Origin of the sequence: Thioalkalivibrio sp. HK1, from assembly GCA_000583135.1 — a bacterium.
Taxonomy (GTDB): Bacteria; Pseudomonadota; Gammaproteobacteria; order HK1; family HK1; genus HK1.
Window position 1 is genome coordinate 1 of sequence record JFBG01000080.1, and the last position, 50,822, is coordinate 50,822.

Below are 50,822 nucleotides of genomic sequence, written 5' to 3' on the forward strand. Positions count from 1 at the left end.
CGCTGCGACCGAGGCATCCGATGCATCGCCCGCCTCCAATCGCTCGAAGAAGTCTCGCCAGCGGATGTCGACGGATTCCGGGGCTTTGCGCCATGCGCTTTGGAGGGAATCGAGGAATGCGGCATTCCCGGGGTGGAGGAACAAGGGATCCGTCATGGCTAAGGTTTTTCCGATGGAAGAGGGTCAGTGGAAGAGGGCAAGGAGGGAGGGCGATGCGCTACAAGGCAGCAAGAGGCGGCGGGATATCCGGGGCGTTCTTCGTTGCACTTTTCGTTGCGAGGTTCGGCATCGATGCGAATTTCGTAGCCGGAGAAAGCGAAAAAGCGGTTGGATAAACGGATAGATAAACGGTTGGAGGCTTTCTTGTGCGAGAAAAACGAGCCATCGACGAGGAAGTCAAGGGTGGGGTCGGGAGGATTCGCAGGGTTCGCAAGAGTTTCGATGGCGGCGTTTTTTCGGATATCCCGCCGATGGGGCCGACAAAGATTCGATGGATATGAGCGGTCATTTTGGCGAACATCGCCGTTTCGCCCGCTTTTTTCGCATCGGGAGGGATCAGGCGGAGTTCGCAGCGAGGAAAAGGTCGATCAAAGGGCATGATATTCGCTCCCGATGTCTCGGTCGGTGCGGCGAAATCGCTGGTATCGAGTCGAAAAAAACCGAAGGGAGAGGCTTGGGCGGGCCATCGACATTGACGCATCAAGCGGTGTTTTTCTCTTCGGGTCGTGATTTTGGCCCATCGAATTTAAGATATTACAGCAAGATGCGTAGATAATACCGCATAGTGCTGCTTATAAAAACGATTTCGCGAGGCTGAAAATCGCTTGTCCGGTGCTTCGAGGATGCAGGTGCCGACGGTTCTTCATGGAGCTTGCTTCGCAAAACGCATCCAACAGGAGGTGGAAGTGGGCGTATCAAGCGCAAAATCATGCCGAATTTTCGAAATTCTTTCGAAATGCAGGCGAGGATAGACACGATGAACAAAGGCCATACGGTTACCCTGACCGACAATGTTTCGGGAAAGAGCGTCGAGTGCGAGGTGATGGAAAGCGTGCTCGGGCGATCGGTCATCAATATCCAGTCGGTACCGTCGGAACTCGGGTTTTTCACCCACGATCCCGGCTTTGCCTCTACATCGAGCTGCACCAGCTCCATCACTTACATCGACGGTCGGCAAGGGGTGCTGCTCTATCGCGGCTATCCGATCGAGCAACTTGCCGAACGCAGCAATTTTCTCGAGGTCGTCTACCTTCTCTTGCACGGCGAACTACCGAGCAAGGCGCAGTGGAATGCCTTCAACGGCAAGATTCGCCAGCATTCGATGGTGCACGAATCGATTCGGCGCTTTATCAGTGGTTATCACCACGATGCCCATCCGATGGGCATGTTGGTGGGGATCGTGGGGGCGTTGTCGACTTTCTACCACGACACCCTCGATATCAACGATCCGGATCATCGCGCATTGGCCGCGATTCGGATGATCGCCAAAGTTCCGGCGATCGCCGCCGATTGCTACAAGTTCGGCATCGGACAGCCCTTCATGTACCCGATCAACTCCTTGGGCTATGTCCAGAATTTCCTGCAGATGATGTTCGCGGTCAGGGCCGAGCCCTATTTGCCGAGCCCGGTGGCGGAGCGGGCCTTGGAATTGATGATGATCCTGCATGCGGATCACGAGCAAAATGCGAGCACTTCCACCGTGCGCTTGGCGGGCAGCTCCGGCGCCAATCCCTACGCCTGCATCTCCGCGGGGATGGCCACTTTGTGGGGGCCGGCGCATGGCGGGGCCAACGAGGCGGTGGTGCAGATGCTGCGCAATATCAGCAGCCCGGATGAGATCCCGAAGTATGTAGCGCGGGCGAAAGATCGCGACGATCCTTTCAGGCTGATGGGTTTCGGGCATCGGGTCTACAAGAATATCGATCCTCGCGCCAAGATCATCCGTCAGGCTTGTCATGATCTGCTCGAAGATCTGGAAGGGGCGGATCAACCTTTGCAGCCACTGTTCGAAACCGCCTTGCGATTGGAGGAGATCGCCCTCAACGATGAATACTTCATCGAGCGCAACCTCTATCCCAATGTCGATTTCTACTCCGGTATCATTCTCAGCGCATTGGGGATCCCGCTCAATATGTTCACCGTGATCTTCGCCATCGCCCGCACCGCCGGTTGGGTGGCGCAGTGGATGGAGCTTCAAGAGGATTCCGAGCAGCGCATCGGTCGTCCGCAGCAGCGTTATGTCGGGCAGCCGCTTCGGGAATATGTGCCGATGGAGGATCGGGGCTGATCCGGGTTCGGGTTCGGATTCGAAAAGCGTCGAAGGGGTTCGTTCGATCTCGAAAATCCTTCTTGGAATCCGCATCGGAATCATCGAGCCAAGGACGAAATCGAGGGGGATCCTTGCTTATCCACCTATCCGCCTCGTCCTAGGGATGTCAAAAAGGGAGTGATGTGCATGACCGATACCGCAAGAGTCGTCGTTACCGGAGCCGCAGGGCAGATCGGCTACGCCCTGCTTTTTCGCATCGCATCGGGTGAGATGCTGGGGAAGGATCGACCGATCATCCTGCATTTGATGGAGATCCCCGCCGCCCTTCCCGCCCTCGAAGGGGTGGCGATGGAACTCGCCGACTGCGCCTATCCGCTATTGCAGGATGTGGTGGTAGGCTCCGATCCGACGGCGATGTTCAAGGATGTCGACTATGCGATGCTCGTCGGGGCGAAGCCGCGCGGCAAGGGGATGGAGCGGGGCGATTTGCTGGCGGAAAACGGCAAGATATTCGCCCCCCAAGGACGCGCCCTCAACGATCATGCAAGCCGTGACGTTCGGGTGCTGGTGGTCGGGAACCCCGCCAATACCAACGCCCTGATCGCGATGCACCATGCACCGGACCTCAAGCCCTCCCAATTCAGCGCGATGACCCGTTTGGATCACAATCGAGCGGTTGCGCAGGTCGCGCAAAAGACGAATACCCCGATATCGCAGGTCAAGCAGGTCACGATCTGGGGGAATCACTCGGCAACCCAGTATCCCGATATCCGCCACGCCAAGGTCGCCGGACGGTCGGCGATGGAGTTGCTCGAAGAGGGCTGGGTGCGCGACGAGTTCATCCCCCGCGTGCAAAAACGCGGCGCGGAGATCATCGAGGCTCGAGGCCTTTCAAGCGCCGCCTCCGCCGCCAATGCCGGAATGAATCACATCCGCGATTGGGTACACGGCACCGGCGAGAACGATTGGACCAGCATGGGCATCGTCAGCGACGGCAGCTACGGCATCCCCGAAGGCCTCATCTACTCCTTCCCGGTCACGATCCGAGACGGGGAATACCGCATCGTGCCCGATCTGGCTATCGACGAGTTCAGCCGCACCAAGATGGATGCCACCAAGACCGAACTGGAAGAAGAACGAGACGCGGTGCGGGATCTGCTTTGAGAGTCGTCATCGGGGGCAGGGCGGGCGTTGCCCTCGCGACATCGATAAGCACCGAGTATCACTGACGATGATTCGCACCCGACTTTGGTCCTTTCAGTTCTTGTTGGATTTCATCGGCGGTTACCCCTAGGAGATCGATGGCCTTCGCCGGTGATATCAATCGTTCGCTCAAAGCCCGGAAGCAAAGCCTGCCGAATCGGCTCGCCCTCTCGGCCGTGGCATCCTCGATCGGTAGCGGCTCGTTCTTTCGCCATCCGCTACCGATCGTTTGGAAGATACGGACCATCGTCGAGTGATTGATGATCCCGATCTGTTCGAAACGAACGAGAGCCGCCGCCGCACCGACTCGATAGATATGCTTCAACTCCATGAGTTCGAGATAGCCAAGCGAGCAACGCCGCCGCCCGACTTCCCCTTCGAGATGTGCCGCCGGCATCAGGAACGCCCCGGCAAAGCGCATCGCCGCCTTTTCCTCATCGGCCGGTGATTCAGGATCGATCAGCCGGTGCGCCAACTCATGGGCCAAGGTCATCCGCCGTCGCTCGATGTTATGCGTAGCATTGACAACGATCACTGGCACCGGCGGTCTGTTCAAAGACCTTTCGACCAAGCACGTAAGACCGGAAACACTCCCCGGCAGATCGATCGCGAAGACCTTGACGCCATTCTTTTCCAACAGCTCCGTCATATCGGGGATGGGGTCGCCACCGAGCATCCACGATTTCCGCACCCTGTCGACCAAGCCCTCACCCTCATCGACGCTCGACAGATTCACCGGCTCGAAGGGCACATCCCAGTTGGCGCTTTCCAATCCCAAAATCTCTTCGACGACCAGATATCGCTCCACATGGTCAAGCACCGCCGCTGTGATGCGAGCACGATCGCGGACGGATGTCCCCGCCTTCTTGCGAAAATCGACATCCACCAGCGCGGTCCCCATCGGGCTCATGAAAAAGCGCAGAGGCTCCCCCAGAGCCTTCATCAAGGCCAGCAGCACACTCGAGCTCGGCATCATCTCCCCACGCTCATACTTCCCGAGCGCCTGCGCCGATACCCGATTCGCACCTTCAAGCCGAGCCGACAAATCCCGCAGGGACAACCCCGCCTTTTTCCTTGCCAGCCTCAGTCTTTCACCGAACATGTCGGACCTCTGTGGTTACAAAAATATATTATAAGTTCATTTTGTAAACCGAAAAATCAAGTCGATCGGCGGATAACATTCTTGAAGGTTCGTTCCAAACTCATCGAGGTACGGGCATCGCCATTGAACGCATAATGACCAGCCTGAGGGGGCATCGATATCTAGCAAAAGGGATAGCGTTCGAGCTTGAACAGATCATGCTCGCCGAGACGAGATGGATAAAACCCCGATCACTGCCCGATCTTCGTAGAGTATCCCAATATCTATAGTGCGCTACAGTCGCTAAGTATCTTTTGCACTGCGTTTCTTTCGATTTTCATCGATTCGACCTATATAGAGAATGGTGGGGTATTTTTTCGAGGCACCAAGCACTTTTCCTTTAAAGCGTTTGAGCGTCGCTATTTGCTCGGCCGGGAACGCATCAAAGGAAAAGAGCGTTCTTTTTTCCGTCCGCCAAAAGCCTACCCCCTGATCGAGGCGCAAATGCCACTGCTCTCCGCTTGCCCATTCGATTTGTAGCTCACGCGCATGGGGCACTTCCCCTTGCGCTGTTTCCTCGAAGCAGAAATCGCCGGATAACCCACCGAAAATCTCTTCGATAATAGCTTTACGGTCGGATGCGTATTTCCAGTTATGTCCGATATCTTGCGGTGATCTCGAGTCTTTTGAGTTCAAAGCCCCGGTGCGTAGTTTCCAAGACAACTCATCGATATCGGTACTTAGACATCTTGCCAGCTCTGCAAGCATTTCGTAGATCAACCGGACGGCGAGAGGCGAGGCGATATATCGATCCGAATAGGTTATTTTCCGGACGCCTTGATCGGTCAAGAGTCTCTTGCGCAAATCCGGGTACACCTTGTCGATCATCTCCCAAAGATTGATGCCGAAATTTTGGATGCTCCCGTCAATCTCCGAAAAGATACGAATCTCGGCGATGGTCCCCGGGAATGATTGTCGGAGATCCTGAGCCGATACCGGGGTTCCGACAGGTATTGTTAGAGGGATACGGTCCGTGGCTCTTACGCATAGACTTCCCTCCTGCAGATTTCCCCATTCACCGTTAGGCGCTCTCGCTTCCTCCTCGGCAACTGCCCAGCGGATGGTTTCTTCATTACCGCCAATTATCGCGATCTCGGAAGAGATCGTATCCATGTCTATTTTGAACAATTCAACCTTGCTGACTTCGATCAGACTTGCAAGGTCGTTCGACTGCGCGGGCGATAGGCTATCGAGGGTTTCCCCGGGAACTAAAAGGCGGACAGTGCGCCCCTCCTCCTGCCAGCGGAGGATATCTTGTCTCATCGGCCATGCCAGTATTTCCCAATTCTCGGAAGGTCCAGACAAGGTGAATCGGATATCGTCGATATCCACGCGCTGGAGACATTGACGGACCGCCATGTCGATCGGCTCGAACTCGGGCTGAGAACCGGGTCCGAGTAGTTGCCGATCCTCGGGGAGCCGAATTCCGTTCAGGACGTTTTCGTTGAGAAATTCCGAGGCTTTATGACGGTCAAGGTAATCCATCTGATGCTGGGTGTCGAAGGTGAGCAGACATCCATGACATGCGGAATCGCAGTCCCTAGGGCATTTCAATATACGGTTTGCCTGTTCAACGATATCAGGCAAGTCATGTAAGATTGCAGCAACATAACCTGCACCACCACTCGTGGTATCGTAAAGAGCGATAGACCACATACGACTGTCATCGTATGCGCGCGCAGGAACTGCAGCGCATCCAATTTCTCTTTCATCCACACCGATGCGTTCGGTAAGTGCTTGTCTTAGAGCCACGCTTAGAGAGTAAGCCGTTTTCTTGTCTTCGATGGGTGTGCCGGTTTGTGGGTTATGAAGTTGAATCTCGAAAACATCCGTATGGGATGCAGCTCCGAGCAATACGCCTCGTTTGATCGCATAAGTTTCATCGTTGCCGGTGCATCTCGTCTTTCCGTCGAGCTCTCGACCGCCTCGAAGACGCAGGTGGTTGCGCAATGAGTGAGGGAGTGTCGTCTTGTTTGTTTGAGACTCGGGTTCGGAATCCGCTCGGCCACACCTCAAACATATCGCAAAACCGTGATTATTCAGTCCGGCGGAAGAATGAAAGAGATGCCCTTGGGCGCTATAGCGATATCGTCCGCATTGACTGACCGGGAGATTGATCCATTGGGCTTGATCGGTCGTGATCCAAGGATCCTTTATCGGCACAAAACTCGGTCGATTGATATCATTGTGAGGTTCGTAAAGAATATCCACGGCAAAACCGGATGGTTGTAAATACTCGTGCTGTTTGATACTTGTTTCCGGTGCATCACAAATGCGGCATCGATCGGCACGACCGTGACTCGTCCCGCTATTCCCACAACGCTTGCATCGCCAAGCATGGCGGAAGGCTTGGATCTCTCGAACATCTGCATCACCCGGTGGAATATGCCAGTTGAGAGTGACACCGGCGGATCGATAAACCCGGCCGTCCAAGACGACATCGCATCCGGGTGCATAGTCGCGCAAACCAATTTCGATCTCCCTTGATGGGTAGGATCGATAGCGCGCTCGGTTATCTTCGCGTTCACCCTCCATGGTCTGTTTTCGCTTACGCTGGAGTTCGGTCAGCGTTGTCGGAATGAAGGGTACGATCCGAGTCGGAAATCCATAGCCCGGCAGGATCCCCCTTGTTACCAATTCGCTTAGCAAATATTCATCTGTCGCGCGTTCGATCTGCCTTGATATGGCGATCTGAGCCGGCGTTTTTTGTACCTCATGCGTTTTGGCTTCTTGTGAAAACAGAGTGAGTTCACTATGCAGACTATCTATTTCGTCTCGCCAACGCAATCGGACATTTTTCACCTGCATGGCGGTTGCGCCAAGCAATCGTAATGGCTCGATACCTTCCAAGCATGTACGCCGTATCAATGTGCGTAGTCCCGCAGTGATTGCTTGATCTTGATTGCGTGAACGACTTAGGCACCACTTCTCGAATTGTTCGCATGGGGAGGATGACTCCGTATCGGGACTGTCAAAAAACCATCCGGCGGTAAGGCTGGGTAGGTCATCCATTAACGATATGAGAAACCCCGATAGTGCCAGAGCATTGATATGACGACGTACGATTCTCTCGCTTTGCAAGGAAACCCGAGGAACATGGATGGGGGTTTGAAATGGCCATGTCGGGTTTTTGAATACCGCCTCTCCATGCGGAGCGCTCTTACACATCGTCAGACTGTAGGCCGAGGTTTCCCCGCGCCTACCGGCCCTCCCGGCCCGCTGGAGAAAACTTGCGGGGCTCGGTGGTGCGTTGTTCATCGCCACCGCCGAGAGTCCTCCGATATCCACGCCGAGTTCCATTGTGGTAGAGCAGCTCAGAACATTGATTTTTCCTTGTTTGAAGCGCTCCTCATATCTACGAAGGATATTCCCGCTTTGTTGTGCAGAATGTTCCGCCACTCGTATATAGGGCACGGTCTTCGCAATCTGATCGCTGATCTCCGGCCAAGCACCTGCCGCCCGTACGGCCATGACATCAGGATCGTTTTCCAACCACTCGTGCACATCACTGCTTGGGATCTTTTCTCCGGTAGAAGATTCCCATTGCGGATGGGGGATGTTGGGCATGGAAATGCTGCGGGCTTGGACAATCTGAGGATCTATGATTCGATGCGGAAGGTATGGGGTCATTCCTCGAAATGTCGTATCGAGCAGCCGCCCGGTGATGGGACAAAGCCAAGCTTTTTGGGTCTGGATAAGTTCCACCTCCTCATGGAGTTCCAACAGATAGCCATCCGAATACCTATGCAGAATCGGTCGTAATTGCTCCCATGCGGCATCAAGCAAATCATCGATGATATGTCGATCCTCCTGACTCTCAAGCGAAAGGCTCAGACCGTGGACGAGTATCTGTACAGCACGATGGCGACGACTGTGCGGTTGGTGCGATCTCGGCCACACTTTCTGGTCGTGCGAGGGATTCTGGAAATCCGGTCCTTGGATGTATTTCGTACGAATAGGAGCACCGATCCATCGGAGAAATCCGTGAGGAATCGAAGTTGCCCCCGCCCCGCGAATGACGTGGTCCAAGCAAATTTTCAAGAAATCTCTCCAATCTTCGGTGCTAAGTCCTATTTTTCGTGCTGCGGATGGTTCATGAATATCATGCAATTTCGGATAGTCAAGGGCTACCAGCCCAAGACTTTCGAGCGAGAACTGGCGGCGCGGACGGCGGAAAAATTCACGCAACAGGCAGAACTGCGGAAGATATTCTCTGCGGATATCTCCTAACGCTATATCCTCCCAAGCCCCTGCCATCCACTTGCGCACTGCATGATCATGGCGTAACTGCTTTTCGGCTTCATCCCAAGACAATCTGCCCTTTGTAGGTAGGGTGTCGGTTTTGAGACGCTCTTGAATTTCTTCGATCATATTTTTGATTGCAGCGCCCGGATTTTGGACTTCGCGGAGTTCTTTGAGTCTTTGTCGTTCCTGCTCCATTTTTGTATGGTCGGACTCACCGGCCGTCCGTGAACCTGCTATCGCATGATACAAGACGCCTCGGATATGGTTTCGCTCCGTCTCTCCTTGGATCTTCACCGCAAAGCGAGCGGTACCCTGTCGACTGTCACTGAAAGTCAGTATGCGCCGTCCATTAAAAGGCCCGTGACCGATATCGCCTTCGCCACATGGGGTGGACTCAAGAAGTGCCGGGATTGCCACGCCAAGGAGGAAGGGAGCGCCTATCCGAGTGGGACGAAACGAAAGTCGATCGGTTCGATCCGATTTTCCGCATCGTAGACAACGAAGCGTTTTTTCTTTTGAATCGGGCAGTACAAGCCGCAGAGATAGTCCGTCAGTGTCATCATCCATGATTCGAAGGCTTTGTAGATCGATGACTGTTTCAGTGGCTACACTCGAGTCGTAGGCGGTTATCAAACGAATCAGGCCGCAGCCTATTGATTCGTCTTCATCATCGGCAACGGGCTCATCATCGAGGGGTTCCAAGCCATCGTCGAATTCGTCCTCTTCACGGTCGAAGGTATGGGCTTTAAGAAATCGCCCTCCCTCGTGAGGTGCTTCCTCCGCCGCTAAATACTCGGTGCCACATTCACTGCACAGAACCAGCTCATAGCAGGGCGATTTGCAGGATTCGCAGTGGTCTCTTCGTTCCAAGTAAACCGCTCCGAAAAGCCATTTGGCATCATCAAGGGGTGTTTTGAGCCTTCCGGTGCACTTTGGGTTCACGCAAGCCCAGAGACCGACTTGAGTGCGATGAAAGAAATGGCCGCGAACGGGAAGGAAAGGGTTATCTCCTCGCCGAGCTCGTGAAGCGAGGTCGATGAGTTCAAGAGTTTTCGTACATTGTTCGTCGGAGGGTGGTACTTTTTTATTTTTTAGACGGGCTGTAGTTAGTTCTCGAAGGGTCCTAGGGCTCTTTATGAGATCCTCGCGAAGGGCAACAGCACCGGAATCGCCGATGAGATGATCGAACAATTCCTCCGGTTCGAGCCCTTGAAGGTCACCGTCTGTTTTGGATGTCGCTTTCGCTCGTTTTGGAAGTTCGGGGGCTAGACGCTCGCCGGTCACGACATCCACTTGTGCAACATCTACCCCGGCAACATCCGCCAGAAAGTTTCGTAATCGATCTTCGACAGTATGAGGTTTTTCGCTCGAAATGGTCGCCGACGTTGCCAAGAAGCGAACATTCTTGGGTTCCACATCGAAGGCATGCATGACTCTTCTTAATAGGAGTGAGAGTTCTGCGGCTTGGGAGCCTATATAAGAATGCGCTTCGTCCAGAACGATCCACTTCAAGAGTCCCTTCGATGCATCAAGGATGGGACGGTCGTCTTTGCGAACAAGCATATATTCAAGCATGGTCGCATTCGTGACCAGAACAGGAGGGGGTTTGTTTCGCAGCAGGGTGCGCGAGAGCACTTCTTCCGGATTTTCTCTTTGTATCACCGCCCGCTCCGTGTGAGGTGTCTCGCCGTTGTATAGACAGAACCTGATGTGTCCGTTAAAGTGTGCGGTCCAAGCGCGTAATCGATCTCGCTGGCTGTTGATCAGCGCATTGAGCGGATAGAGAAATAGCGCTTGAACTCCGTAAAGCGATTGTCCTTTTTGTTGGGCGCGAACGAGATCGTCCAAAATGGGAACGAGGAAGCACTCGGTTTTTCCTGATCCTGTACCGCTGGTGACGACCACAGATCGAGCAGGATGCCGCTTGAGTGCTTGCCAAGTGGTCAGCTGGTGGAGATAAGGTTTTCGATCCGATGGAAAACGGTATTCGCGAAGAGAACGAGGAGGGGAATTCATGGCCTCGATCAGATCCGGATGAAGTAAGTTTCCTGCTAGATCGGTCATGGATTTATCGGCAGCACTCCAGCCGAACATCGATTCGAAGACGGGATCGGCGATGAAACTCCCATCCTGTCCGGCGGATCTTTCGAACATCATCCTAAGATGTTCGCGCAGCGGTTTCGATCTCGCTCCTATCAAGCTAATTGCAGCCCGGGCCGAGCGCATGGATAGTTGTTGCGCCAATGTAGAAAAATTACCGGTCATGTTTCTTTCCTCGTCAGCAGCAATTCAGGTTCGGACTTGAGGGCCTTTCCGATCCCGATGAGTAGAGCTATAGCGTAGGACTGTTCGAACCAATACTCATCAAATTCCCGAAGAAAGCGAATTTCTTGAGATTCCCTTGATGAGATTTCAAGTCCGCAGACGCTGACGATAGCGGCGAGAATTGGTGCATTCACTACGCCGAGGCGATGTTTCGTTCCTCGATCTTCCTCCCTCAAGATATCCCCGATCCCCGCCGGAAGTCGGTTGGCCAAATTGAGACGTTCAGTGATTGCTTGTCCTATTGGCCATCGTGATTCTTGGGTATGTCTTTGCAGAAGCTCGATATACTCATTTTCCATAAAGGTCCAAAGTTGTTTTTCGCCTTGAGGGTTTTGCACCATTTGGAGACGGGGGCATGCTGGTTCTCGATCTTTGAATATCGTCGATTTGAGCCATTCAACGGTTACCTCGAAGAAGATTCCATGCGCAGGAGCTTTTTGGAAGAATTGTTGGAATGCAAGCCAAATATGCTTATCTGCCCGCGTTATGCTCTTAAGTTGTTCGTGAAGGCTTTCAGCGAGCCGCTTAGAGGTTATTGTCCAAGCAGCAATCGGAACGAGATGCCAAGAAAATGGAGTTTGATCGAGTAAGCGGAATATCAACTTGAACCCTACTTCGTCTGCATTCAACAGCAAGGTGATAACCGCCTCTGGGTTGAGAATCAGGCGATCCATAAGATCGAGAGTCGCCGGTGGCAGATCCTCGAATGCTTTCAGATAATCAAGCACATCTGTCCACCTAGGATCGTCCGGTTTCTCACAGAGTGCCTCGATGAAGGCATCGAAAGTATCGATGCGCTCGCCTCGATCCGGGATTCGAACGACTTGATCGAGTCGACATGTGGCAAGGTCGATATCGGTACTTTCCTGCACCATGTCATCGATGTTCCAGAGGATAGGTAGCGCCCGACACCATGCGCTCTCCATCCCTAAAACAATCCAAGGACCAGGTGTTCGTCCATCTGGCTCGAACTTCCAAGCGTATGGATCTTCCGGGGTTCCGCAGCCATATCGCTCAAGGGGCTCGCGCTCGGCATTGTGATCCCAAAGCGGAGCGGCCTCGACGCGAAAGTGATCGTGATCGATGGTATTTGCCGCACCATATTCATTGTCCAAGAGCACCAAGCCTTGTGCCTCTTCCTGCTTGAACGCGAGGTCGAAGGGTGCGATATTGATATGAAAGTGTCTTTGGTCAAGTGGTGGCTCTATATCTAGCCTCAACCGAGCGTATTGGTCGCTTGTTGCTCGAAAAAGGCTATCCACTCGGCTTCGAATTGCCCGCAAGTCAATTTCCCAACGGCCCAAGTCGGTTTTTTGAAGTCTTTCGCTTAACCAAAGAATTTTGGTTGACTCCGGGGACAGATCGGAGGCTCTTAGGTCCCCGCGCACCGAAAAATTTCCCGCCCCTCCCGCTAAGGTGACCACCGCCTTCACACCTCCTATCTGGGCCGAAGCGATGGTTTCCCCGCTTCGTAGGGAGCGACCGTCACGATCAACGAATCGAGTGCCTTGCGCAGGGAAGGGTACGATGATCGAGGCCTCTCGTTCGTCATCCCAGAGAAGCCGAAGGGTGAGGTCGATCGGTGGCTCATTGTTGGCATGAATGGCGATTTGCGTTCGAGTACCCTCATCAAGATTCTTGACTTCTCCCTCAATGCCATCGTGTGGATCAAATCCTATCAGACAATCCGAGGCACCTTTGATCTCGATCATGCCACCATGGTCGTCTATCGGATTCAGATCAAGCGAGAAATTTTCGGGCAAGATAGTCGCTTTCATACGGGTTCGAAGGTCGTCATTGTCAAGCACCCGAATGAGGACGTCTCCGATACACTCGTTCGAGTAGGGTTGCCACCCGCGGGAACGAGTCGAATGCCATTCGATGGCTTTATTGGGTACTTGTCGCGGAAGTGTGTCAGGAGGGCATTCCCATATCTTCGGGAGACCACGGAAAACGGCATGAGATGAGCCGCTTGGATAAATGTTGTTCCCGATTAGCTTAAACTCGGCGGATGTTTCTCGACTATCGGCTGTGCGTATGACACACCGTCCATATTCATCATCGAGGCATTCGATCGCTCCACCCACACGATGTACAATACGATCGAATTCCGGGCAGATGCCCGTCTCTTCCACCGTGCTTTCCCCTTGGGGAGTGATACGAGTAGATGGAGGCACGGCAAGGAATGCCGATTCATGGCGGGTACGTAAACTGCCTTCGCCGAGAAACTCGAATCGTTCGCCAAACCCTTCCTTATCGACGAATAACCAAGGGAGTTCCGAGAGTGCACCGGCACCTTGAGGTTCGACCGGGCCGATCGATATCTTCCTAGATGTCGCAATCAAGCCCCAACCTGACGCTCCGATCGATCCCTTTCGGGTTCGATCGGCTCCCGAGAGTGTTTCGATGAAGTATTCCCGTTCGTCTCCGGAACCCACTTGTGTTGCCAGCGCAAGTACTCTATTATCTTCATCACCGTCAGAGATGATTTCAAATCGATTGGGGAGATCGATCGCTTCGGTGCCGAATATGTCTTGCATCTGACGAAAGTTAATCTTCGGAGGGATGCGCAGCTCAACCTCCAAGTACCAATTCGAATCGTCTTTGATGAGGCAACGAACAGCCTTGAAGTCGGCACGTTTTACCTGTGCGATCCGCTTGACTTCTCCAACCAGATTATTGAGCAATGCCCCAGCGGTTTCGTCTTCGATGCGCAGCGGGATCCTCTTTCGCCACTCAGGGTCGCTACGGTCCAGATAACCCACCGGATTGTCAACGGTCTCGATCCGAGGCTGCAATTCCCAGACCTCCCTACAGATCTTACCGGTGAGCGTGAATACAACGTCTTGACGAAAGCTGCGGGGGAGGTGCCTGCTTTCCATCTCGGCCAGACGAGTCGCTGATGCCCCGGAATGCCCGTACTCGTGAAAGGCTTGGAGGACGGCCCGGAAATAGCGTTGCAATCCGGCACCCTCTTGTCGAAGCATCTTGAGAGGCAGCCCACCCTCGCAAGCAAGAGTGGCCAGAAAGGCTCGTTGAGCTCCCGTTCGGAGCAATCTGCGTTGCCAGAACTTCAATCCCCGTTCCACGGCGGCGTAGCAGTCTGGTCGTGACAAGGATGCGAGTCCCGCTTCCTCCAAGATAGGATCCCATGCCCAAGGGCCACCATCATAATGTCGGCGCCACCACTCGGATACGAAGAGGCAGAATCCTGCTGCACCTTTTGGTTCCTTCAAATGATGCATTCCCTCGTCGTTAGCGGCCTGAGTCAAACGCTCGAACTCCTCATCCGAGCATCGGTATTCGTAAAGAGGCCGTCCGTCCGGATGCGAAAGATCTCTGCTTTGGATGAATTCTCGGGTAAATGCAGTAAGATTCATGATGTCCTACCTATTTCTTTGAAGGAGTGCATCGGCGAAGATTCGTTGGATGCTCTCGTGAATCTATCATGACACTCCCCGTGGATTGTGTTTGCTCGACCCTAATGATAATTCAAAATCAGAGATAACACAAAATACTGACAATGATCGTCTGCTGCCGATGCGTACCTGAAGAAGCGGCGTGATACCGATCAGAAGGTTGTCGAGATCTGAAAAGAAATTCAGACCGCACGATCTAAAGGGGATGAAGTCGATGGCATCCGGGAAGTTGCTCAGACAGCTGATCAAGACAGGTGCCGAGGGCAATCATGATGCCTTTCGTCAGGCATCGGAGGAGGTTATATGTGACGAAAGGGCGAAGCAGCATCACCTCCTCGCCGATGATTTGGAGAGAATCCTCAATGGACGCAGGAAATCGTCGATCTCCCGTTTGTCTCCGCTCAACGCCAAAGTCCCCACCGATCGGGAGCGCAACCTCCCGTTGCTTTTAGTGAAGGAGCCGTTTAGCCGTATCGAGGATATCATCCTCTCCGATGAAAATATCTCCTTGATCAACGAGATTCTTCGAGAACATCACCATACGGGGCGACTCAAGAGCCGAGGGCTGTATCCGGCGGATAAACTGCTATTTTGTGGCCCCCCGGGATGCGGAAAGACCTTGATGGCCGAGGTATTGGCCAGTGAACTCGGACTCCCATTGACAGTGGTTCGAATCGACAGCGTAATTTCATCGTATCTAGGCGAGACCGCCGCCAATCTCAGGCGGGTATTCGACTTCATTTCAACCACCCCCATCGTCGCATTATTCGATGAATTCGATACTCTGGCGAAAGAACGCGCCGACGAGACGGATCACGGCGAGTTGAAGCGAGTCGTCAACGCTTTTTTGCAGATGCTCGATGGCTACGAAGGCAAGGGTGTACTGGTGGCTGCTACGAACCATGAAAAGATCCTCGATTCGGCGGTTTGGCGTCGATTCGATGAGGTGCTCGCCTTCGAACCACCGAATATCGAGCAGATCAAGCGGCTTTTGCAGGTAAAACTAAGAGGGTTTCGACGAGCGTTTAAGACCGACGATACCCGCATAGCCGGTTTGTTCAAAGGAATGGCGCATGCCGACGTCGAAAGAATATTGCGTCGTGCCGCAAAGGATATGGTTCTATCGGGAGAGGATCTTCTAAGCAAGGATCATTTGAAGATGGCGATACGACGCGATGATGCGAGAAGGGCACGGACCCAAAGCAGCCGATCCCCGATATCCCATCCGATACCGTAGATCGTGAGAGCCTCCATCATCTCATGAAGATCATATCTTGAGCGGTGTCTCGAATAACTACAAGGTGGGAGATATCCGACTTATACCTGAAAGGTATATATTTGAGCATAGAACGCTAGTGCAACACCTTATCTACTCCAAGTGCTGAATATCGAGATTGCCCCAGCGCTCTTTCAGATACTCGGCGACCAGTCGTCGGTGGCAGTGATGGGGTTTGTCTTCGCTGCACAGGAGGCAGCCGTCAGCGATCGTACCGGTATCGATCTTCTTTTCGATTTCTCGTCGGTGCATCAAATCGATAAATTTCCGTTCGTAAATCGACCAATCACCCTTGTTTTTCTTGTATTCGTCCAAGATATCTTTGGTCGGGGCGAGTTCTGGAATATGGACATAATCGATGTGGCAGATTTCTCGTAAAAAGAATTGAAGATCGTTGCGCTTTGTAAAACCCGCCAACTGAGAGACGTTGTTGAGCCGAACGTCCACCACACGCTTTGCGCCGGAATGCCTTAGCTTGGTGAAAAATGTTTCCGCAGTTTTCTTTGTGAATCCGATCGTAAACAGTTTCATGATTTTTTCTCGCTGTCAAAGCGTTTATCCGCATTTGTGCTTTTCTTTTTTTATACCTTGCAGACGGAATCGATCGGTTATCCGGACAAGGAATCTATGTAATGAGAAAGGATAATTGGGGAGGCTTGTTTCGAACGAGCATCGATCCGTTGCACATTCTTGATGGGCTGTATGGTGGGGTATCATGGGTATTGCCGTATTGTTTCGTAAGTGGCTATTAGGGATTATGATGAGGGAGAGCGAGATCTGTCAAATATCCCGTTGTCGGCGTTCTCGGGCGCGTTCGATGATTCGCTCGAACATTTGGGCTTGTGCTTTTGCGTCATCGAGGGCGTGGTGGGTTTGTTTCAACGGGCCTTTGAATCGATCTGGGATTCGGCTCGATCTCGTATCCTTCCAGTTTCCGCCGGTGAGGCCCATGAAGAGGGATTTGGTGTCGATGGGGGCGATGCCGAAGGGGTTTTTGTTCAAGTATGTGTGGAAGTACCAATTGACGAATGCCCAATCGAATGCGGCATTGAAACCTGCGAATATCGGTGTTTTTTTGTGGGAGATGGACTTGATCCATTCATCGAATCGCTCCATCACCATCTTCGGTTCTTGTCCGCAGTCGGCGAAATGTTTCATCGGTTTTCCGACGATATCGATTGCCTTGGCGAGGAATCGCTCGCCGATCGGCTTCAGTTCTTGGTAAAAAGACACATCGATATCGCCCACGACGCATGCCCCGATGCTGAGCATGCTGTATTCGGGCGGGAAGGGTCCCGATGCTTCGATATCGACTGAGATATAGATCTCGGTATTTGACATGATGGTTGTTGCATCGAGGATATGGGGTCGATGTGCCGGGGTTGTAAAAAGTTCTCGAACGTTCGAAGGTTTTTTCGATATTCGGTTTGGGGTTTTACCCAAGAGGATAGTGGCGGGCGCCGCCCAAGGTCTGATATGAAGGTGTCGATGGCACCGAAAAGCCGATGCCGCTTTGAAAGGGGCTTCGTCGGGTAGGCGCGGGGATATCGGGGGAGGTTGGCGGAGAGGGAGGGATTCGAACCCTCGGTACGCTTTTGACGTACACACACTTTCCAGGCGTGCTCCTTCGGCCGCTCGGACACCTCTCCGGGTTCTTCTTGTGGGTGAATTCTAGGGGGATATTACTCGCTTGGCAATATCGGGGTCGGAATTTCGTCATCTTGGAGGGTGGTTTTTTCGGATCGATGGCTTTTTCGCCTCGAGGTGGTGGGGCGAGTGTAGTAAAATGACGCTCTTGGAATGTTCGGGCGATGGAATCTGTTATCCGCGTGTGCCGGTGGGGGCGCATTCACCGGAGTTCCCAAATTGTTCGTTGGTATTTGATGTAACCCTACGCTAATTAGTCGATGGTGGCCCGCATCGGTCCCCTCGCATCGTCAGGTCGTAAACCCCGTCAGGCCCGGAAGGGAGCAGCGGTAGCGGCTAGTGCGGGTGCCGGGGTGTGGCTGATGCGGGTCGCCTCCATTGTCTTGTCGGGATCGACCCATCGGGGTATCGTCGATGGGTCTTTTCGATCCTTTTTATCCAGCCCTTTTATCCAAGACTTTTACCCGGCCCTTTTTATCTCGCTCTTCACCCGGCTTTGGGCAATGCGGCGACGCCTTGCATTCGTCTTCTTTGCAAGAGGATCACGATGGCGAGTATGAGCAGGGCCGGGAGATAGAAGAGTTCTTTCGGCGGGCGCTCTTTCGGCAATGCCACGGAAGTGATCTTGACCGGTTCGTCGCCGTAAAAATCGAAGGATCGGGACAGTTCCACGAAGGCCGATCCCGGCAAGGGTTCTTCCAAGATCGCCGCCTGATCGTCGGGGATGAGAAAAAGGCCGGTCTGGGCGATGCGTTCGATCCCCTGATCGCTTCGCTCGCCCGCGGGTAGGGTGTCTTGCGCCGGCGGTGCCTCCAAGGCGATATGGAGGGTGGTGGAGGTCATCCGATCCGGATCGTTGAAATCCGGCCCGTCGATGACCAAGCGAAGAGGGGTATTTGCCGGGATGTCGGATGCGATCTCGGCGATATCCGATCCGGGATGATATTCGTAGGGTTCGATCAGGCGATCCAGCCAGAATCCGGGTCTTAGCAGGGTGAAGACCACGAGCAGGAGAGCCAAGCCCTCGATGATGCGATTGCGGGTCAGGAAATATCCTTGGGTTGCGGCGGCGAAGAGCATCATCGCGATGACGGCGACGAGGAAGACGAAGAGTCCTTTGATCAATCCGACATCGATCAGCAGGAGTTCGGTGTTGAAGATGAAGAGAAAGGGGAGGATCGCAGTGCGAATGTCGTACATGAAGCCTTGGATGCCGGTACGGATCGGATCGCCGCCGGAAATGGCGGCGGCGGCGAATGCCGCAAGCCCCACCGGTGGGGTGTCGTCGGCGAGGATCCCGAAATAGAAGACGAATAGATGGACGGCGATCAACGGTACGATCAAGCCGCTTTTCGCGCCCAAGGCCACGATCACCGGTGCCATCAGCGAGGAGACGACGATGTAGTTCGCGGTGGTGGGAAGGCCCATCCCGAGGATCAGGCTCATGATCGCCACGAGTATCAGCATCAGCATCAGATTGCCGCCGGAAAGGAATTCGACGAATTCCCCGACGACCTGATGCGCTCCGGTCAAGGAGATGGTGCCGACGATCACCCCCGCCGCACCGGTGGCCACCCCGATCCCGATCATATTGCGCGACCCGGCGATCATCCCCTCGAAGCACTCTTTCGCTCCGCGCCGCAGGGCATCGGACATCGAAGCGGTGCCGGTCAATTCGGCATTGCCTCGGCCAAGGCGCATCAGAAACTTCAAGGGATGTTGGGTCAGGGAAATCGTGATCATCGCCACCGTCGCCCAAAATGCGGAGAGCGACGGGGAGAGTCTTTCGATCATGATGCACCAGATCAAAATCACGATCGGCAGGAGGTAGAACAATCCCGTCAACGCCGTCGCTCCCGCTGCCGGTAGGCTGGTGATCGGGGTGTCGGGGGAGTCGACCACCAGATCGGCGGATTTCGCGGCCATCCATAGAAGGGCGATATAGATGATGCAGCAAAGAAGGGCAACGGCGATGAACGAAAATTCCGGCATCAGAACTTTGATCCATCCAAGGCCGTAATGGACCCCGGCTGCGAGCGAGGCGAGGATGATGAAGCCGAGGAGGAAGCCTGCGATCTTTTGCAGCAAGGAGAATCTGGAAGGGTGTTTGGGTAATCCTTCGAGATTCAGTTTCAATGCTTCCAAATGCACGATATAGACCAGAGCGATATAGGAGGCGATGGCGGGGATCAAGGCGTGGCGGATGATATCGGGGTAGCTGACGCCGGTGAATTCCGAGATCAAAAAGGCGGCGGCGCCCATGACCGGGGGGGTGAGCTGGCCGTTGGTGGACGAAGCCACCTCTACCGCCCCGGCTTTTTCCGGGGAAAATCCGGTGCGTTTCATCAAGGGGATGGTGAAGGTTCCGGTGGTGACGGTATTGGCGATCGATGAGCCGGAGTAGATTCCGCTCATCGCCGAGGCCATGACCGCGGCCTTTGCCGGGCCGCCCCGAAAATGCCCGAGCAGGGCAAAGGAGAGTTTGACGAAATAGTTCCCCGCCCCTGATTTTTCCAAGATCGCGCCCAAGAGAACGAAGAGGAAGATCATCGAGGCCGAGACTCCCAAAGCCACCCCGAAGACTCCCTCGGTTTGAATCCAGAAATGCCACATCGCTTTGCTGAAAGAGGCTCCTTTCCAGCGGATGGCATCCGGCACGATTTCCAAGTGCCCGAAAAAGACATAGAGCAAGAACACTCCGGCCACGATGACCAGAGGCAGTCCCAGCGCGCGATAGACCGAGATCGCAAGAACGGTCAATCCGCCGGCGGCGACGATCAGGTCTTGGGTGTTGGCGATCCCCGCTCGTACCGCAATCCCGTCCCGAAAGACCAAAAGATAGAGGCAGCAGGAAACACCGATGATCGCCAATACCCAGTCGTAGACGGGAATGAAATGGCGGGGGGCGGATCTAAAAAGGGGAAAGGCCAGTATCGATAAAAAAATGGCGAAGGCAAGGTGAATGAACCGAGCCTGGTCGGTGTTGATGGTGAGGTTGAAACCTAAAGTTTCGCTGAGCTGGAAGGGGAGATTGGATGATATATAAAGTTGAAACAGCGCCCAAATAAAGGTGGTGGCGGTGATGAGGATTCCTTGCCAACCTTGCGGGTTTCGGCTGCCGGTATCGTGATGGGCGACCAAACGCTCGGCATAGGCTTGATCGGTGGCGGTGGAATCGATATCGGGGGAAGACAATTCGATGATCTCTTATTTCAAAAGGGGATGTTTCATGTTTTGTTCGAATAAAAAAAGCGATTCTCCGGAAATTCCAAAGCGTCATCCGGAGAATCGCCGATCGAAGAGGCAATCAAAAAACGAGAGGGGATCCGCTTACATCCAGCCGCGCTCTTTGTAGTATTTCATCGCGCCATCGTGCAAAGGAGCGGAGATCGAATCACGAATCATCTCTTTTTCGCTCAAGTTGGCGAAGGCCGGGTGGAGTTTTTTGAATTGATCGAAGTTATCGAAAACCGCTTTGACCACGGTATAGACCGCCATTTCATCGACTTTCGCGCTGGTGATGAAAGTGGCGCCCACCCCGAAAGTGCGGATATCGGCTTCGTTGTTATACATCCCGGCAGGGATCGTCGCCGTGCGGTAGAAAGAATTGTCGGCGATGAGTTTGTCGATGGCTGAGCCGGTGGCGTTGACTAAATGGGTCGGACAAGTCGCCAAGGATTCTTTTGTCAGCGCCGAGGGATGGCCGACCAGCCAGAAGTAGGCATCGATCTTGTTATCGCAGATAGCTTGCCCGGTCTCGGCCGATTTGAGTTCGGAGGCGAGTTTCAGATCGCTCCTCTCCCAGCCCAAGGCTTCCTCGATCACTTCCCAAGTGCCGCGGGTGCCGGAGCCGACATTGCCGATATTGACCCGCTTGTTCTTCAAATCGGTGATGTTTTGGATCCCCGAATCGTCGCGGGCGATGATGGTTACCGGCTCGGGATGCACGGAGAAGACCGCTCGCAGATCCTCGAATTTTCCTTGATCCGAGAATTTCGAGGTTCCGTTCCAAGCGTGATATTGCCAGTCGGATTGGGCTACGCCGAATTCCAAGTCCCCCGATCGCACTGTATTGATATTGTAGATGGAGCCTCCGGTGGATTCGACGGAGCAGCGGATGCCGGTTTCCTTGCGCATCTTGTTGACCAAACGGCAGATCGCCCCGCCGGTCGGATAATAGACCCCGGTAATGCCTCCGGTGCCGATGGAGATGAAACGATCCGCAGCGAAAGCGAAGGTGAACGATGCGCTACCGAGAACGAAGGCCAGCGCCAAAGCGGCGAGGCGGCGTGTGGTTTTCATGGTGCTATCCCTTTTTATCAGGGGTCAACGATATTCCCGTTCGAGAAAGGCAATGAGATTTTTCTTTGAACGAGGGCGAAACGAAACATCGACATCATCGGGTTTTTCGAGATCAAGCAGGGCTCATGCCGCGCAGCCTTTCGGAGCGTCGACGCAGCAATTCGAGGGTCGTCAACAAAGCGATGGAAAGAGCGACCAAGATGGTCGCGACCGCAAGGATGGTGGGGCTGATCTGTTCGCGCAACCCCAAAAACATTTGCCAAGGAAGGGTTTTTTGGCTTGCGGATCCGATAAAGAGCACCACCACCACTTCATCGAAGGAGGTGATGAAAGCGAAAAGACCTCCCGATATGACGCCGGGGAGGATCAAGGGCATTTGGATGCGAAAAAAAGTGGTGATCGGATTTGCGCCCATATTGGCCGCAGCTCGGGTCAGCGATCGATCGAAGCCGACCAAGGTGGCGGTGACGGTGATGATGACGAAGGGAATGCCAAGCACCGCATGGGCCAGGATCACTTTGATATAGCCCACCAAATCCTTGTTCATACCGATGGATTGCTCCATCCAATTCCCCAACGCCGAATAGAAGAAGAACATCCCGGTGGCGGAGATGATCAAAGGCACGATCATCGGCGATATGAGAATGGCGGTGATCGTTCGTTTCGCCGGCATATTGCTTTGACTAAGACCGATTGCCGCCAAAGTGCCCAAGGAGACCGAGATGAGGGTGGCTATCGGAGCGATGATCAAAGAGTTCCAAAGCGATCGCAACCACTCGCCATTGGAGTCCTCTCTTAAGCCTAAGAAGTCCATATAGTGTTTGAGCGAATAACCGTCGGGATCGAAGCGCAGCATCTTGTCGGTGAAGGTGAAAAAGTCCTCGGCGTTGAACGATAATGGCATCACCACCAGAATCGGTGCGATCAGGAAGATGAAGATCAAGGCACACAGGCAGCGAAATGCGTAGTGCCACAGCACTTGCCCGGTGGTCAAATAAGGGAGCAATCGCTCGCGGTAGCGCCGGTTTCGAGTCCAATACATGATCCAAACCGATAGATGGCCCCATATAAAACCCAAGATGCCACCGGGAATTCCCGCCAATATCAAGCCGAAGACGCCAAACCCCAAGCGATTGATCCAGCCTGCCAAGCGCTCGTTTTTCAGCAGATGAAAATAGACGAAGGCCAGCGATAGCTGCGAGGCGGCGCTGATAGCCATGCCGACGATTCCGGCGTCATGGACATTGCCGATCACAAGCCCCGATCCGCCACCGAATAACAAGAGGATCGGTGATATCTTGATCAACGAGTTGGGTGAAGCGGTGGTGATTTGCATCATCGATTCACCCGAGCTTGACATTATCGATGCCGACGATTCGATCGTATGTCCAGTATAGAACGAGGACCACCATCAGCAAAATCGTTCCCAGTGCCGCCGCCAAGCCCCAGTTGAGCGATCTCGATATATGGTAGGCGATTCGATTGGAGATAAAAACGCCATCGGTGCCGCCGACGATTTCGGGGGTGATGTAATAGCCGATGGAGAGGATGAAAACGAGAATCGATCCGGCTCCGATGCCGGGGATGGATTGGGGAAAGTAAACGCGCAAAAAGGCGGTCCAATCATTGGCTCCCAGGGATTTCGCCGCTCGCACATAGCTCGGCGAGATCGTTTGCATGACCGAATACATCGGCAGGATCATGAATGGCAACAGGATATGGGTCATCGCGACGATGGTGCCGATCTGGTTATTGATGATTTCCAGTCGATTGTCGGTGGCGACGACGCCGAGCCAAACCAGCGTTTCGTTGATCACCCCTTGCTGTTGCAGCATGACTTTCCAAGCCGATGTGCGCACCAGCAAGGAGGTCCAAAAGGGCAGGAGAACCAAGATGATCAATAGATTGGCGGTTCGCATGGGCAAGTTGGCCATCAACCATGCCACCGGATAGCCGAGCAGGATACAGGCAAGGGTGATGATCAAGGACATCTGAACGGTGCGAATGAATAAAGTGATCAAGATGCGCTTGTTTTCCGGTTGGATCGTCGGCCCGTCCAACGATTTGCGCATATCCACGGCGTTGAGAAAATATCCCGAGGTATAGTCGTTCGAATGCACCTTGATCGTTTGCCAAACTTCGATATCCCCCCAGTCTTTATGGATTTTGCGTAGGATGTCGGTGAAATCGAGGGGGTAATCGATGGATTCGGTCGATAGTTTTTCGATCGGATGCGGCGAGGATTGCGATAGCCAGTTCTTGATTTCGATAGCGAAATCGGGTTGCTGCATATCGTAGATCAAAGCCACCGGGATCGATTCCCAAGGTCTTGTTTGCGCTATGTCTTCACCCTCGATCGATGCGGTATGGATGGCCCAAGCGGTATATTCTCGGGTTGCAAGCGGAAGGGCTTTTGCGATGCTCTTCGAGGGCATGAAATCGATATCGATATTGCCAAGTTCGCCTTGGAGTCTTTGGATACGAAGGAATTGTCGGTCGAATAGTTCCGGGTCGGCGTCGCCCTCGTTGCGGGCGGCGAAGAGATCGAACCATGTTTGGCCATCTGTCCAGCGGGCATCGGAGGCGATCAGAGTCTTTTCGATCTCCTTGCCGATATCATCGAGTTTGCGTCCCGATCTTCTAAATAGCGAGGAGATGCCGGTTTGTTCGTAGTTGAGTCTCGATCCCAAGCGGGTATGTCTTTTGGTTTCGACGGCGATAAAAAGATCGAAATAAAGCGAACGAAAGACATTCTCGGGGGGCAAGGGTGGATCGCTTCCGTTCCAGTCATTCAAATCGGAGACGGTATAGAGGATGGTATCGCCGACGATCGTGTTATCGATCGAGCGAAGTAGCATATTGGCGATCGGGGTGATAAAAGTCAGCAGCACGAAGATCAGCAAGGGCATCACCAAGATCAATGCCCGTAGTTTTTCCCGCCGCAAAGCCCGTGCCAAGGAGCGTTTGAGCGGAGTGCCGTCCGCCGCCAGTATTCCGTTATGCTTGGCGGTTGCGATCATGGGATATCGATCATCGAAAAAAACCGGGGTTCGCATCGAACCCCGGTTTTTATCTTTACCCGATTGGAATTATTGCGCCAGCCAGGCTTGGAACTTCGCATCGATATCGTCTCGATAATCCGCCCAGAATTCGTAGTTGTAAAGAATCGTATTCTTGGCGTTATCGGGATCGGTCGGCATATGCGGAGCCATGTCGATATTCAACTCCGAATGCTTGCCGACCAAGGGAGCGGATGAGTTGCGAGCCGGGCCGTAGGAAATATATTTGGCCTGATCCGCAAGACGCTGGGTGTCGGTGGCGAAATAGATATAGTCCAAAGCCCTTTGGGTGCGCTCTTCGCTCAGGCCGGTGGGAATGATCCAACCGTCGAGATCGAAAACCTGTGCATCCCACAGCATGGCCACCGGTTGTTTTTGCTCTTCGATCACCGAAAACAGCCGTCCGTTATAGGTCGATCCCATCACGACCTCGCCATCGGCCAGTAGTTGCGGGGTGTCGGCGCCGGCATTCCACCAAACCACATGATCCTTGATGGTATCGAGTTTTTTCAAAGCCCGATCTTGACCTGCTTCCGTTGCCAGAACGTCATAGAGATCGTCTTTGGAGACCCCGTCGCAGATCAGCGCCCACTCCATATTGTTGATGGGACGTTTTTCGAGCGAACGTTTCCCCGGATAGGCGTCGATATCGAAAATCGCGCAGATATCGGTGGGCGGGTTGTCGCCGACCATATCCGTGCGATAACCGAAGGTCGTGGAATAGACGATCTGCGGAATGAAGCAGGGAGAGACCAGTAGATCGCCGAAATCTTTCGAGGCCGGAGTGCCGTCGGGGGCTTGCGCCAAGTGCTTGTCGGGATCGATTTCCAGCGCCAAGCCCTCGTCGCATAGACGAATGGCATCGGCGGCGACGACATCGACGACATCCCAAGTGACATTGTCGGCTTCGTTCATCGCGCGTAGCTTGGCCACCGCTTCGGCCGAGCTGTCATCGTTGATGACTCGGATGCCGGTTTTTTCCGTCCACGGCTCGTGATAGGCCTTGAGCTGGGATTTGGAGTAGGCGCCGCCCCAAGAGACGATGGTCATTTCTTCGGCGATGGCAACGGCGGACAGGGCCAATACGCTTGCGGCCAAGATAGTACGGGTGAATCTCATCTCGATATCTCCTTGAAAATACCCGTCGATTCGAAGGAACGAGGAGTCGAATTACGGGCGAAATTCGCTTCCCTTTTCGGACAACCACGCATCAACATTACCCGAACATGAACGCTACCTGATTCTTTTCATCGAAATTCTCTTCGTCGAGATCGCTCGCAAGATCGCTCGAACGAAAGCCGGTAGGCATCAAGTCCCGGTATCGAGCGCCCGACAATCATCGGGTAGCCAGCCGATTTCGATGATGCGTCCTGGTTCCAGCCGAGCCTGATCCGGTGCGTTGCGGGTCTTGATGATGAAACTCTCGTTGCCTGCAACCCGCACTCGGGTGCGAAAAATATCGCCCATGTAAATGAATTCCAGCACCTCGGCTTCGAGGGTATGGGCGTCGGGATGCAGGCGATCTTTATTGAACTCGACGCGCTCGGGACGAATCGATACCCGGGTTCGCTCCCCCGGTCGGCTGACATTGATCGGTTTGCAATCGATCATCTCGCCGTTTTCCAGTTTGACCAAGGCGTATCCATCGCCGATCGAATGCACGACCCCATCCAAGGTATTATTCTCTCCGATGAACTGGGCCACGAAACTGTTATCGGGTTCCTCGTAGAGGGTATCGGGTTTTGCCACTTGCTGGATACGGCCATCGTCGAAGACCGCAACCCGATCCGACATGGTCAGGGCCTCGGTCTGATCGTGGGTTACATAGACCACGGTGATGCCCAAGCGATGGGTGAGATCGGTGATCTCGAACTGCATTTTTTCCCGCAGTTGTTTATCGAGTGCGCCCAAGGGTTCGTCCATCAACACCAGTTGGGGCTCGAAGACCAAGGCTCTTGCAAGGGCGATCCGTTGTTGCTGGCCTCCTGATAACTGCGCAGGGCGGCGCCCTCCGAAATCCCCCATCTCGACCATATCGAGCGCTTTTTTCACTTTGCTCTCGCGCTCGGACTTTGCGATCTTGCGCACTTCCAAAGGGAAGGATAGGTTTTCCGCGACCGTCATGTGGGGGAAGAGGGCGTAATTTTGGAAGACCATCCCGATGCCGCGGCGATGGGGAGGGATATGATTGATCGAGATCCCGTCAAGGAGAATGTCGCCGTGGGTTGCGGTCTCGAAGCCGGCGAGCATCATCAAGCAGGTCGTTTTTCCCGATCCCGAAGGACCGAGCATGGTGAGAAATTCACCCTTCGATATATCGAGATTGAGATCCTTGACGACCAGCGTCTCGCCGTCATAGCTTTTTTGAACGCGATCGAATCGTACGAAGGGCTCTTTTCCTTCCGCGCTGCGTCGTTCGTCGGTGGCCAATGTCGTTCTCTCCCCTTGGATCGTCTTGCAATCCCCTTCGATCGTCGCCCCGCCCGAGATGTCCTTTCGATGCTCGGAAAAGCCCCTTGTCGATGGCGCTTGCACTTTTTGACGGTGGGATGTGCGTTTCGATGTCGTCTTGAAGAAGATGCCGGGGTCGGATGCTGCGCCTAAAAGACTTTCAGAGCGATGCCACCGATCAAAGGCGCCAAGACGATGAGGATATCGGCGATGGTATTCATGGTTCGTCGCATCGAAGATATATCTTTTGCGATCTCTTCGAGCACCTTAGATCCTGACCTCGCGACTTTTTGCTTGATACTATCTTAACGGATGGCCCAATGAATCGAACTCGATGAATCGGACGATCGCATTCAAAAGCCGGTTCGCCTCGCCGATGTCGATAAGAGAGGATCCGGCTTTCGGGCAATGCATGGGGCAAGGGTTTGCGGGAGGTGATTTTCCATACGGCGAGAGGGAGCGGGAGGGCGCTTAGTAGACGAGGCGACCGCCGCCGGGGGCGCCGCCACCTGCCGGGGGCATGGCTCCGGTTCCGGGAACGACGATCCGCGAGGCTTCCTCTCGCCGGATTTCTTGAGCCCTTGCGCTTAGATCGTCGACCGCGGTCTTGATCGCCTCGGGGAATTTCAAGAAGGCTTCCTCGAGAGAATTCGCATCGATGGGTGCTTGCACCGGGATCGGTCCGAGTTGGGAGACGATGGTCGTTTCCGCGATGTACAAGGTCGGACGGGAAGCGTCGTGATCGCCCTTGCGATCGACCGGTTTCAGACGTCGGATGGTCGCAAGTTTGGTATCGGTGAAAACATCCTCGCAGTGGATGCTATCGAGATCGGCGCTGAGCTGATCGAGGGTTTGACTTGGGTTATCTCGCCGGTCCACGAGCGTTTCATCTCCCGCTGCGTTGTCGTTTCGGGTCGGTTCGGCCGACATCCGAAATCGAAAAAAAGCCTTGTAAAGGCCGAAAATCGTCTTGTCGATGCTCGAATCATCGAGATGATCGACGATCTCGAAGCGATCGCCCTTCGTTTTTCGCATGCCTTCGAGCGATCATCGAAGATGGTGATTCAACGATGATCGATGAGTTTAGCACAGGGCAAGGTTCCATCTTCGGCTACGCCTGCCGTCTTCCCTCTTCGTTTTCATGTCCTTTTCACGGATGAAATTCGCTCGGCGTCGTTCAAGCGGCATTGTTCGAACAGCGCTGCCCGAACAGATCGCTTCGGTTGGCATCAGGTATGGATCTCGATGATATCGCCATCGTTGACCTCGTGGTCTCGTCCCACTTGCCGGCCGCGGATGCGACCGCTGCGTTCCCAGAGTTTGGCGTAGCGCAGTGCCCGGGCAATGTCTTTGTGGATCATCCCCGCCACATCCATGACGGTATCCCCCGCTCGCACCGTGAAGGGAGCCCCCATATCCGGCGGTCGCCCCGGTGTCTTGGTGTAGACCCGGGCGATCCCCAGTTCATCGAAGAGAAACGAGCCGATCTTGGCAAGTCCGATATCCTTCTTGATCGAGGTTGCGATCCTCGGATGGGAAAAACCGGCCAAGTCGCAAAAAACCTCCAGTTCACCTTCGGGATCGGCGCTCAAGTCCGCTTTGGTGGCCACGATCAGGGTCGGCAGGCGGATCGCGAAGGGATCGTAATCATCGGCCCCGGGATCGGGGGCGATCCTTGCGCTTTGAAAATCGGGCAATAGCGATACCCGCTTTTCTTGGAGGATCGCCACAGTCTTGAGGGTGCTTTCGATGCATTGCGGATCGTGCAGATCGACCACCAGCAGTGCGGCATCGGCGGGTTGCAGGGCATTCGCCAGCCACGAGATCGGGCGCTCGGGGGCGATCGGCGGCAGGTCCACGAGCTGGAGCTGAATATCCTCGTAAGGCAGCATCGCCGGCTGTGGAAATTGGGTGGTGAATGGATAGGGGCCGATATCGGCGCCGGCGCCGGTCAGGTGAACCACGAGGGATGACTTGCCGGTATTGGCCGGGCCGAGCAATGCGATTTGTGCCGCCCCCTCGGGCCGGATGACCAGCGCCGGGCCGCTGCGGGCTCCTCCCTTTTTCGGCCCCGAGAGTTCCTCGGTGAGTTGCTTGATGCGGGCCTTGATATCGCCTTGGAGCCGATCGGTTCCCTTGTGCTTGGGGATCGTGCGCAGCATTTCGCGCAGGCATTCGAGGCGCTCTTTGGGCTCTTTCGCTCCTCGAAAGGCGGCTTCGGCGGATTTATATTCGGGGGAGAGATTGGCCGGCATCGTCAGCGGGATGGTTTGTCGAAGGAGGGATCCGAAAGGCGCAAGGCCTCGGTGTGGAGACCCATCGCATCGAGGCGAATGGTGATCGATTTCGAAGCGCGATAGTCGGATAGTCGATTGTATCGATCTCGATTCATCTCAGTCCAAGCCATCTCGATCCGGGCCATCTCAATCCAAGGGCAGGGAAAGACGCAGATGGAACGTTTCCATGCCGGGATTTTCTTCGTATTTGCCGGCGTTGGAACGGTGATCCCAGCCCAAGCCGATCCGAAAACCGTCGGGGGCGGTCCAGGCCAGCTCGATACCTGAGCGGTATTGAAGCAGCCCGCCGAGATCGATCCCCGATCCGTGCTCGAAAGCCCCGGCCATCAAATGGAGCTGGACGCTGGTACTCGGAATCGGGGTGTTCACGGTCCACGCCAAGCCGCCGCCGGCCCAGATATCCATCTTGTCGGTCAGCGACAGGCCGTAGATGGGCTGGAAGGGACCGTAGGCGACTCCGATATCGTGCCGGATATAAAGCTCTTGACTGCCGAGCCTCTCATCCTTCAAATAGACTTGTCCTGCCGCCAGCGAAAGATGAGAGGGTACATCTCGCGAGGCGACGCATCCGCTCTGGCAGTAGTTGACGAACATGTCTCCGCCTCCTAAAGCCAGCATCAGCGCAGCGAAGATTCCGTTATTCGGCATGATCGAGATCCTTGGAGAAGTCGGCTTTTGGGGGCAACGAGCGCCCGAGTCTTTATTACGCTCGCTCTTTTGAAGAAATGGCGGAAGGGCCGGCACCGGCTCTTGCCGGAGCGCAAGCCTTCCACAGGCGTTCTGGGGTGACCGGCATATCGATATGTTCGACTTTGAAAGGAGCCAAGGCATCGACGATGGCGTTGATCACCGTCGGACAAGCGGCGGTGCAGCCGGATTCGCCGACGCCTTTGACCCCCAAGGGATTGGTGCGGGCGGGCACGCAATTGCGCCGAAAGCGAAAGGAGGGGAGATCGTCGGCTCGAGGAAGGGTGTAATCCATGAAACTGCCGGAAAGGATCTGACCCGAATCCGGATCGTAGACCACATTTTCGAAAAGGGCTTGTCCCAATCCTTGGGCGATGCCGCCGTGCACCTGACCTTCGACCAACATCGGATTGATGGCCACCCCGTGGTCGTTGACCGCGCTGTAGCGCACGATCTCGAGTTCGCCGGTTTGGGGATCGATCTCGACCTCGCAGACATGGCACCCGCAGGGGTAGTTGTATTTTTTCGCATGGTAATGGCTGGTGGCTTGCAGCCCGATCTCGTTCGAATCGGGCAGGGTATCGGCTTTGAAGGAGGCGTAGACCACATCGGGCAAAGCGATGCTGCGATTGGTGCCGATGGCGGTGAAAACGCCGTCCGAGAAATGAATTTCCTCTTCGGGAGCGGAAAGCGCGCGGGCCGCGATGCGCTTGCCGCGCTCGATGATCGCTTGCGCGGCCAGCGTGACCCCCATGGCGGCGACGGTCGCGGTGCGCGAGCCGCCGGTTCCCTGTCCGGGACCGATCAGATCGCTGTCGCCTTGCAGCACGTGCACGGATTCGATGGGGATGCCCAAGCGATCCCCGGCGACTTGGGCGAAGGTCGTGGCATGACCGTGGCCTGCGCCCTGTCCGGTCAGGCTGATGCGCAGATCCCCGTTCGGCTGAAAGACGAGACTTACGCGGTTGTCGAGAAATCCATCCGGCTCCTGGAAGAGGGCGAAGCCGAAACCCCGTAGCCGACCGCGCCGATGGGCTTGCCGTCGGCGCCGGTCGAAGCCTTCTCTATCCGCAAGTAAAAGGGCGTCGTCCATGTTGGTCGCGAATTCTCCGCTGTCGAATTCGATTCCGGTGCCGGTGGAAAAAGGCATGTCTTCGGGCCGAACCACATTGCGTCGACGCAAATCGGCCGGATCATGGCCGGTTTCGCGGGCGGCGGCATCCACGAGCCGCTCGATCACGTGGTTGTACTCCGGCTTGCCCGCGCCCCGGTAAGCGTGGACGGGCACGGTATTGGTGAAGATCACCTCGGTACGGGCATGCCATGCCGGTATGCGATAGACCCCGGTCAGGCAACGCACTCCGCCGACGGTGGGGATGGTCGGCGACTCCGCCGTGGTATAGGCTCCGATATTCGAGAGCGTGCGGGTGCGAACGGCGAGGAAACGGCCCTCTCGGTCCAGTGCCAACTCCGCGAAGGTGAGGTGATCTCGACCTTGGCCGTCGCTGATGAAACTCTCGGTGCGTTGGGCGATCCATTTGACCGGTCGCGCGCAGCGTTTCGCCGCCCAAGCGATCAGCACATGCTCCGGATAGGATCGAATCTTGATCCCGAAGGCCCCGCCGACATCATCGGTGATGATATGGATGCTCGCGCTGCCGACCCCCAAGGAGCGGGCGATCGACTCCAGCAAGGCGCCGGCCCCTTGGGTCGGGGTGAAGATCGTATATCGCCCCCGGCTTTCATCGAATTCCGCGATCACCCCGCGATTTTCCATCGGCGCGGCGATCACGCGGTTGTTGACGATGCGCAAGGAGGTGCGATGCGCGGCCTTGGCGAAGGCCTCTTGCGTTGCTTCGGGATCGCCCGCCTCCCAGTCGAGGGCGAGATTGCCGGGGGCTTGGGGCCATAGACAAGGAGCGTCGCTTTCGCGGGCTGCGCTTGCGTCCACCACCACCGGCAGTTCCTCGTAATCCACCAGCACGCATTCCGCCGCATCGAGGGCATCGCTCAATCGTTCGGCGACGATCAGCGCCACCGGATCGCCCGAGAACATGACCCGATCCTTGGCCAGCAGGGGATGACCGGTATTGACGCTTCGCTCGCCCCCTCGACCGCGTACATGGTTCTCGTCCACCAGTGGCCCGATTCCGTCTTCGGCCAGATCTCGCCATGTGAGCACCTCGATCACCCCGGGGCAGGCCATCGCCTCGGAGGTATCGATGGAGAGGATGCGGGCATGGGCGTAAGGGGAGCGGACGATCAAGGCATGCGCTTGGTGGGCGCGATCGATATCCTCGATGAAGCGTCCCCGACCGGTGGTCAGCGCAATATCCTCGCGCCTAAGAATGCTGACTCCGATAGGGCTTCGGGTCCGGGCATCGATCTTGGGCGATGCTTCGTCTTCGCTGTTCACCGGCAGGCAACCTCCGCTAAGGCAATCGATGGCAAGGATCGGCGCTTCGGGTCGCGCGCAGGGTTTTTCCGCCCTTTCTCGCCGCTTTGAGAATGCGATCCCTAAAAAGCGCGATCCGATGATGCGATCTTGAAAAAACGGATGGTATTTTACGCACCCGGGGATTCGTCAAGGCTTTTTCGATGGCTCGAATGAAATTTCTCGGCGAGGTATATCGACGAGGAATCTCGATGGGAAATCTCGATGGGAAATTCCGGCGAAGCATTCCTTGGCGGGGCATCTTTGGCGGGGCACCTTGCGATCCAGATCATGCTTGCCAGCCGATCAGGGCCACGCTCGCCGCCACCGTCAAGGTCGCGATCGCCACCCGCAGATTGATGGATTCTTCCTTGAAGACCCAAGATCCGAGCAAGAGGGTGAAGATCGGAGCGCAGGCGATGGTCGGGGCGACCACGACCAATCGTCCTTCGAGCAAGGCGGTGTTGACGGTGACCACCGCGGCGCCGTAGGCGATACCGGTGACGATCAGCCATCGCATGCCCTCGGGAGGCACGCTACGCAGGATCGGCCGCCGCAGGTAGAGATGGCCGGCCAAGGCGCACACGAAGGCGACGCTGTAAGCGATCAGGGCGACGAAAAAAGGACTCGGGATTTCGTCCAGCGCGATCTTCGAAAAGGCCTGCACGAGACTACGAATGAAGGCGGCGCCGACGGGCAAGAGCAGGGCGATCAGCGGCCATGAACGGGCGCTTCGTCCGCGCAGCGAGATCAGAATGACTCCGGCCACGATCCCTGCGGTGCCCAAGGCGATTTCCAAGGACAGGGTCTCCGCCAGCAGCACCACCCCGAGGGCGACCCCGAACAAGGGAGAGGTCGCCGCCAGCGTGGCGCTGATGGTCGGTCCGAGAATGCGGGTGCCGGCCATGCCCAGATTGGCGGAGATCAAGGGTCTCAAAAATCCCAGAGCGATCAGGAGCGGCATCACCGAGGCCGTCCAGTACCAGGCTTGCATATAAAAAGGGCTGGCGAGCCAATAGACGCCGACGCTGACTCCGATCTGCCACAAGGCGGCGGTGCGAAAATCGACGAAACGAAGTGCCAAGCGCGAGAACTGGTTGCCGAATGCGAAGAGGATCGCCGCCGCAAGGGAGAGTGAAATCGTCAGCGTGTCGCTTGGTTGCACTTGAGGGTTATCCTGCGGATTCGTTCTCGTTCGTTCTCGCACCGTTTTTTTTCGGGCACGATCACGGTGCGAGGTCGCCCGATCGGCGGCAACGATCGACGGCAACAGGGTTTACGGGATCTTCGCTTGATCGAGAAGGGGATTCACGCCATTTTGCGAATACGCTTCGATGCGAGTCGATGGGGAAGTTCTCATATCGTACAATTTGGCTATCTTGCGCAGGAGAGGATCCCTAACGGCCAAGGGCGATCGCCGCCCCGTCGATGCTCGGCGGGCTCGCTTTGTGCGGTCGGGATATCCTCGGGCTCGGTATCGGTCTTTTTCGTTCGGCTTATGTTTCGAGCGCCGATGTGTCGAGCGTCGATATGCCGAACATGGTATCGATCATCGTATCGATCATCGTCGCCGAAGCGAGCGATGAGCAGCGGCCTTGCGCATCATCTATCAGTCGAGATTTTCGAAACGGAGTGCAGATGTCTCCAAAAATCGTGCCCCAACGGATATCGGCGATCCCCCGCGCCCGAAGGCCCGAACGTCAGGGTCTTTACGATCCCGCGCAAGAAAAAGACTCTTGCGGAGTCGGTTTCGTCTGCGATATTCATGGTCGATCGAGCCGTCGCATCATCGAGCATGCCAAGCAGATGAACTGCTCGATGGTGCATCGAGGAGGGATTGGCTACGAATCCAATACCGGCGATGGAACCGGGATTTTGACCGCCATCCCCCATGATTTTCTCGTACGCAAGGCGAAGGAGTCCTTGGGCGTCGATTTACCGCGGGCGGGGCGCTACGGTGTCGGACTCGTCTTCTTGCCGCACGAGGAGACGGCCGCGCGGCGCTGCAAGGAGGTCTTCGAGCGCTGCACGGCGGAGGCGGGGCAGGCAATCATCGGCTGGAGGCCATTGCCGATCGATCCCGATGCCGCCGATATCGGGGGGGCGGCCCGCGCCGCCATGCCTCGTATCGAGCAGCTCTTCATCGCCGCCGCCGACGGGATCGAGGACAAGGCTTTCGAGCGTTCCCTCTATCTCATCCGCAAGCATGCCACTCACCTTGCGCATGCGACGCCGGTTGCGAGCGATCCGAGCGATCATCGGGATTCGGATTCGACCTTTTACGTGGTCTCTTTATCGGCGGGGATCATCGTCTACAAGGGGATGCTGACCCCGCCCCAGCTCTTCGCCTTCTACCCCGATCTCGACGATCCCGAGTTCGCCTCCCACCTTGCGATGGTCCATTCGAGGTTTTCGACCAATACCTTTCCCTCATGGGATCGGGCGCAACCCAATCGATTGATGAGTCATAACGGGGAGATCAACACCCTGCTCGGCAATCGCAACTGGATGAATGCCCGGCAAGGGGTGCTCGAAAGCGATCTCTTCGAAGAGGATCTATCCCGCTTGTTCCCCGTGGTCGAGCCCGATTGCTCGGATTCGGGCACCTTCGACAATGTGCTGGAATTCCTGTTGATGACCGGGCGCTCCTTGCCCGAGGCGGTGTTGATGATGATCCCCGAAGCGTGGCAGCAAGATGCCTCGATGTCGGCGGATAAACGCGCTTTTTATGAATACCACTCTTGTTTGATGGAGCCTTGGGACGGCCCGGCTTCGATCGCCTTTACCGACGGGGCCTATATCGGGGCGGTCCTCGATCGCAACGGTTTGCGTCCCTCTCGCTATTCCATCACCGATGACGGTCTGTGCGTGATGGCCTCCGAAGTCGGGGTGGTGGATATCGATCCGGCGAGGGTGATCGAGAAGGGTCGTTTGCAGCCCGGGCGGATGTTTCTGATCGATTTCAAAGCGGGGCGCATGATCCCCGATCACGAGATCAAGTCCGAGGTGGCGCAGCGCCACCCCTTCGGCGCATGGCTCGAGCGACAACGCATCGAAGTTGCCGATCTGCCGCTGCCGAGCGATGTCCCGGGACTCGATTCGGATCGCCTGATGGCAAGGATGCAGGCCTTCGGCTATACCGCCGAGACCATGCAGTTCATGCTCTTGCCGTTGGTGCGTGAATTGCGCGATCCCTTAGGGTCGATGGGCAACGACAGCGCCTTGGCGGTGATGTCGGAAAGGCCCCGCATGCTCTACGACTATTTCCGTCAGCTATTCGCCCAAGTGACCAACCCCGCCATCGATTCCATCCGCGAGGAAGTGGTGATGGCGTTGGAGTGCTTCATCGGTCCCGAGCGCAACCTACTCGACCCCGGCGAGGTGCACGCCCATCGCTTGCACCTTCCCCATCCGATCCTTTCCAACGAGGATCTGGCGGCCTTGGCGCGGATCGATCGCCCGGGTTGGCGGGCGCATACCATCGATATCACCTTCCCGCGCGATTCGGGTCGTGCGGGCTTGGTCGAGGCCTTGGATCGAATTTGCCGTAAGGCGAGCGCGGCGGTCGCCGAGAAAGCGGCATTGATCATTTTGAGCGATCGAAGCATCGCCCCGGATCGGGTGCCGATCAGCGCCTTGGCCGCGGTCGGGGCGGTGCACCATCATTTGGTGCATACCCGAGAGCGCACCCGGGTCGGTTTGATCGTCGAGACCGGCGAGGCTCGAGAGGTCCATCACCACTGTCTGTTGGTCGGTTACGGCGCCGATGCCATCAATCCCTGGCTGGCCTTCGAGGCGTTGTGGGATGCGCGCCGCAAAGGCCATACCGCGGATGCCGATGCCTTGGACGACGACGCGAAGATCACCGCCGCCTACCGCAAGGCGGTGGCCAAGGGCATGCTCAAGGTGATGGCCAAGATGGGGATATCCACCTTGCAGTCCTATAAAGGGGCGCAGATATTCGAGATCGTCGGCTTGGCCGACGAGGTCGTCGATCGCTGCTTTAGCGGCACGGCGAGTCGGGTGCAAGGGCTCGGATTTGATCAGTTGGCCGAGGAAATGCAAAGGCGACACGCCTCGGGGTTCCCCGCAGGCCCCGGTGCGGCCTTGCCGGTATTGTCGAACCCCGGCGATTTTCACTGGCGCCGCCACGGCGAGATCCACCTGTGGGATCCGGATTCGATCGCCCATTTACAGGTCGCCGCCCGCAGTGACGACGAAGAGGCCTACTGGCGTTTCGCCCGTCACGCCAATGAACAAACCACCCGCCATGCGACCTTGCGCGGGCTGCTGCGCTTTCGCTCCTCGACATCGCCGGTGCCACTATCCGAGGTCGAGCCCGCAAGCGAGATCGTGCGGCGTTTCGCCACCGGGGCCATGAGCTTCGGCTCGCTGTCGAGCGAGGCCCACGAGACCCTCGCCATCGCCATGAATCGCATCGGAGGCAAGTCCAATACCGGCGAGGGCGGCGAGGATCCGGCGCGATCCGAGGTCGATCCCAACGGCGATTCGAGGCGATCGGCGATCAAGCAAGTGGCCAGCGGTCGTTTCGGGGTGACCATCGAATATCTCGCCGCCGCCGACGAGATCCAGATCAAAATCGTGCAGGGAGCCAAGCCCGGGGAGGGCGGGGAGCTCCCCGGGGGCAAGGTCGACGACTATATCGCTTGGCTGCGCCACTCCACCCCCGGGGTGGGGCTGATCAGCCCGCCCCCGCACCATGATATCTACTCCATCGAGGATATTGCCCAGCTGATCCACGATCTCAAGAACGCCAACCCCGACGCTCGTATCAGCGTCAAGCTCGGATCCGAAGTCGGCGTCGGGACGGTGGCCGCAGGGGTGGTCAAAGCCAGGGCGGATCATCTGGTGATCGCCGGCGACAGCGGCGGGACCGGGGCTTCGCCCTTGACCTCGATCAAGCATGCGGGCTTGCCCTGGGAGCTGGGGATCGCCGAGACCCATCAAGTGCTGGTGATGAACAACCTGCGCTCGAGGGTGACCTTGCAAACCGATGGCCAACTCAAGACCGGACGCGATGTGGCGATCGCCGCCTTGCTCGGAGCCGAGGAATTCGGATTTTCCACCGCTCCGTTGATCACGCTGGGCTGCATCATGATGCGCAAATGCCATCTCAATACCTGCCCGGTGGGGATCGCCACCCAAAATCCGGCGTTGCGCAAGAAGTTTTCCGGCGCTCCCGAGCATGTCATCAACTATCTTTTCATGGTCGCCGAGGAGCTGCGCCGGATCATGGCCGATCTCGGTCTTCGCAAGGTCGATGAGATGATCGGGCGGGTGGATCTGCTCTCGGCCGAAGAAAGCGATCACTGGAAAGCGAAGGGGATCGACCTCTCGGCGATCATCACCCCGGTTCGCAAGCCCGTCGATTGCCTCGGAGTCCATCATATTCACGATCAGGATCACGGCCTCGAAGGCGCCTTGGATCATCGCCTGATCGAATTGGCCGAGCCTGCGCTTGCCACGGGCGAGAAAGTGGTGCATGAACTGCCGATCCGAAATACCGATCGAGTGGTGGGCACGATGCTCTCGCATCGCCTCGTGCGGCGCCGGGGGTCGAAGGCGCTGCCCGACGATACCCTTCGCTTTCGTTTCACCGGCAGCGCCGGTCAAAGTTTCGGGGCTTTTCTCGCCCCGGGCATCACCTTGGAGATCGAGGGCGATGCCAACGACTATGTCGGCAAGGGTCTATCCGGGGGGCGCATCATCGTCTATCCCCCGAAAGCCAGCCCTTTTGCGGCCGAGAAGCAGATCTTGATCGGCAATGTGGTGCTTTACGGCGCCACCGCCGGGGAGTGCTTCTTTCGGGGGATCGCCGCCGAGCGCTTCGGGGTGCGCAACAGCGGAGCGACGGCGGTGGTCGAAGGGGTCGGGGATCACGGCTGCGAATACATGACCGGTGGACGGGTGTTGATCTTGGGTCCCACCGGCCGCAATTTCGCAGCGGGCATGAGCGGAGGGATCGCCTACGTTCTCGATGTCGATGGACGCTTCGGCAGCCGTTGCAATCTCGATATGGTGGATCTCGAAGAGGTGGTCGAAGAATCGGAGATCGCATGGCTAAGGGATCGGATCGAGCGACACCGGGTCGCCACCGGCTCCGAAGTGGCTCGCACCTTGCTCGAGGATTGGCCGCAGTCCTTGGCGAGGATCGTCAAGGTGATGCCGGTGGATTATCGTCGGGCGCTCGAAGCCTCCAAGGAGAGGGATATGAAGGGGATTCGTCAATCTTGCAATGATGAGGCCTTGTCGGTCGGCGATGATGCGGCCGAGGCGAGGCAGCAGGTGGCGGCCGGTGGGTAAGCCGACCGGCTTTACCGAATTCGCCCGCGAGCCCGTTCCGTGGCGCGAACCCCTCGCCCGACTCGTCGATTTCGACGAGGTCTATACCGATCCCGATGCCGACGAGAATCTCCTGCGTCGACAGGCGGCGCGCTGCATGGACTGCGGGGTGCCTTTTTGCCAATCCCCCGATCTGGTCACCGGACGCAGTGGTTGCCCCATCCACAATCTGATCCCGGAATGGAACGATCTGGTCTGGAAGGGCTACTGGCAAGAGGCTCTCGATCGCCTGCACAAGACCAATAACTTCCCGGAGTTCACCGGGCGGGTCTGCCCCGCTCCGTGCGAGGAGTCCTGCGTTTTGGGGATCTCCGAACCTGCGGTTTCCATCAAGAATATCGAGCTTGCGATCATCGAGCGCGGTTTTGCGGAAGGTTGGGTGCAGGCTCGATCCCCGCAGGTGCGCACCGGATGCAAGGTCACGATCATCGGTTCCGGTCCTGCGGGCTTGGCGGCCGCGGCCCAGCTGAATCAAGCCGGGCATACGGTAAGGATCCACGAACGCGAAGATCGGGTCGGGGGGTTGCTGATGTACGGCATCCCCAATATGAAGCTCGATAAACGAGACGTGGTCGATAGAAGGATCGCGTTGATGCGCGAAGAGGGCATCGAAATCATCACCGGATCGAATGTCGGCAACGGCCTCGATGGCACGGTTTCGATCGATCGCTTGCTGGCCGAATCCGATGCCTTGTTATTGACCACCGGGGCCACCATCCCCCGCGATCTGCCGATCCCGGGTCGTGCGCTCGAAGGCGTTCATTTCGCGATGGATTTTCTGACCGAGAACACCCGCCGCCTGTTGGATCCGAATTACGCCGACGATCGATTCATCGACGCCGAAGGTCGGCGGGTGATCGTGATCGGCGGCGGCGATACCGGTGCCGATTGCATCGGAACCTCGCTGCGTCATGGTTGTCGCAGCCTCGTGAATTTCGAGCTCTTTCCCGTTCCGCCCGCAGCCCGGGCGCAGACCAATCCATGGCCCACGTGGGCTCATGTCTTTCGCGTCGATTACGCCCACCAGGAAGCGCAGGCGAAATTCGATCGAGATCCCCGGGTCTACTCGATATCGACCACCGAATTCGTCGGCAACGACGAGGGCGTTCTCACCGGGGTGAAGACCGTGGATATGGCGCTCGATAATGGTCGGATGCAACCCGTGGCCGGATCCGAGCGTCTATGGGAGGCGGATCTCGTTTTCCTCGCCTTGGGTTATCTAGGCCCCGAGCATGGGGTCAGCGAGCCTTTGGGGCTTGAACTCGACGATCAAACGAACTATCGGGCGATCAAGGGCGAATATCGCACGTCGGTTCCCAAGGTCTTCGCCGCCGGCGATTGTCGCAGCGGACAGTCGCTCGTGGTGCGGGCGATCAACGAGGGAAGGGAGGCGGCGAGGGAAATCGATCGCTTCCTTTCGGGAACGACGCAGCTGCCTTGATAGAACCTGTTTTCGCCCCCGAGGCGCTGCGATTGGGGACGCGCATGGCTCCCCGCCGAGGACGACTTGCTTGGCATCGACATCGCATCGATGGAGTTGCCGAGGACGGACACTCTCCCTCGCTTTTCGCCCTCGCCTTTCGAAGTCAAAGCTCGGTGATGGTCTTCTCGTTATCCGACGGTAGCGGGACTTGGCACATTTCCAAGTGCAAGCCGCTGCCGGCCGGCGCCGAGTGTGCGAGCGCAACTTCCTCATCGAGTTCGATCCCCAGCCCCGGCTCTTCGGGGGCAAGCATGTAGCCATCCTCCCAGCGCAGGCGCTTTTTCAAGATGGCGTCGTGAAAGGGGCTTTGGATGGTCTCCAAGATCAGGAAATTCGGGCAGCCGAAGGAAAGATGCGCCGCTGCGGCGTGGGCGATGGGGCCGCAGTAGATATGCGGGGCGATTTGGGCGTTGAAGAGTTCGGCCATCTGCGCGATCTTCTTGGTCTCCCAGATGCCGCCGCTTCGCCCCACATTCGGCTGCAAGATACTCACCCCCGCTTTGAGAGCCTGATGGAATTCCACCCGGGTGGTCAGGCGTTCGCCGGTGGCCACGGGGATGGATGTGGATCTTGCCACCTTGCCGATGGCCTCCATCTGATCCGGCGGACAGGGCTCTTCGAACCACAGCGGATCGTAAGGCTCGATCCGCCGGGCGAGACGGATGGCGGATGAAGTGGTCATTTGTCCGTGAGTGCCGAAAAGGATATCCGCTCGATCCCCGACCGCTTCTCGGATACGCCGCATGCAATATTCGCTACGGGCGAGTTCCTTGCGGGAGAGTTCGCGCCCGCCTTGGAAACCATAAGGCCCGGCCGGATCCTGTTTGATCGCGCTGAATCCCAAGTCGAGGTAGTGCAAGGCCCGCTCCGCTGCGATATCGCCGTCGTGGTAGACATCGGGGGCTTTTAGGTCGCCGGGGTTTTCGGGGTAGAGATAGGTGTAGGTGCGCAGGCGTTCGTGAAATTTCCCCCCGAGCAGTCGATGGACCGGCGCATCAGCCATCTTGCCCAGGATATCCCAGATCGCGATCTCGATGCCGCTGAAGACCCCCATCAGCGTGAGATCCGGGCGTTGGGTGAAACCGGCGGAATAGACCCGCCGAAAAAGGGTTTCGATATGATGCGGATCCTCGCCGGCGACGAAGCGAGCGAAGGTATCCTCCACCATCTTGCAGGCGATATCGGATGAGAAGGGGATGCCGTAGCATTCCCCGATTCCCTCGATTTTGCTATCGGTCGTGATTTTGACGATGAGCCAAAACCGACCGCCGATACCGTCGGGTGGTGCCACCGCCCAAGTTCGGATCGCTTGAAGTTTCAATATTCGACACTCGACAATCTTATGGGGTTGCCCGGTTATATCTTCGATCGAAGGGAGCGGATCTCTCGATGCGGGCGAAGACGAAAAATCCTTTCGAAAACGATCATCGATCGCTCCGATAAGAAGGGCGAGGCCTTGCCGATCGGCCGGCGGCATCCTCGCTCGACCTTGACCCTACCCGAAAAAAGAATCCTTAAAGCCCGGCTCTTGGCTTTTCGATGCCGGGGCTTCGGCGGGAGGCATGGCGGGGATCGGCTCGATTCGATCGTTTTTCAGGAGATCCGAGCCAAGGAATCGTTGACGCTCGGTCGCTCGCCCGCTTGGACGTCTTGACGTCGCCGACGATGAAAGGCGCCGAGAATCTTGTTCGCTTGGGCGAAGGACTCGATCTCCTCGCAATAACGATCGAGGTTTTTTGCCGGGAGCGCCCACAAGGCGGTGCTGTCGTTCAAGGCATCGAGATAGGCTCTGGCTCCGCAACAACCAAGGCTCATGACCGCTCGCCCTTCGAGGGCTTTTGCCACTCCGGCACAGGCGGGGCGACCCATCGCCGCCGGCAGGTCGGCGTCGACGCGGGAAGCGGCTTCGCTTAGCACCAAGGATTGACGGGCATCGACGAAAAGCAACACCACATCGGGCTCGATCGGAAAATCGCTCAACGGGCCGTAGACCGCATGACGGCTCGGTAGGGGAGCGGTCGGGATCGCCGCCACCTCCTCGGGGCTGACATATCCAAGACCGGTCATTGCCTCCAACGATGCGCGCAGTTCTTCGGGCTGCGCTTCGGGGGCGTTCTCGAGATTCATGGTGTGGATCCCGATCGAGCAAAGCGCATGATCCGAAGCCGAGGTCGAAAAGGTGCGCTTGGTCGCTTCTTGCCAAAAGACGCATCCGGCAGGCGCGCTGCCGGCGAAATCGGATACCCCCGCCGGGGCTTCGTTGCAAAGGGCCATGGCCACCGGAGGCAATGTGAGTTCCAAGGCGGTGGTCAGTCGATTCGCCTGCTGCTGCCGGTTTTCGATCATCGGGTCAAATCTCCGAGTTGAAAAAAACGACCTTGAGTTTTGCGAAAAAACCTAAGGAGCAAGATCGGTCGAGAGCCTACGATACCGGCGTTTATATCGCTATCGCTTCGATGGATAGTATGGGATATAGAAAGATCGCTCGATATATTCCCACAAACAACGATTGGAGTAAGGAAAATCCGCTAGCGAGAGGGCATCCATATCGCCTTGCAGGTTAAAACGAGGATAGGAATCCTCGCTCCTTGAATCCGAGGATCGAAGGCGGCTCATGGAGGTGATCCGAAGGGGGCGAAAGGCCGAAGCCATCGGCCCCGCCTCGGGGCTATCCAAGCAGAGGGAGCCGATGTTTTGCGTATCATCGATCGAAGACCCGAGGCGATCGGAGCGATCGCCCTCGGTATTGCGTCCACGGTCTCCTCGATGATGCCGGGTGCTGCACCTGACCGACCATACTCCCCGATCAAACGTCGAGCACGAAGACGACGAAGAGGATGATCGCCCCCGCCAGCACCCATCCACCGATGCCGCCCTCGTCATCGTCGCTTTTCGAAGCCAAGGCCCCAAGGGACGATGATCCGGCCTCGACCGGTCTGTCTTTCAAAAACTCGAATTCGATGTATGTGTCGTCGGGATCGTCGCTCGGGTGATTGGAAAACTCGAACCGGCCGCCGGGCACCGATGCCTCGACGATCGATGCCGCTCGCTTCACGGCCAATCGAGGCTCGGTGGTAGGATGATCTTCCGGGAACTTGATGTAGACATTCCACTGACTTGCCAACTCGTCCGCCCAGAACCTTACCACCTCGACATCGATGCCGTCCTTCGACAGACCGAGCTCTTCCGAAAAACCTTGCTTGATGGTTTGGGTGATGTTCACCTGCCCCGGCTTCCTCTTTCGAGGGTTGGCATTGGCCGATCGCGCCTGTCGCCTGCGCTCTTCCTCTTCGACATCGACGAAGTGGAACCGTAGCCGTCCGTTCTTGCGCCCGGCGTTCCTCCCTTTCTTTCGGTTATCGAGGAAGAGTGCCAGCACCTCGTCGATGGGTTTTCCGTCGGTGGACTGGAAGCGGCCGGCGCCCAACGCCTCCTCGATGCGCTTGGCGGCCGTGAATGTCGAGATCGCGTAGTCCTTGTTGGGATGGCTTTGAGGCCAAAAGACCTCGATGCCCCATCGACAGGAAGCCTTTCCTTCGTACTCGACGGCGATCGCATTCTTCGGAAGATCGAGCTCTCGAGCGAAGCCGTCGAAGAGCGCTTTCGTGATGCCGTTCATCCCTTGCCCTTGCATCCTTCGATCATCTGATCGAGCGCCAAGAGATAAGCCATCGCCCATATTCGATACCTGCTCGATGGATCTTGCGGGCGAAATTCGAGTCTCGCCGCTTGTCGATTCATATTGCCGTTTTATGGTGCCCCCGTTGCGCTGTTGTTGACCAAGGCCCCACCGCCGCCGGTGCGGGTCAGCACCTGTACCGTGAAGGGAGCGCTCGAGCGCAGTTCGCAAACGAGTCCCATCCCTTGCCACCGGTGGTCGATGAGTTCGGCCAGATCCGTCGTTTGCAGGTGGCGCACCCTCAAACGTTCGATGGTGCCGATATCGCCCTCGTAGCGGATGCCGTCGTCGTCGTAGCAGGAGAAATCGGCGATGGCGCAATCGCTGCCGAGCGGGGCGAGGCAGCGGATGCGGATATTCGTATCCTCCAGACCATCGGGTGTCGGTATCGATTCGATATCCGCTCGGTGCATCGCTCCATCGGGGACGCTTCGGATGAAAGCCGAGTTGTTGACCAAGACCCCATCGCCGGAGTGGGTCCAGACTTGGGCGCTCAACCCCGCTTGGCTCCGCAAAGCGCAACCCAATCGACCCTTGCCGGCCCACGAAGCCCCGCTAAGGCGCTCGATATCCTCGGAACTCAGTGCGATCGCTCCCCAAGCGGGGATGGGATCGGGGAGCGAGGCTTCGAAGGCCGAGCCGTCGGCTTGGGCGTGGCAATCGAGCACGACATCGCAAGGTGAATCCTGGATGCAGCGCACGCGGATGGTGGCGCTGTCCTGGGCATCGCTTTGCGGCAAGGCCAGCGCTTGGGTGCGGATCGGTGGCAGCGGGATCGATTCGTCATCGTCGTCTTGAACCAGCACTTTGGCGCTTTGCTGCACATTGCCGTAGTTCCCGCCGACGGCGACGGCGGAAATAGCGACTTCCTCGTCGAGGGTATTCGCATCGTCGACGGCTTCGACTTCGACGGTGCGGGGGATGTGCCAGCCATCGGCGGGGAAGATGAGCACCGCTGGCGAAATCCTGACCCCCGAACGGTCGGCGGTGAAGGTGATGGTCACGCTGGTCGCTCCGAGCGGTCGGGTCTGGAGCCTGGTCTCCAACTGCACCGCCGCTCCGCCTTCGATCACGCTTTGGCTTTCGGGGGAGAGGGAGAACGCCCCCGGGGCCTCGAGGATGCGCACGGGGAGCGTCGTATCGTCGACCATGGCGTAGTTGCCTTGGCCGGAGACGCTCAAGGTGAGGGTATCGGAGCCTTGCAGCGCAACGACGGCGGCGTTCAGGACGACCGATTGCGCTTGATTCCAGTTCGAGGCGTCGAAGGTCAGCGATGCGGGTTCGAGGGAGAGATTCGGGTCGGTCTTGGAAAGGAAGACCTGGACGATATCATCCGTGCTGGGCTTCGATGCAAGGGACAGGCTCAAGGTTGCGCTATCGCCCCCGATCACCTCCAGCATCGAGGGGGATAGCGAAAGCCCCCCGGGGAGGTTGCCGTCTTCGATCATGACCGTCACCACGGTCTCGGGGGCGTTGATGCCGCCGGAGGCGACCAAGGAGATATCGATGCGATCATCGTCGGTATCGTTGTCGGCCAGGGAGGAGGCGACGATGCTTTGCGCTTGGTTCCAGTTCGAGGGGGTGAAGGTCACAGATGTCTTGTCGAGGGAGAGGGCATCGTCGGTCTTCGAAAGGGTCACGGTGACATCGGCGTTCGGTGCCGTCGAGAGCTGGACGGCGATGCTCGCCGAGCCTCCCTCGGCGATGGTCAACGCGCCGGCGGGGCTGGTGATGATCGTGCCCGAGGGGGCGTCGTCGTCGGCGACCGTGACGGTCTTCGTCGCTTGGGGGGCGACGATGCCGCCGGTGACGGTCAAGGTGATGGTGTCGGATTCGCTGGTGGCGTCATCGTCTTGGGGAGCGAGGACGGTGACGCTCTGCGCCGTCGAATAGTTCGAGGCGGTGAAGGTCAGGGAATCCGCAGAAAGGGTGATATCGGGATCGGTCTTCGTAAGGGTGACGATCGCATCCCCGTTCGGGGCGTTCGAAAGGCGAACGGTGAAGGTCTTGGAATCCCCCTCGGCGATGGCCAAGGAGTCCGCAGGCTCCAAGATGAGCGTTCCGGCGACTTCGTCGTCGTCCACCGAAACCGCCTTGGTCACTCGCTCGGCGACGATACCGCCGGCGGCGGTCAGGGTGATGGTATCGGACTCGTCGTCGGCATCGGCATCCTGAACGGCCAGAACGGTAACGGTCTGCGCCGTCGAATGGTTCGAGGGGGTGAAGGTCAGGGAATTCGCAGAAAGGGTGATATCGGGATTGGTTTTGGTAAGGGTGACGGTTACGTCCGCATTCGGGTCGCCCAAGAGTCGGACGGTGAATTCCCCCGATTCTCCCTCATCCAAGTCCAGCGAAGCGGTGGGCTCTATGAAGATGGCCCCGGCCACCTCGTCATCTTCGATCGAGACGTTCTTTTTCGCCTCGGGGGCGACGATGCCGCCGCTGGCGGATAGGGTGATGGCACCGAACTCCGCATCGGCGTCGGCATCGTGGGCGACGGAGACGGTAACGGTCTGCGCCGTCGAATAGTTCGAGGGGGTGAAGGTCAGAGAATTCGTAGAAAGGGTGATATCCGAGTTGTTCTTCGAAAGGGCGACGCTCACATCCGCGATCGGGGCGATCGAGAGGCGAACGGTGAAGGTCTTCGAACCACCTTCGTCGACGGATAAATAACCCGCGGGCTCCAAGATGAGCGTTCCCGATGGCGTCGTCGTATTCGTGGCCGTCGAGAGATCGTTGATCGCGACGGTTTTGGTGACCTGCGGGGCGACGATGCCGCCGGTGGCGCTCAAGGTGATGGTGTCGGCGTCGTCGACGTCATCGGCGTCCGAGGCGGCGGAGACGATGACGGTCTGCGCCGTCGAATAGTTCGAGACGTTGAAGGTCAGGGAACTCGCAGAAAGGGTGATATCGGGATTGGTCTTCGAGAGGGTGACGCTCACATCCGCGATCGGGACGGTCGAAAGGCTGACGGTGATGGCTCCGAAGTCCCCTTCGTCGATGTAGAGATCCCCGGCCGGGGAAATCAGAATCGTTCCCGAGGGTTTTGTCCGATCGTCATCGATAACGCTAACTCCCAAACTCATCGCATTCAAGATGACATCATCCCCTTCCTCCACCGAAAGGGAAATACGCAGCGATTCGTCGCTCCCATCATCGTCGTGACCGGCCGAGACGGCAATCGTTCGAGATTGATTCCAAGCGTTCTCCTGGCCGGTTCGGGCGAAGACGAGCGTGATCTGGTTGCCGTCGGTATTCGGGTCGGCATCGAGCGTGAGTCGGTCGGCCGCTCCTCCTTGCTGCGAGTTTTCATCGGTCACGCCGAAAATCACCCTCATATCGGCCGCCGGCTGCTCTTTCAATCGTATTTGGAAGGTGCTTTGTCCACCCTCGGCCAAGGTCAACGAGGTGGGGGTGATGTCGAAACCCACCTCGTCGTCGGTGACGACGACCGCTTTTTCGACGGAAGCGGCACCGTCGTATCTTCCCCCCGAGGCGGATAGGGTGATGGTGTCGGTATCGTCCATAAAGTCGGCGTCTTGAGAAGCGGCGACGGTGACGGATTGCGCGGTCGAGTAATTCGATGGGGTGAAGGTCAAGGAGGGCGGGGAGAGAACGATATCCGGATTCGCATTCGAAAGAGAAACGGTCACGTCGACTTTCGGGGCCGCCGAGAGATGGACTTGGAGGGATCCAATCTCGTCTTCGTCGATGTCGAGGCTTCCCGCCGGAGAAACTTCGATCGTTCCCGGACTGTCGTCGTCGATGACGGTGATATCGACTGAGTAGGGATAGGAGGAAACGCTTTGGTAATCCCCCCCGACTCCGAGAATCAACAATCTGTAAGGCCCATCGTCTTGTTTGTCGTCGTCGTGATTCGCACAGACGCTCAAGTCTTGGTACTGGTTCCAAGCGTTCGTCTGGCCATATCGATTGAAGTGCAAGTCTCTCGGGTGAGTCCAAATGTCGGTTGTATTTTTATATCGATAATAAGTGCCGTCCGAGGACAGTTCTCCTCGTTTGAGCGAATACGAGTTCACCTTGATATTCGCCGTGGGTCGGGTCGCCGGGCGTACTCCGAAGGTGGTGCATCCGCCTTCCGGCACGGACAAGGTGGTGGTCGATATCAGAATCCTCGGCTTCTCGTCGTCGGTGATGGTCACGGCAACGCTTGCGGACTCGTCTTGGTAGTCCCCGCCCGCTGCGGTCAAGGAGATGGTGGCCGTCTCGTTTCTCGCATCGTCATCTTGGGTCGCGGTGACGATCACCTGACGGTATTCGCTCCAAGCGTTCGCCGAGCCGGTTCGGGCGAAGAGGATCGTATCTTGATTGCCTGCAGTATTGGGGTCGGTATCGACGGATGCGACGCGGAAGGAGGAGCGCACGGTGACCGTGACATCCTGTGAGGGTTGCGTCCCCAAGCGCACTTGGAAGGTGCCGTTTTCGCCTTCTTGCAATTTCAAGGAGGTGGCGGTCAGGTAGAGATCCAACTCGTCGTCGTCGGTGATCGTGACCGGTATTTCGGTATCCGGAGCGACGAATCCTCCCGTGGCCGAAAGGGTGATGGTCTCGTTTTCGTCCAAGTGGTCGAAGTCGTGGGCCGCAAGGACAGTCAACTGTTGTGCGGTGGAATAATTCGACGGGGTGAAGGTCAATGAAGCGGGGGAGAAAGAGATGTCGGAATTTCCGCTCGAAAGGGAGACGGTTACATCGTCATCCGGCTCTTCGCTGAGCGTGATATCGATGCTCTTGGATTGTCCCTCCGCCAATGTCAGCGATCCCGACGGGGAAACATCGATCGTTCCCGATGCCTCGTCGTCGATGATATTGAGGGTTACTACGATGCACCAGCTCTGTGCGGGGTCGAAATTACCGGTTGTCCCATAGGGATTGCCGGGGTGCCACCAAGCGGTGGTGCAAAGATCATCGAAAAAGACGAGCGTCGTCGTCTCATCGAGGGCATCATCGTCATGGGCGACGGAGATGGTGAAGGTACGAGAGCTTCCGTCGTTCGCAGGAAAAAAGACTCTGGATGGGGAGTAGCTGACGTCCGGATGCGAAGTCTCTAGATTGGCCCCCCGATTGATCCGCCATGCTTCTCTGAGAGAGGCGGTGATGGTGATCGATTCTCCTTCGTTCACCGTCAAAGGTCCCGATGGAGAGTATTGAATTTTCACAAACGACGGAACCACTTGCGCTGAAGCCACTCCCGCAACGAGCCACAACAAAAGCGGCGAATAACGACCGAGGCGGATCTTGTTCCTATCCGACGAGGGATTTTTCCGCTCGTCATGGCCAAACGCCTCTCGGCGAAGGGCGAGCGGGGATTTCACTGATTGTCTGGCCGATCGAAAAAAGGAGAGGACTCGGCAGGCGAATGTTCGAGCGCATCTTTCAAGACTTCTCGAAAATGACGGGTCGAAAAGACGGATCCGTCGCTTGGAATCCGATGTTATCGATTGATGGTTCGATTTCATTCGACTATCCTTCCTTTTTGAAGTTATCGTGGCCGAAATTGCGTCTTTGATACCCGATGCCCCGACACGCTCGCCGCATTCGAATCGGCATCGTCGGGTTCGATGATCGGCCTTCGATACTGGCCTCCATCGATACTATCACCTTCACGACAACGGGTGCTCGACATTCGAAACGGCGATGAGACAGCGGCCATCGCCCGGAATTTCGAGCGTCCTAGGCGACATCGATCCCTGGAAAAGGGTGATTCGAACTGGTATCTATCTTATAGCAGTAAACAACGCGGTTGTCAATGGAAAAGGGGGCTTTGTCGGCGCTCGCAAGCATCAAGTTTCACATCGACCGATGTCGCGGGTTTTTTCTTTGCCGATATCATCTTTCGATATCGCTTTTCGATAGTTAGCCGGATTCATCTGTGTCTTGCCCGCAGATCCCCCCTTACGATCTCGTTGGCCGGGGCTTTTTTCGGATCGCTCCCCTTTTTTCGTTGGCGGAAATTGAAACTGATGCTGATCCTTTGCACTTCGAGGGCGGTTGCCGGCGTGGCTTTTGACGCATTTTTTTCCGATGCATCATTGGATTTCGCAAGATTCGGATTCGTCGAGTGCACCAGCCAGCCGGGAAAGACGATCAGTTTTCCCGCAAAGGGTTGATAGTGGATATCCTCTCGACTATGGGGCGATCGCCTCATCGGATCGAAATGCCCGGTCAATACATGGGCTTGCGATCTCGGATCGGTGAGGCAAAGCAGCCCGCAATCGTCGGGGGTATGGACATAATAGACCCCGCTCCAAAGGGCGTTCGGATGGCTATGGTGGCGGTTGAAAGCCCCCGGCGGGTTGATATTGGCCCACATCGAATCGCATACCGGTTCGAAGCCGTCATCATAGCCCTGATCGAGGAAGACACCGTGGAGCAGTTCGAAGATCTCCTCGGTGATCTCGGTAAACGAAGGGCGCAGATGCATATCGGTCGGGCTGTGCCACCCGCCCAAGGCCGGGAGGTTGGAGCGAAAGATTCCGTGCGGATCTTGGGCTTGCCAAGCGAGGATATCCTCGATCAAACGA

General features: G+C 56.7%; 27 protein-coding genes, 1 tRNA gene and 1 other RNA gene. 6 read left to right on the plus strand and 23 right to left on the minus strand.

Translation table 11 applies throughout. From position 1 onward, the window contains the following. On the minus strand, positions 1-156 hold a 156-nt coding region (locus tag BF99_RS24035; RefSeq protein WP_156013444.1), incomplete at its 3' end, for a 2-oxoglutarate dehydrogenase E1 subunit family protein. Between the two features lie 820 nt (positions 157-976). On the opposite strand from BF99_RS24035, the gene BF99_RS0117495 reads away from it, so the two are divergent. Next, positions 977-2,287: a citrate synthase gene (locus tag BF99_RS0117495; RefSeq protein ID WP_025772125.1), complete on the plus strand. Its 1,311-nt coding sequence runs from the start codon at positions 977-979 to the stop codon at positions 2,285-2,287. Positions 2,288-2,455: 168 nt separating this feature from the next. Beyond that, positions 2,456-3,433: a malate dehydrogenase gene (locus BF99_RS0117500; RefSeq protein WP_025772127.1), complete on the plus strand. Its 978-nt coding sequence runs from the start codon at positions 2,456-2,458 to the stop codon at positions 3,431-3,433. Between the two features lie 58 nt (positions 3,434-3,491). Here the strand turns inward: BF99_RS0117500 and BF99_RS0117505 are convergent, their stop codons facing one another. The 3 genes from BF99_RS0117505 to BF99_RS0117555 form a co-directional block, all read right to left on the minus strand. Beyond that, positions 3,492-4,574, minus strand: a complete 1,083-nt coding sequence (locus tag BF99_RS0117505; protein WP_025772128.1) for a helix-turn-helix domain-containing protein — start codon at positions 4,572-4,574, stop codon at positions 3,492-3,494. A 282-nt stretch (positions 4,575-4,856) separates the two neighbouring features. Continuing rightward, positions 4,857-11,123 carry a DEAD/DEAH box helicase gene (locus tag BF99_RS22660; RefSeq protein WP_081759339.1) on the minus strand — a complete coding sequence of 2,089 codons (6,267 nt, stop codon included), beginning with the start codon at positions 11,121-11,123 and terminating at the stop codon, positions 4,857-4,859. Next, complete coding sequence (locus BF99_RS0117555; RefSeq protein WP_038098934.1) at positions 11,120-14,563, minus strand: STY4851/ECs_5259 family protein; 3,444 nt, start codon at positions 14,561-14,563, stop codon at positions 11,120-11,122. The genes BF99_RS22660 and BF99_RS0117555 overlap by 4 nt, the downstream gene beginning before the upstream one ends. A 253-nt stretch (positions 14,564-14,816) precedes the next feature. On the opposite strand from BF99_RS0117555, the gene BF99_RS0117560 reads away from it, so the two are divergent. After that, positions 14,817-15,839: an AAA family ATPase gene (locus BF99_RS0117560; RefSeq protein ID WP_025772136.1), complete on the plus strand. Its 1,023-nt coding sequence runs from the start codon at positions 14,817-14,819 to the stop codon at positions 15,837-15,839. Between the two features lie 132 nt (positions 15,840-15,971). Here BF99_RS0117560 and BF99_RS0117565 read toward each other — a convergent pair whose 3' ends face one another. The 3 genes from BF99_RS0117565 to BF99_RS0117575 form a co-directional block, all read right to left on the minus strand. Further along, a complete protein-coding gene (locus tag BF99_RS0117565) occupies positions 15,972-16,409 on the minus strand; it encodes a DUF488 domain-containing protein (protein ID WP_025772137.1) in 438 nt (145 codons plus the stop codon). Between the two features lie 249 nt (positions 16,410-16,658). Beyond that, positions 16,659-17,219: a 3'-5' exonuclease gene (locus BF99_RS0117570; protein ID WP_025772139.1), complete on the minus strand. Its 561-nt coding sequence runs from the start codon at positions 17,217-17,219 to the stop codon at positions 16,659-16,661. A gap of 217 nt (positions 17,220-17,436) precedes the next feature. After that, positions 17,437-17,527: transfer RNA gene (locus BF99_RS0117575), tRNA-Ser, on the minus strand. A 269-nt stretch (positions 17,528-17,796) separates the two neighbouring features. Here BF99_RS0117575 and ffs point away from each other — a divergent pair. Next, positions 17,797-17,893, plus strand: an RNA gene (gene ffs, locus BF99_RS22665) — signal recognition particle sRNA small type. Positions 17,894-18,011: 118 nt separating this feature from the next. Here the strand turns inward: ffs and BF99_RS0117580 are convergent. From BF99_RS0117580 to BF99_RS0117670, 11 genes are all read right to left on the minus strand, one after another. Next, positions 18,012-20,720 carry a TRAP transporter permease gene (locus tag BF99_RS0117580; protein ID WP_081759340.1) on the minus strand — a complete coding sequence of 903 codons (2,709 nt, stop codon included), beginning with the start codon at positions 20,718-20,720 and terminating at the stop codon, positions 18,012-18,014. Between the two features lie 135 nt (positions 20,721-20,855). Continuing rightward, entirely contained in the window at positions 20,856-21,827 is a 972-nt protein-coding gene (locus BF99_RS0117590; protein ID WP_025772141.1) for a TAXI family TRAP transporter solute-binding subunit, read from the minus strand. A 112-nt stretch (positions 21,828-21,939) separates the two neighbouring features. Next, positions 21,940-23,166 carry an ABC transporter permease gene (locus BF99_RS0117600; RefSeq protein ID WP_025772142.1) on the minus strand — a complete coding sequence of 409 codons (1,227 nt, stop codon included), beginning with the start codon at positions 23,164-23,166 and terminating at the stop codon, positions 21,940-21,942. Positions 23,167-23,170: 4 nt separating this feature from the next. Next, the gene (locus BF99_RS0117605; RefSeq protein ID WP_025772143.1) at positions 23,171-24,847 is read right to left on the minus strand and encodes an ABC transporter permease; all 1,677 of its coding nucleotides are present in this window, start codon (positions 24,845-24,847) and stop codon (positions 23,171-23,173) included. A gap of 69 nt (positions 24,848-24,916) precedes the next feature. Continuing rightward, entirely contained in the window at positions 24,917-26,005 is a 1,089-nt protein-coding gene (locus BF99_RS0117610; protein WP_025772144.1) for an extracellular solute-binding protein, read from the minus strand. 189 nt (positions 26,006-26,194) lie between these two features. Then, entirely contained in the window at positions 26,195-27,316 is a 1,122-nt protein-coding gene (locus BF99_RS0117625) for an ABC transporter ATP-binding protein (protein ID WP_038098937.1), read from the minus strand. A 492-nt stretch (positions 27,317-27,808) separates the two neighbouring features. Continuing rightward, positions 27,809-28,267: a hypothetical protein gene (locus BF99_RS21405; protein WP_156013446.1), complete on the minus strand. Its 459-nt coding sequence runs from the start codon at positions 28,265-28,267 to the stop codon at positions 27,809-27,811. 299 nt (positions 28,268-28,566) lie between these two features. Then, positions 28,567-29,592, minus strand: coding sequence for a GTPase (locus BF99_RS0117645; protein WP_025772148.1), 1,026 nt, complete (start codon positions 29,590-29,592; stop codon positions 28,567-28,569). A 168-nt stretch (positions 29,593-29,760) separates the two neighbouring features. After that, on the minus strand, positions 29,761-30,282 hold the full coding sequence (locus tag BF99_RS0117655; protein ID WP_025772150.1) for an acyloxyacyl hydrolase: 522 nt from the start codon (positions 30,280-30,282) through the stop codon (positions 29,761-29,763). A gap of 55 nt (positions 30,283-30,337) precedes the next feature. Next, complete coding sequence (locus tag BF99_RS0117660; protein WP_025772152.1) at positions 30,338-32,737, minus strand: xanthine dehydrogenase family protein molybdopterin-binding subunit; 2,400 nt, start codon at positions 32,735-32,737, stop codon at positions 30,338-30,340. Positions 32,738-33,044: 307 nt separating this feature from the next. Then, the gene (locus BF99_RS0117670) at positions 33,045-33,920 is read right to left on the minus strand and encodes a DMT family transporter (RefSeq protein ID WP_156013448.1); all 876 of its coding nucleotides are present in this window, start codon (positions 33,918-33,920) and stop codon (positions 33,045-33,047) included. A 473-nt stretch (positions 33,921-34,393) separates the two neighbouring features. Between BF99_RS0117670 and gltB the strand changes: the two genes are divergently transcribed. Continuing rightward, positions 34,394-39,079: a glutamate synthase large subunit gene (gene gltB, locus BF99_RS0117680; protein ID WP_081759342.1), complete on the plus strand. Its 4,686-nt coding sequence runs from the start codon at positions 34,394-34,396 to the stop codon at positions 39,077-39,079. Beyond that, a complete protein-coding gene (locus tag BF99_RS0117685; protein WP_025772159.1) occupies positions 39,072-40,559 on the plus strand; it encodes a glutamate synthase subunit beta in 1,488 nt (495 codons plus the stop codon). Before gltB ends, BF99_RS0117685 begins: the two co-directional genes overlap by 8 nt. A 145-nt stretch (positions 40,560-40,704) precedes the next feature. On the opposite strand, the gene BF99_RS0117690 is transcribed toward BF99_RS0117685, so the two are convergent. The 5 genes from BF99_RS0117690 to BF99_RS21410 all read right to left on the minus strand — a co-directional run. Next, positions 40,705-41,922 (minus strand): mandelate racemase/muconate lactonizing enzyme family protein, encoded by a 1,218-nt coding sequence (locus tag BF99_RS0117690; protein WP_025772161.1) that lies wholly within the window; start codon positions 41,920-41,922, stop codon positions 40,705-40,707. Positions 41,923-42,194: 272 nt separating this feature from the next. Then, complete coding sequence (locus BF99_RS0117700; RefSeq protein ID WP_025772165.1) at positions 42,195-42,947, minus strand: DUF169 domain-containing protein; 753 nt, start codon at positions 42,945-42,947, stop codon at positions 42,195-42,197. A 460-nt stretch (positions 42,948-43,407) separates the two neighbouring features. After that, the gene (locus BF99_RS0117710) at positions 43,408-44,220 is read right to left on the minus strand and encodes a hypothetical protein (RefSeq protein WP_025772169.1); all 813 of its coding nucleotides are present in this window, start codon (positions 44,218-44,220) and stop codon (positions 43,408-43,410) included. A gap of 131 nt (positions 44,221-44,351) precedes the next feature. Next, on the minus strand, positions 44,352-49,421 hold the full coding sequence (locus BF99_RS0117720) for a hypothetical protein (protein ID WP_156013450.1): 5,070 nt from the start codon (positions 49,419-49,421) through the stop codon (positions 44,352-44,354). Between the two features lie 743 nt (positions 49,422-50,164). Next, positions 50,165-50,822: TIGR02466 family protein (locus BF99_RS21410; protein WP_025772173.1), on the minus strand; the 658-nt coding region annotated here is incomplete at its 5' end.

What these genes read in the sequence shown, in the direction of transcription:
- BF99_RS0117605 (WP_025772143.1), bottom strand. Translation starts at nt 24,847, where the DNA reads ATGATCGCAACCGCCAAGCATAACGGAATACTGGCGGCGGACGGCACT.
- BF99_RS0117700 (WP_025772165.1), bottom strand. Translation starts at nt 42,947, where the DNA reads ATGATCGAAAACCGGCAGCAGCAGGCGAATCGACTGACCACCGCCTTG.
- BF99_RS0117610 (WP_025772144.1), bottom strand. Translation starts at nt 26,005, where the DNA reads ATGAGATTCACCCGTACTATCTTGGCCGCAAGCGTATTGGCCCTGTCC.
- gltB (WP_081759342.1), top strand. Translation starts at nt 34,394, where the DNA reads ATGTCTCCAAAAATCGTGCCCCAACGGATATCGGCGATCCCCCGCGCC.
- BF99_RS0117495 (WP_025772125.1), top strand. Translation starts at nt 977, where the DNA reads ATGAACAAAGGCCATACGGTTACCCTGACCGACAATGTTTCGGGAAAG.
- BF99_RS0117560 (WP_025772136.1), top strand. Translation starts at nt 14,817, where the DNA reads ATGGCATCCGGGAAGTTGCTCAGACAGCTGATCAAGACAGGTGCCGAG.
- BF99_RS0117710 (WP_025772169.1), bottom strand. Translation starts at nt 44,220, where the DNA reads ATGAACGGCATCACGAAAGCGCTCTTCGACGGCTTCGCTCGAGAGCTC.
- BF99_RS0117655 (WP_025772150.1), bottom strand. Translation starts at nt 30,282, where the DNA reads ATGCCGAATAACGGAATCTTCGCTGCGCTGATGCTGGCTTTAGGAGGC.
- BF99_RS0117570 (WP_025772139.1), bottom strand. Translation starts at nt 17,219, where the DNA reads ATGTCAAATACCGAGATCTATATCTCAGTCGATATCGAAGCATCGGGA.
- BF99_RS0117555 (WP_038098934.1), bottom strand. Translation starts at nt 14,563, where the DNA reads ATGAATCTTACTGCATTTACCCGAGAATTCATCCAAAGCAGAGATCTT.
- BF99_RS0117600 (WP_025772142.1), bottom strand. Translation starts at nt 23,166, where the DNA reads ATGATGCAAATCACCACCGCTTCACCCAACTCGTTGATCAAGATATCA.
- BF99_RS0117505 (WP_025772128.1), bottom strand. Translation starts at nt 4,574, where the DNA reads ATGTTCGGTGAAAGACTGAGGCTGGCAAGGAAAAAGGCGGGGTTGTCC.
- BF99_RS22660 (WP_081759339.1), bottom strand. Translation starts at nt 11,123, where the DNA reads ATGACCGGTAATTTTTCTACATTGGCGCAACAACTATCCATGCGCTCG.
- BF99_RS0117645 (WP_025772148.1), bottom strand. Translation starts at nt 29,592, where the DNA reads ATGCCGGCCAATCTCTCCCCCGAATATAAATCCGCCGAAGCCGCCTTT.
- BF99_RS0117590 (WP_025772141.1), bottom strand. Translation starts at nt 21,827, where the DNA reads ATGAAAACCACACGCCGCCTCGCCGCTTTGGCGCTGGCCTTCGTTCTC.
- BF99_RS21405 (WP_156013446.1), bottom strand. Translation starts at nt 28,267, where the DNA reads ATGTCGGCCGAACCGACCCGAAACGACAACGCAGCGGGAGATGAAACG.
- BF99_RS0117500 (WP_025772127.1), top strand. Translation starts at nt 2,456, where the DNA reads ATGACCGATACCGCAAGAGTCGTCGTTACCGGAGCCGCAGGGCAGATC.
- BF99_RS0117565 (WP_025772137.1), bottom strand. Translation starts at nt 16,409, where the DNA reads ATGAAACTGTTTACGATCGGATTCACAAAGAAAACTGCGGAAACATTT.